Annotated in this window: 53 protein-coding genes and 1 pseudogene (2 of these 54 running past the window's edge); 13 read left to right on the top strand and 41 right to left on the bottom strand. The window is 61.7% G+C overall.

The genetic code is table 11. From position 1 onward, the window contains the following. On the bottom strand, positions 1-271 hold the beginning of the coding sequence (gene metR, locus LOY54_RS21450; RefSeq protein WP_045197692.1) for a transcriptional regulator MetR. It extends 647 nt beyond the left edge of the window; 271 of the gene's 918 nt are visible here — the first part of the coding sequence; it begins with the start codon at positions 269-271; the stop codon falls past the left edge of the window. A 110-nt stretch (positions 272-381) separates the two neighbouring features. On the opposite strand from metR, the gene metE reads away from it, so the two are divergent. Then, a complete protein-coding gene (gene metE, locus LOY54_RS21445) occupies positions 382-2,691 on the top strand; it encodes a 5-methyltetrahydropteroyltriglutamate--homocysteine S-methyltransferase (protein ID WP_213603433.1) in 2,310 nt (769 codons plus the stop codon). Between the two features lie 42 nt (positions 2,692-2,733). Here metE and LOY54_RS21440 read toward each other — a convergent pair whose 3' ends face one another. From LOY54_RS21440 to LOY54_RS21430, 3 genes are all read right to left on the bottom strand, one after another. After that, positions 2,734-5,085 carry a hypothetical protein gene (locus LOY54_RS21440; protein WP_258607846.1) on the bottom strand — a complete coding sequence of 784 codons (2,352 nt, stop codon included), beginning with the start codon at positions 5,083-5,085 and terminating at the stop codon, positions 2,734-2,736. Further along, a complete protein-coding gene (locus tag LOY54_RS21435; RefSeq protein WP_258607845.1) occupies positions 4,992-7,001 on the bottom strand; it encodes a dermonecrotic toxin domain-containing protein in 2,010 nt (669 codons plus the stop codon). The genes LOY54_RS21440 and LOY54_RS21435 overlap by 94 nt, the downstream gene beginning before the upstream one ends. A gap of 364 nt (positions 7,002-7,365) precedes the next feature. After that, on the bottom strand, positions 7,366-8,166 hold the full coding sequence (locus LOY54_RS21430) for a dermonecrotic toxin domain-containing protein (RefSeq protein ID WP_258607844.1): 801 nt from the start codon (positions 8,164-8,166) through the stop codon (positions 7,366-7,368). 201 nt (positions 8,167-8,367) lie between these two features. Here LOY54_RS21430 and LOY54_RS21425 point away from each other — a divergent pair, with 201 nt between their 5' ends. Next, on the top strand, positions 8,368-9,360 hold the full coding sequence (locus LOY54_RS21425; protein ID WP_258607843.1) for an alpha/beta fold hydrolase: 993 nt from the start codon (positions 8,368-8,370) through the stop codon (positions 9,358-9,360). 22 nt (positions 9,361-9,382) lie between these two features. On the opposite strand, the gene LOY54_RS21420 is transcribed toward LOY54_RS21425, so the two are convergent. The 11 genes from LOY54_RS21420 to LOY54_RS21370 form a co-directional block, all read right to left on the bottom strand. Beyond that, positions 9,383-9,709, bottom strand: a complete 327-nt coding sequence (locus LOY54_RS21420; protein ID WP_176794324.1) for a GlpM family protein — start codon at positions 9,707-9,709, stop codon at positions 9,383-9,385. A 33-nt stretch (positions 9,710-9,742) separates the two neighbouring features. Further along, the gene (locus LOY54_RS21415; protein ID WP_093380107.1) at positions 9,743-11,068 is read right to left on the bottom strand and encodes a sigma-54 dependent transcriptional regulator; all 1,326 of its coding nucleotides are present in this window, start codon (positions 11,066-11,068) and stop codon (positions 9,743-9,745) included. Then, a complete protein-coding gene (locus LOY54_RS21410; RefSeq protein ID WP_258607842.1) occupies positions 11,065-12,972 on the bottom strand; it encodes an ATP-binding protein in 1,908 nt (635 codons plus the stop codon). The genes LOY54_RS21415 and LOY54_RS21410 overlap by 4 nt, the downstream gene beginning before the upstream one ends. A 65-nt stretch (positions 12,973-13,037) precedes the next feature. Next, positions 13,038-13,772, bottom strand: coding sequence for an amino acid ABC transporter ATP-binding protein (locus tag LOY54_RS21405; protein WP_045197706.1), 735 nt, complete (start codon positions 13,770-13,772; stop codon positions 13,038-13,040). Then, entirely contained in the window at positions 13,769-14,437 is a 669-nt protein-coding gene (locus LOY54_RS21400) for an amino acid ABC transporter permease (protein WP_176794325.1), read from the bottom strand. The genes LOY54_RS21405 and LOY54_RS21400 overlap by 4 nt, the downstream gene beginning before the upstream one ends. Beyond that, on the bottom strand, positions 14,434-15,180 hold the full coding sequence (locus LOY54_RS21395; RefSeq protein WP_045197710.1) for an amino acid ABC transporter permease: 747 nt from the start codon (positions 15,178-15,180) through the stop codon (positions 14,434-14,436). Before LOY54_RS21395 ends, LOY54_RS21400 begins: the two co-directional genes overlap by 4 nt. A 100-nt stretch (positions 15,181-15,280) precedes the next feature. Next, positions 15,281-16,213 carry a glutamate/aspartate ABC transporter substrate-binding protein gene (locus LOY54_RS21390; protein WP_258607840.1) on the bottom strand — a complete coding sequence of 311 codons (933 nt, stop codon included), beginning with the start codon at positions 16,211-16,213 and terminating at the stop codon, positions 15,281-15,283. Positions 16,214-16,500: 287 nt separating this feature from the next. Further along, positions 16,501-18,039 (bottom strand): glycerol-3-phosphate dehydrogenase, encoded by a 1,539-nt coding sequence (glpD, locus tag LOY54_RS21385; protein ID WP_258607839.1) that lies wholly within the window; start codon positions 18,037-18,039, stop codon positions 16,501-16,503. 183 nt (positions 18,040-18,222) lie between these two features. Continuing rightward, positions 18,223-18,978 carry a DeoR/GlpR family transcriptional regulator gene (locus LOY54_RS21380; RefSeq protein WP_045197716.1) on the bottom strand — a complete coding sequence of 252 codons (756 nt, stop codon included), beginning with the start codon at positions 18,976-18,978 and terminating at the stop codon, positions 18,223-18,225. 126 nt (positions 18,979-19,104) lie between these two features. Further along, positions 19,105-20,604 carry a glycerol kinase GlpK gene (gene glpK / locus LOY54_RS21375; protein WP_258607837.1) on the bottom strand — a complete coding sequence of 500 codons (1,500 nt, stop codon included), beginning with the start codon at positions 20,602-20,604 and terminating at the stop codon, positions 19,105-19,107. 67 nt (positions 20,605-20,671) lie between these two features. Continuing rightward, positions 20,672-21,523 carry an MIP/aquaporin family protein gene (locus tag LOY54_RS21370; protein ID WP_258607835.1) on the bottom strand — a complete coding sequence of 284 codons (852 nt, stop codon included), beginning with the start codon at positions 21,521-21,523 and terminating at the stop codon, positions 20,672-20,674. A 283-nt stretch (positions 21,524-21,806) separates the two neighbouring features. Between LOY54_RS21370 and ybaK the strand changes: the two genes are divergently transcribed. Beyond that, positions 21,807-22,277: a Cys-tRNA(Pro) deacylase gene (ybaK, locus tag LOY54_RS21365; RefSeq protein ID WP_093380125.1), complete on the top strand. Its 471-nt coding sequence runs from the start codon at positions 21,807-21,809 to the stop codon at positions 22,275-22,277. Between the two features lie 93 nt (positions 22,278-22,370). After that, positions 22,371-23,150, top strand: coding sequence for a PhzF family phenazine biosynthesis protein (locus LOY54_RS21360; RefSeq protein WP_258607833.1), 780 nt, complete (start codon positions 22,371-22,373; stop codon positions 23,148-23,150). A 72-nt stretch (positions 23,151-23,222) separates the two neighbouring features. On the opposite strand, the gene LOY54_RS21355 is transcribed toward LOY54_RS21360, so the two are convergent. Both LOY54_RS21355 and argF read right to left on the bottom strand, forming a co-directional pair. Next, a complete protein-coding gene (locus tag LOY54_RS21355) occupies positions 23,223-24,332 on the bottom strand; it encodes an ABC transporter ATP-binding protein (RefSeq protein WP_045197726.1) in 1,110 nt (369 codons plus the stop codon). Next, on the bottom strand, positions 24,329-25,249 hold the full coding sequence (gene argF, locus LOY54_RS21350) for an ornithine carbamoyltransferase (protein ID WP_045197728.1): 921 nt from the start codon (positions 25,247-25,249) through the stop codon (positions 24,329-24,331). Before argF ends, LOY54_RS21355 begins: the two co-directional genes overlap by 4 nt. A gap of 377 nt (positions 25,250-25,626) precedes the next feature. On the opposite strand from argF, the gene LOY54_RS21345 reads away from it, so the two are divergent. Beyond that, positions 25,627-27,735, top strand: coding sequence for a molybdopterin oxidoreductase family protein (locus tag LOY54_RS21345; RefSeq protein ID WP_258607831.1), 2,109 nt, complete (start codon positions 25,627-25,629; stop codon positions 27,733-27,735). A 92-nt stretch (positions 27,736-27,827) separates the two neighbouring features. Then, complete coding sequence (gene grxD / locus LOY54_RS21340; protein ID WP_045197731.1) at positions 27,828-28,163, top strand: Grx4 family monothiol glutaredoxin; 336 nt, start codon at positions 27,828-27,830, stop codon at positions 28,161-28,163. Positions 28,164-28,232: 69 nt separating this feature from the next. On the opposite strand, the gene bfr is transcribed toward grxD, so the two are convergent. Beyond that, positions 28,233-28,703, bottom strand: coding sequence for a bacterioferritin (bfr, locus tag LOY54_RS21335; protein WP_045197734.1), 471 nt, complete (start codon positions 28,701-28,703; stop codon positions 28,233-28,235). Positions 28,704-28,901: 198 nt separating this feature from the next. After that, complete coding sequence (locus LOY54_RS21330; protein ID WP_010221037.1) at positions 28,902-29,120, bottom strand: bacterioferritin-associated ferredoxin; 219 nt, start codon at positions 29,118-29,120, stop codon at positions 28,902-28,904. A gap of 234 nt (positions 29,121-29,354) precedes the next feature. Here LOY54_RS21330 and LOY54_RS21325 point away from each other — a divergent pair, with 234 nt between their 5' ends. Further along, a complete protein-coding gene (locus tag LOY54_RS21325; RefSeq protein WP_010221038.1) occupies positions 29,355-29,957 on the top strand; it encodes a peroxiredoxin in 603 nt (200 codons plus the stop codon). A 59-nt stretch (positions 29,958-30,016) separates the two neighbouring features. Here the strand turns inward: LOY54_RS21325 and rnt are convergent, their stop codons facing one another. Both rnt and pyrC read right to left on the bottom strand, forming a co-directional pair. Next, complete coding sequence (gene rnt, locus LOY54_RS21320; RefSeq protein ID WP_267954172.1) at positions 30,017-30,628, bottom strand: ribonuclease T; 612 nt, start codon at positions 30,626-30,628, stop codon at positions 30,017-30,019. 56 nt (positions 30,629-30,684) lie between these two features. Next, entirely contained in the window at positions 30,685-31,731 is a 1,047-nt protein-coding gene (gene pyrC, locus LOY54_RS21315) for a dihydroorotase (RefSeq protein WP_258607830.1), read from the bottom strand. Positions 31,732-31,861: 130 nt separating this feature from the next. On the opposite strand from pyrC, the gene LOY54_RS21310 reads away from it, so the two are divergent. After that, positions 31,862-32,815, top strand: a complete 954-nt coding sequence (locus LOY54_RS21310) for an OmpA family protein (RefSeq protein WP_258607828.1) — start codon at positions 31,862-31,864, stop codon at positions 32,813-32,815. A gap of 129 nt (positions 32,816-32,944) precedes the next feature. Beyond that, a complete protein-coding gene (locus tag LOY54_RS21305) occupies positions 32,945-34,162 on the top strand; it encodes an argininosuccinate synthase (RefSeq protein ID WP_038999115.1) in 1,218 nt (405 codons plus the stop codon). 54 nt (positions 34,163-34,216) lie between these two features. On the opposite strand, the gene LOY54_RS21300 is transcribed toward LOY54_RS21305, so the two are convergent. Next, positions 34,217-34,777, bottom strand: a complete 561-nt coding sequence (locus LOY54_RS21300) for a hypothetical protein (RefSeq protein WP_258607826.1) — start codon at positions 34,775-34,777, stop codon at positions 34,217-34,219. A 455-nt stretch (positions 34,778-35,232) separates the two neighbouring features. Here LOY54_RS21300 and LOY54_RS21295 point away from each other — a divergent pair, with 455 nt between their 5' ends. Next, positions 35,233-35,859: a response regulator transcription factor gene (locus LOY54_RS21295; protein ID WP_045197743.1), complete on the top strand. Its 627-nt coding sequence runs from the start codon at positions 35,233-35,235 to the stop codon at positions 35,857-35,859. 62 nt (positions 35,860-35,921) lie between these two features. On the opposite strand, the gene LOY54_RS21290 is transcribed toward LOY54_RS21295, so the two are convergent. The 8 genes and pseudogenes from LOY54_RS21290 to metG form a co-directional block, all read right to left on the bottom strand. After that, on the bottom strand, positions 35,922-36,098 hold the full coding sequence (locus tag LOY54_RS21290) for a PA3496 family putative envelope integrity protein (protein WP_258607824.1): 177 nt from the start codon (positions 36,096-36,098) through the stop codon (positions 35,922-35,924). Between the two features lie 105 nt (positions 36,099-36,203). Continuing rightward, positions 36,204-36,842 carry an endonuclease III gene (gene nth / locus LOY54_RS21285; RefSeq protein ID WP_045197747.1) on the bottom strand — a complete coding sequence of 213 codons (639 nt, stop codon included), beginning with the start codon at positions 36,840-36,842 and terminating at the stop codon, positions 36,204-36,206. Positions 36,843-36,846: 4 nt separating this feature from the next. After that, complete coding sequence (locus tag LOY54_RS21280) at positions 36,847-37,371, bottom strand: Rnf-Nqr domain containing protein (RefSeq protein WP_258607822.1); 525 nt, start codon at positions 37,369-37,371, stop codon at positions 36,847-36,849. Further along, positions 37,364-37,981, bottom strand: a complete 618-nt coding sequence (locus LOY54_RS21275) for an RnfABCDGE type electron transport complex subunit G (RefSeq protein ID WP_258607820.1) — start codon at positions 37,979-37,981, stop codon at positions 37,364-37,366. Before LOY54_RS21275 ends, LOY54_RS21280 begins: the two co-directional genes overlap by 8 nt. Then, positions 37,978-38,958 carry an RnfABCDGE type electron transport complex subunit D gene (locus LOY54_RS21270; protein WP_258607818.1) on the bottom strand — a complete coding sequence of 327 codons (981 nt, stop codon included), beginning with the start codon at positions 38,956-38,958 and terminating at the stop codon, positions 37,978-37,980. The genes LOY54_RS21275 and LOY54_RS21270 overlap by 4 nt, the downstream gene beginning before the upstream one ends. A gap of 4 nt (positions 38,959-38,962) precedes the next feature. Beyond that, positions 38,963-39,799 (bottom strand): annotated as a pseudogene (rsxB, locus tag LOY54_RS21265) (electron transport complex subunit RsxB); the annotation flags it as partial. After that, positions 39,796-40,377, bottom strand: a complete 582-nt coding sequence (locus LOY54_RS21260) for an Rnf-Nqr domain containing protein (protein ID WP_045197758.1) — start codon at positions 40,375-40,377, stop codon at positions 39,796-39,798. The gene LOY54_RS21260 and the pseudogene rsxB, both read right to left, overlap by 4 nt. Before the next feature lie 90 nt (positions 40,378-40,467). Next, a complete protein-coding gene (gene metG / locus LOY54_RS21255; RefSeq protein WP_045197760.1) occupies positions 40,468-42,507 on the bottom strand; it encodes a methionine--tRNA ligase in 2,040 nt (679 codons plus the stop codon). Positions 42,508-42,663: 156 nt separating this feature from the next. Here metG and apbC point away from each other — a divergent pair, with 156 nt between their 5' ends. Continuing rightward, positions 42,664-43,758 carry an iron-sulfur cluster carrier protein ApbC gene (gene apbC / locus LOY54_RS21250; RefSeq protein ID WP_045197762.1) on the top strand — a complete coding sequence of 365 codons (1,095 nt, stop codon included), beginning with the start codon at positions 42,664-42,666 and terminating at the stop codon, positions 43,756-43,758. A 130-nt stretch (positions 43,759-43,888) separates the two neighbouring features. Here apbC and LOY54_RS21245 read toward each other — a convergent pair whose 3' ends face one another. Then, on the bottom strand, positions 43,889-44,098 hold the full coding sequence (locus LOY54_RS21245) for a cold-shock protein (RefSeq protein WP_010221054.1): 210 nt from the start codon (positions 44,096-44,098) through the stop codon (positions 43,889-43,891). A gap of 351 nt (positions 44,099-44,449) precedes the next feature. On the opposite strand from LOY54_RS21245, the gene dcd reads away from it, so the two are divergent. Beyond that, positions 44,450-45,016, top strand: coding sequence for a dCTP deaminase (dcd, locus tag LOY54_RS21240; protein ID WP_028943496.1), 567 nt, complete (start codon positions 44,450-44,452; stop codon positions 45,014-45,016). Positions 45,017-45,115: 99 nt separating this feature from the next. Beyond that, positions 45,116-45,349, top strand: coding sequence for a hypothetical protein (locus LOY54_RS21235; protein WP_045197764.1), 234 nt, complete (start codon positions 45,116-45,118; stop codon positions 45,347-45,349). Positions 45,350-45,352: 3 nt separating this feature from the next. Here the strand turns inward: LOY54_RS21235 and LOY54_RS21230 are convergent, their stop codons facing one another. The 10 genes from LOY54_RS21230 to LOY54_RS21185 form a co-directional block, all read right to left on the bottom strand. Further along, entirely contained in the window at positions 45,353-46,117 is a 765-nt protein-coding gene (locus LOY54_RS21230; RefSeq protein WP_258607816.1) for an ABC transporter ATP-binding protein, read from the bottom strand. 23 nt (positions 46,118-46,140) lie between these two features. Then, positions 46,141-47,256, bottom strand: coding sequence for a succinylglutamate desuccinylase/aspartoacylase family protein (locus tag LOY54_RS21225; RefSeq protein ID WP_045197768.1), 1,116 nt, complete (start codon positions 47,254-47,256; stop codon positions 46,141-46,143). A 7-nt stretch (positions 47,257-47,263) separates the two neighbouring features. Further along, a complete protein-coding gene (locus LOY54_RS21220) occupies positions 47,264-47,974 on the bottom strand; it encodes an ABC transporter permease (RefSeq protein WP_038999132.1) in 711 nt (236 codons plus the stop codon). Next, positions 47,971-48,699 carry an ABC transporter permease gene (locus tag LOY54_RS21215; RefSeq protein ID WP_045197771.1) on the bottom strand — a complete coding sequence of 243 codons (729 nt, stop codon included), beginning with the start codon at positions 48,697-48,699 and terminating at the stop codon, positions 47,971-47,973. Before LOY54_RS21215 ends, LOY54_RS21220 begins: the two co-directional genes overlap by 4 nt. 64 nt (positions 48,700-48,763) lie before the next feature. Further along, complete coding sequence (locus LOY54_RS21210) at positions 48,764-49,546, bottom strand: transporter substrate-binding domain-containing protein (RefSeq protein WP_045197773.1); 783 nt, start codon at positions 49,544-49,546, stop codon at positions 48,764-48,766. 164 nt (positions 49,547-49,710) lie between these two features. Further along, on the bottom strand, positions 49,711-51,750 hold the full coding sequence (locus LOY54_RS21205; RefSeq protein WP_213603445.1) for a c-type cytochrome: 2,040 nt from the start codon (positions 51,748-51,750) through the stop codon (positions 49,711-49,713). Between the two features lie 194 nt (positions 51,751-51,944). Then, a complete protein-coding gene (locus tag LOY54_RS21200) occupies positions 51,945-54,332 on the bottom strand; it encodes a penicillin acylase family protein (protein ID WP_258607815.1) in 2,388 nt (795 codons plus the stop codon). A 229-nt stretch (positions 54,333-54,561) separates the two neighbouring features. Continuing rightward, positions 54,562-54,762, bottom strand: a complete 201-nt coding sequence (locus LOY54_RS21195) for an SEC-C metal-binding domain-containing protein (protein ID WP_010221064.1) — start codon at positions 54,760-54,762, stop codon at positions 54,562-54,564. A 6-nt stretch (positions 54,763-54,768) separates the two neighbouring features. After that, positions 54,769-55,239: an LEA type 2 family protein gene (locus LOY54_RS21190; RefSeq protein WP_045197779.1), complete on the bottom strand. Its 471-nt coding sequence runs from the start codon at positions 55,237-55,239 to the stop codon at positions 54,769-54,771. Between the two features lie 4 nt (positions 55,240-55,243). Continuing rightward, positions 55,244-55,573, bottom strand: the 3' portion of a protein-coding gene (locus LOY54_RS21185; RefSeq protein WP_258607814.1) for a YchJ family protein. The gene runs 147 nt beyond the window's last position; the window shows 330 of its 477 coding nt (coding positions 148-477); its start codon lies beyond the right edge, outside the window; its stop codon occupies positions 55,244-55,246.

Here is a 55,573-nt window from a genome sequence, read left to right as displayed (position 1 = left end):
CAGTGCCGCCGGCCAGGCGGGCGATGTCACGCTCGGCGCCGCGCAACAATGGCAGGGTGGCATCGGCCAGCTGCAGCAGGCGCAGGCCGGCGCTGGTAAAACGCAGCGGCTTGGTCTTGCGCATGAACAGCGGCATGCCCAGGCGCTCCTCGAGTTCCTTGAACTGATGGGACAGTGCCGACTGGGTCAGGTGCAGGCGTTCAGCGGCCTCGACCAGGCTGTCGGCTTCGCGCAAGGCGTGCAGGGTTTTCAGATGGCGAATTTCCAGCACCGAGGGGCTCCATGAGTAAACTTTGAGATGAACACGAATTTATTGAGTTTGTCTCATGTTGGTCTGACTGTCGACAATAGCGTCATCTTTTACAGGGAGGACGTTTTCTCATGGCACTGGCCCACAACCTTGGTTTCCCGCGCATCGGCGCTGACCGCGAACTGAAAAAAGCACAAGAAGCCTACTGGAAAGGCGATCTCGATCAGGCCGGCCTTGAAGCCGTTGGCCGCGAACTGCGTGCCCGTCACTGGCAGGTGCAGAAAGACGCCGGGATCGAGCTGCTGCCGGTTGGCGACTTTGCCTGGTACGACCAGGTGCTGACTCACTCGCTGACCTTCGGTGCAATTCCCGAGCGCTTCGCCCAGGTTACCGGTGATAACGGCCTGCCGACCCTCGATACCCTGTTCGCCATGGCCCGTGGCGCCAGCACCTGCTGCGGTGCCAGCCACGGCCAGACGCAATATGCGCAAGAGCTGACCAAGTGGTTCGATACCAACTACCACTACCTGGTCCCGGAATTCAGTGCTGACCAGCGCTTTCTGCTCAGTTGGGAGCAACTGTTCGAAGAAGTCGCCGAAGCCCAGGCCCTCGGCCACGCGGTGAAACCGGTGCTGATCGGCCCGCTGACCTACCTGTGGCTGGGCAAGGCCAAGGGCGGCGAGTTCGACAAGCTCGACCTGCTTGAGCGCCTGCTGCCGGTGTACGGTGAAATCCTCAGCCGCCTGTCGCGCCAGGGGGTGGAGTGGGTGCAGATCGACGAGCCGATCCTTGGCCTGGACCTGCCGCAGGAATGGAAGAACGCCTTCGAACGTGCCTACCACATCCTCCAGTATTCGCCCTTGAAGAAACTGGTCGCCACCTACTTCAGTGGCCTGGAAGACAACCTCGGCCTGGCCGTCGGCCTGCCGGTGGATGGCCTGCACATCGACCTGGTGCGCGCCCCGGAACAACTGCCGGCCGTGCTCGATCGCCTGCCAACCTACAAGGTACTGTCGCTGGGTGTGGTCAACGGCCGCAACGTCTGGCGCTGCGACCTGGACAAGGCCCTGGAGCAGCTGCAACAGGCCCAGCAGCGCTTCGGTGCCAACCTCTGGGTCGCCGGTTCCTGCTCGTTGCTGCACAGTCCCGTGGACCTGTCCCGTGAAGACAAGCTCGATGCCGAGCTGAAAAGCTGGCTGGCCTTCGCCGTGCAAAAGTGTGAAGAGATCGCCGTGCTGGCCAAGGCCCTGGATACCCCGCACCTGCCAGCAGTACAAAACGCCCTGAGTCACAGCCGCGCGGTACAGAAAAGCCGTGCCGAGTCGCCACGCATTCACAAGCCGCAGGTCCAGGCGCGCCTGGCCGCCGTCACCGCTGCCGACAGCCGGCGTCAGTCGGCCTTCGCCCAGCGTATCGAAGCCCAGCGTCAGCGCCTGCAACTGCCGGCATTCCCGACCACCACCATCGGTTCTTTCCCGCAGACCTCGGCGATCCGCCTGGCGCGTCAGGCCTTTAAGCAGGGCAAGCTCTCGGCCAACGATTACACCGATGCCATGCACAGCGAGATTCGCCATGCCGTGCAGGTCCAGGAGCGCCTGGGCCTGGACGTGCTGGTGCACGGTGAAGCCGAGCGCAATGACATGGTCGAGTACTTTGCCGAGCAACTGGACGGCTATGCCTTCACCCGCTTTGGCTGGGTGCAGAGCTACGGCTCGCGTTGCGTAAAGCCTGCGATCATCTACGGCGACCTCAGCCGTCCGCAGGCCATGACCGTGGCCTGGATCGAATACGCCCAGCGCCTGACCAGCAAGGTCATGAAGGGCATGCTGACGGGCCCGGTGACCATGCTGATGTGGTCGTTCCCGCGCGAAGACGTGTCGCGCAAGGTCCAGGCCGAGCAACTGGCGCTGGCCATTCGTGACGAAGTGCAGGACCTGGAAGCCGCCGGCATCAAGATCGTGCAGATCGACGAAGCCGCGTTCCGTGAAGGTCTGCCGCTGCGCCGGGCGCAATGGCAGCAATACCTGGGTTGGGCGGTGGAAGCCTTCCGCCTGTGCTCAAGCGGCGTGCGCGATGAAACCCAGATCCACACCCACATGTGCTACAGCGAGTTCAACGATGTGATCGAAGCGATCGCGGCCATGGACGCCGACGTCATCACCATCGAGACTTCACGTTCGGACATGGAGTTGCTGGAGGCCTTCGAAGCTTTCGACTACCCCAACGACATCGGCCCGGGCGTCTACGACATCCACTCACCGCGGGTGCCGGACACGGCCGAGATGGTCAAATTGATGAGCAAGGCGGTCAAGCGCATCCCGGCTGAACGCCTGTGGGTCAACCCGGACTGCGGCCTGAAGACCCGTGCCTGGCCGGAGACTGAAGCGGCGCTTATCAACATGGTCGCTGCCGCGCGGCAATTGCGCAGCGAACTGGCGTAGAGCGCGAGCCGGGCATCCTGTTCAAGGATGCCCGGTGTGGTTTCAGAAGAGGTTGGCGAAGACACGTTCGGCCAATGGCCGGCCCAGGTCACCTCGCCAGATTTGCACTTCTTCGATCTGGCTGCTTTGCCATTCTGTGCCCAGTTTGCGCTGGGCCGGTATTTTCAAATGGGCTTTGTCGAACTCGGCAAAGCGCGGCTTCTGCTTGTTGTAATGGAAGTGCGCATACCAGAGGGTACGTCGCGGTTGTTGCGTGCGATCATAGATGACGTACTCCTGCAGAAAGTCCGGACGTCCATCGGGGCGTTTTCTTAGTTCCACAAGGCCGCCAACCTTTTCGATCTCCACCACACCCCGTTGATTCTCTAAGTACTCAAGGTGGCCGCCGTTAGGCTGTTTGGTTTGCAGAATTTGCTGGACGCGCAGTTGACGTCCATCGTTCACCAGCTGTCTTGCGGCTTCGCGCAGTTCGTTGATCAAGTCGTCGGTGGGGCTTAGGCGTTCGATTGTGTTGGCGGCAGCATTCAGGTCGTCGGCCCGTTTGAGCATCAAGTCCTCAAGGCTGGCGGGTTCCAGATTTTGAGTGGCATAACCATCTACTTTGTTGCGAAACGCAGAGGATCCGTCGAGAAACTTGCGTGCCTCGGAACGGCTTTGTGAAAGCGACGGTTGACTGGCTGAACCTGCGGACGTGTCGGGGTTTTGCAGGATGAACTTACCGTCGGCGCCTTGAATGTAGATTTCGTCACGGCCATTGATACCCGTGAGCGTGTAGGTGTTGCGCTGTTGTGTGGGAGTACCAATAAGGTAAAGGTCGTCAGTGGTCTGAAACACCCGAGCGCTTGTGGGCTGGTTTTTCGGCACGGTTGGAAGATTTTCGGTGGGTGTATTCAAGTAGCGGCTGTAGTAATTGATGCTGTCGTCGAGGCGACTCTCTAGTACCTTTACAACAGCGGCGTCGAAGTACTCATCATCGCTGATGCTCCAGTAGCGCAGATTGTTCTTGAAGGCTTGAAGTTCATCGACCCCTTGTTTGAGTATTGCACTGCGTTGCGCTCTGCTAAGGCTGACCGAAGCAAGCTGGCTCAGGGCATAGAGCATCCGGTCAAGGCGATTGCGCGGTGCTGACAATTTTATCTGAAGATTGGCCCAGCCTAGGTCGAAACCGCTTAGCGGTTTACTGATCAACTCTTTGAGCTGGTCGATTCGCAGGCCGTTGAGCACCACGGGTGTGAGGGTATCGGTCACTTGGTCGATGTCGCTGATATAGTCCCGTCGGTCAATGCCCCGGGTGATTTTGAGTTTCCAGATCCTCATGTTGTCGAGATGGCGTGCCATCAGTTCAAGCGCTTCAAGAATGTTGCGGCGAAGGGGAAGTGCCTGATTTCTCTTCTGCGCCAGTTGACGGGCAAGGGTGTAAAAAGCCTCTCCTGCGGTTCCGTCCGGCGCCAGGGTTTGCGGGATTCTCTGGACCAGTCTGTTGACCTCCAGGCCGATGTTCGCTATTTCGGTATTAATAGACTCGATGCGTGTGATGGCGTTGTTCAATCTGAGGTGGTAACGGCTGGTCAGCATTTTCGCTGTGACGCTCATTTGATCTTTTGTTGCCTGGGCATTGGAGCGTGTTGCCAGTGCCAGGAAGTCTTCGTAGGTTGTGTACAGCGCAATTGCGTCCTTGATGTCCTTTTCGAGCTCTTGTTCTGTGACAGCGAGCCCTTGGCGGTGTTTGTCATTGACTCTGCGTGTTTGCAGTTGAAAGGCTTCTCCGTCTGACCTTAACTTGTTTAAAAGCCTTTGGTATTGGCGCTGACGCAGGTCTGTCCATGATGTCGGCAGCCGCTCGCGAATCGCCGCCGGCCAGTACGGTGCCAGTGCGTCCACCAAGTGTCCCAGCACCTGCCCGCCGCCTGCACCGCCGCCGCGCAGGTGCACGCCATACAGCGCGAAATGGGTGTCCCACTGGCCGTTTTCATTCAGCGCGATATTTTTCCGCCAGGCCTTGAGCTGTGTGCCACGCAGACGCCAGGTGTGTTCCGTCTCCAGCCATTGCACCTGGCAGGGGCGGTCGCCCACCAGGATGAAGTCGCCTTTGGCGTGCTGGTAGATGCCTTTGTATTTGCCGATTCGACCCGGTTCGATTCCGGCCAATGACAAGGGGGCCTGATACTCATAACCTTCAAAGCGTGCCAGGCGTCGGGCCGTGCTGGCGCTTACAGGGCCGATGCCAGCCGTCGGGCCAGCTTGCAGCAGTTGCAACTGGCGTTTGCGAGTCAGCAGGCGCGCAGTCAGGGCCTTGATACTCAAGCCTGGCAGCAGGTCAATGGCGGCATCGATGAAGGCCAGCAGGGCTTGTTCGAGGGACTCCAGCGCCTTGTATACTTCATCCTGCAGCAATGCCCCTTGGCACAGGCGTCGAAAAAGTCGTAGACACTGACGACGCTGCCTATCACTGGTATGAAACCCAGTGCCATCTTGATGTAGTTGAAAACCATCCCGCTCTGGTAGGCAAAGTTTTCCAGCCACAGGTCACGGTTCGATCGCGAGGTCGCTCTGTGGGCTTCGAGCCTGCGTCCGGCTTGGGCATCCAGCAGGTGCTGGGCCAGGGATGTGGTCGAGGGCCACGCCGAACCCAGGCCGATGATGCCGTCGAAACGGTGCTCGATGGCCTGGCGCATCCGCGAGCGGTGATTCTCCGGATTGCCCAGCAGAGCGCGGTCGGCAAGGTAGTCGATCTCGCCGCTTTGTTTGCTCAGTTCATATAAGCCGGCGCGGGCCTCTTCGAGGCTAGAGTATTGGCGCACCAGCCGGGTTGGATGGTCGGGGCGGTAGAGCACGGTGACGCCGCTATTCTGGTCAGTGACGAAAGTGACCCCGGACAGTGTGGTGCCGTAGCTTTCGGTGTCCTCGCCCCCTGCGGTCAACCGGGCGGGGATCAGGCGAATGTCGTGGCCGTCGGCCAGGTAGGCCGCTGCGCTATCGGCGTCGATGGCGATGTTGAAAATCGTCTGGCCCTTGTCGTCCAGCTCGCCCTTGGCCCTGGCCTGAACACTGTGCAGCTTGAGCATCTGACGAAAAGGTTCGCCCAGGCATTGGCGACGATAGGCCCGGGCAAAGGGGCTTTCATGAGTGCCACGATATACTTCGGAGAGTTTATCCTCGTACTTCTGGGCCAGATCCAGGTCACTGGCCAGGTCGCTCAGGTAGGTTTTGTCGATGCCGTCTGTCAGCTGTTGAGCCAGCGTCTGGTCCGGCGTTTGCAACTTGAGCTTAAGAAAGCTCAAGCGGTCGCGCATCGCCTCGTCGACGTTCTCCAGCAAAAGATTTTCCAGGGTCAAGTCTACCCAAGTGCTGCTGGGCTTGAGCGTCAGCTTCGTGGCAATGCCCTGCGGGCTTGTGCTGTCGACCACAACCCGGACCCACGCGGCGCTCTGTGGCAGGTGGAGGGTGATGGGGCTGTCATCGTATTCAGGAAAGTCCAGCTTCAGGCGCTGGCTTACGAGCTGGCGGCAGAACAGGTCGATGGGCGGCAGGTCGCGAGCGACAAGCGCCTGGGCGCGGTACATGGCGGTAATGAAGCCAAGGGTGCCGGACTTCAGCTCTTGGCGGTCACCGTCGGACAGGCCTGCCAGCCAATCCAGGGAAATGTTGCTCAGAGCGGCACTGGTCTCCTGTTCCTGGATTAAGGTGAACGCATACTCGCGGGCGGCATGCCAAGGCACGCTCAGGCGCTGCGCCAGCGTTTCGCTCACCGCCGCGGACGATGGGTCGCCAGCGAGTGCAATCGTGGCTTGGGCAGCTTGGGCAAAGTGATGGGCCAGCACCTGGGCCAGGACATCGCCGGTCACCGGGCTCAGGCTCAAGGACTGATTTTCCTCGGCACTGACCGCGAAGCAGCGTGCAAGCTCGTCATGGTTGGCGCAGCGCAGCAATCCGCCGGCCTCGCCTGGCCAGTACAGCAGCAGGCTGTGCGCCGCGTCATCGCTCTGCAGGGTTACCACCAGGCAGCCGTGCAGGGTGGTGCTGGTAGAGGTTTCGGTGCCCTCGTCCATCGACGTCGAGGTGAGCACCGGATGTGCCGCGACGATGCTGGAACCCTGGCGCGGGAAGCTTTCGGGGTGATCGATAAGACTTTCCAGCCATCTCATTTCCTCGTCGTCGATCTGTCCCAGCAGGTTCTGGAAGCGGGCATGGGCACGTAAGCCCTGATAATGCGCCTTGAGCAAATCTGCATTGGCAGCAGGGGGGCTCGGTGGCCCAGGTGTTGGCTTGTAGCTGTTGCTCGATGGCCTGTTCTGCTTGTTGGCAAGCATCCTCCAGGGCTTGCTGATGATCCTTGAGCGATTGCAGATTGGTTTCGGCCAGGCTGGCCATCAGTGTCTGCTGGGTGATGATCTGTTGCAGGCGGATGGGGTAGGGAATGTCGAGGCTCAGGCTGCCGAAATCATAGAGCGAACGCGGCTGGGGGGCGTCGCTGTCTAGCATTTCAATGGCCGGCGCCACGCTCAATGCTATTGAATCACGCTGCTGGGTATCGACCCAATGGATGAGCGACAGGGCGAGTTCGCCAAATTGCTGGATATCTGCGCCGGGCTTGTTGTCCAGTGCGTCCAGACGCTTATTGAGAAGGCTGTTGAACAGCGAGGCGAAGCCGGCCGAGAGGCTGTCTTGGCTTTCCTAGCTGAAGCTTGAGGCCGAGGAGCCCATGGCCTTTTCCAGATTCGACTGGGAGGTGTAGGCACTGAAGTTGGGCGTGCTGCCGGGGCGATAGAGCATCAGTTGCGGTTCGTCTTCGATGTTGAACAGCAGCGCCCCCGGCATGACTTGGCCGTCGATCGAGAGTGTCCTGATATCGATGGGTTTGCCTTCCTGGCGGAGCCATTCAGGGTTATTGAGCACGCCGCTGACCGAGCGCTGCTGTTGAGCATTGAAGTTTCCCGTTGCCAGCGCCACATCCCAACTGGCCCTGAAAACCTCCAGGTACTGGTTCAGGGCATGACTGCGGCGGCTGATGGCGGTATCCGAGGCCCGCGCATGCCAGAAGTCATCCCACTGCCGTCTGACTGCTGCGGGAATATCCAGTTGGGCAAATGTGGCGAGCAACTGCGTGGGTGTCAGGCGCATAAGCGGATGATCGGCGCCCAGGCCTGTCAGTTGGGCGCGCTGGTCGAGGTCTGCCGGGGGCTGAGGATATTGGCGCGTGTGGGCCGCAAGGGCGACCAGGCTGACATCGCTGTGGTGCGTGTCAGAAATCTTGAATCGCAGAGCAGTACTGAGCGGATCGACACCCAGCTGTTCGCGTACTACGTCCTGTAGTGTCTGGTAAACGCCGGGTGCTTGTGCAAGCAAGGCGGTGAAAGTATCGCGATGGTCTTTCCAGCGTTTGCTGGCATCTGCCAGCAACGCAGTGTCGTGGTTTATGACTGAAATGAAATCCACAGGAGAGTGAGGGGCGGGGACTTCTGGCAAATCGCTCATGGCGGTATCCCAAGCGTGAAGTTATGGCCGGAAATGGCGTTCACATTGGGCGCGAGGCGTTGCCGCTAGATGCGGTACATAGGTACTGCGGATAACCGTCGGGCGACATTCATCAAACTGTCACGCAACTGTGGCAGCGCGCTTGAACGAATTTCATCAGACTCGCGCTCTACTGGGGATTTGCATTCTGGTGTTTCGCTCATGCGGGCTTTGGTTTTTTTTCTGGCGCTGATGTGCGCCATTCCTTCTTTTGCAGCGTCGCGTTGCGACGTCAACGTGCCCACTGAACGGGTCGAGCTGGCGCAGGTCAGCCTGGCTTACCAGAGCATCGGGCGTGATTCGGACCCGGTCTTGCTGCTGGTCATGGGCCTGGGCGGGCAACTGATCCACTGGCCCGATGAAGTGGTGGTGGCCCTGTGTCAGCAGGGCTTTCGGGTGATCCGCTACGATAACCGCGATGTCGGCCTGTCCAGCTGGAACCAGGCGCCAGACGACGCCAACCTGACCTTCGAAGTACTGCGCTACAAGCTGGGTTTGCCGGTGGCCGCGCCTTACACCCTGAGCGACATGGCCGAAGACAGCCTGGGGTTGATGGATGCCCTGCAGGTCGAGCGCTTTCATGTCCTGGGCGTGAGCATGGGCGGCATGATCGCCCAGCATCTGGCGGCGCTGGCACCGCAGCGGGTCGAGAGCCTGACCCTGATCATGTCCAGTTCCGGTGCCCAGGGCCTGCCGGCACCAAGCCCGGCGCTGGTGCAGTTGCTGGCCAGGCGCGGTGCGCCGAATCGCGAGGTGGCGCTTGAACAGCAGGCCGACTTGCTGGCCGCCTTAGGCAGCCCCGAGGTCAAGGATGATCGCCAGGCGTTGCTTGAGCAGGCAGCGATAGCCTACGACCGCGCCTTCAACCCCGAAGGGGTCAAGCGCCAGATCATGGCGATCCTCGCCGAACAGAGCCGGGTTGAGCTGCTCAACAACCTGCGCCTGCCGACCCTGGTGGTGCATGGCACCGCCGACCCGCTGCTGCCGGTGATGCATGGCGTACATCTGGCCGCGCACATCAAGGGCAGCCAGCTACGCCTGATTCCAGGCCTGGCCCATCGCTTTCAGGAGCAGTTCAAAGGGCCGTTGCTGGGTGCGGTGTTGCCGTATCTAGACACGCAGCGCCTGGCCGATACCCATGTGGCGGTGTATTGAGACTGCTGCTGCCCTGAACAGGTCAATGCAACCTGACCCAGACACTCACCAGCACCGTCGCCGCCACCAGCCAGGCCAGGGTCGCCAGGGCCAGCGAAGTTTCCAGGCGCAGGCGCTCGACCAGCAGGTACAGCGTCGCCAGGTAAACGAAGTAGGGGATGATCGACCACGCACTGAACAGGATGGTGGTCTTCAGGTCCTCCAGTGAACGCCCCTTGCCGACGATGTAGTGGGCGATCAGGGCGAAGGTCGGGAACAACGGCACCAGGCCGGCTATGTAGTAGTTGCGGGTCTTGGCCAGGGCGGCAAGGATCACCACCACGGCCGCACCCAGGCAGGCTTTGAGGATCAGGTCCACGTTTTGTTCCGTTTCTGCGGCCGGTCAGCCCAGGCCATACTTTTTCACTTTGTCGAACAGCGTGGTCTTGGCCATGCCCAGCTCCTGGCTGGCCTGGCTGAGGTTGCCGCCGGTACGTTGCAGGGCATCGCCGAGCAGGTTGCGCTCGAAGGCCTCGACCGCTTCGGCAAAGCCCAGGCCCTGGTTGGCGCTGGCACCGGCCTTTTTGAATGCCGGCAAACCCAGGGCATAGCGCTCGGCGACGTTGCGCAGTTCGCGCACGTTGCCTGGCCAGTCGTGGGCCATCAGCCGCGACAGGGTCTGGCTGTCCAGTTGCGGGACTTCCCGGTCGAAGCGCAATGACGACTGCTGCAGGAAGTGTTCGAACAACTGCAGGATGTCTTCGCGGCGTTCGCGCAGCGGCGGCAGTTCCAGGGTCACCACGTTCAGGCGGTAATACAGGTCGCTGCGAAACTGCCCGCTCTGGCCCAGGGCGTCGAGGTCGGACTTGGTCGCGGCGATCACCCGGCAATCGACGGCGATGCTCTGGTTCGAGCCCAGGCGTTCCAGGGTGCGCTCTTGCAGCACGCGCAGCAGCTTGATCTGCAGGTTCAGCGGCATGCTTTCGACTTCGTCGAGGAACAGCGTGCCACCGTTGGCGTGCTCGATCTTGCCGATCCGGCGCTTGCCGGCGCCGGTAAAGGCGTTGGCTTCGTGGCCGAAAATCTCGCTTTCGAACAGGTTCTCCGGCAGGCCGCCGCAGTTCAGGGCCACGAACGGCGCGCCCTGGCGGCGGCTGAAATCATGCAGGCAACGGGCGACCAGTTCCTTGCCGGTGCCGGTCTCGCCCTCGATCAACACGTTGGCCGAGGTATCGGCGACGTTGGCGATCAGTTCACGCAGGTTCTGCATGGCCGGCGAGCGGCCGATGATTCGCCCTTCAAGGGTACTCTGCCCGGCCAGTTGCCGGCGCAGGGCAAACACTTCGCGGGACAGCCCGCGCTGCTCCAGGGCACGGCGCACCACTTCGACCAGGCGCTCCGGGGCGAAGGGTTTTTCCATGAAGTCGTAGGCGCCGTTGCGCATGGCGCCGACCGCCATGTCGATATCGCCGTGACCGGTGATCAGCACCACCGGCAGGCTGCGGTCGCGGGCCTTGAGGCGGCTGAGCAGTTCCAGGCCATCGATGCCGGGCAGGCGGATGTCGCTGACAACGATGCCGGCAAAGTCATCGCCGATGCGCTGCAGGGCCTCTTCGGCGCTGCCGACGCCTTCGCAGGCAATGTCCTCCAGGGCCAGCGCCTGCTGGCAGCCGAGCAGCACATGCGGGTCGTCTTCGACGATCAGGACAGTTAGGGGCGCTTGGTTCATAGGGACTCGGCTGATTCTGTGGGGGCATTGACCAGCGGCAGGCTGAGCACGAACGCAGTACCGCCGCTGGCGGGGTGTTCGACGCTGAGGCTGCCCTTGGCGGCGGCGGCGAGGCTGGCAGACAGGGTCAGGCCCAGGCCCAGGCCGTGCTCTCCCGGTTTGGTGGTGAAAAACGGTTCGAACAGGTGCTTGCGTGCTTCGTCATCGATACCGTGACCGTTGTCGCGTACGCGCAGGCGGTACTTGTCGCCCTGCAGCTCGCCTTCCAGCCACAGCTGCGGCATCGGTTGCGCGGCCATGGCATCGAGGGCGTTGCCGATCAGGTTGACCAGAATCTGCTCCAGGCGGGTCTGGTCAATGGCCAGCTTCTGGTCTTCGTAGTTGCTGTGCAACTGCAGGTGACAGCCGGCGATGCGGTTGCCCAGCACTTGCAGGCTGGCCTCGACGGCCTTGCCTAGCGAGGCCTTGCCGCTGTCTTCGCCACGGCGGGCGAAGGAGCGCAGGCTGGCGGTGATGCGGCCCATGCGGTCGATCAGGTCGTTCATGGTGCGCAGGTTGGTGCTGACGGTTTCCAGCGCGCCGCGTTCGAGGAAGCGCACGCTGTTGCCCGACAAAGTGCGCAGGGCCGCCAGCGGCTGGTTCAGTTCGTGGGCGATGCTGGTCGACATCTGGCCGATGGCGGCCAGCTTGCCGGCCTGGACCAACTCGTCCTGGGCGTGGCGCAGGGTCTGCTCGGCATGCCGGCGTTCGCGGATCTGGCCCTTGAGGCGTTCATTGCTGGCGCGCAGGTCGGCGGTGCGTTCGGCGATCTTGCGCTCCAGCTGGCTGTTGGCTTCTTCCAGCGCTTCACGGGCGGCCAGGCGCGTGGCGATCACCTTGCGCCGTTCGTTCCAGGCAATCAGCAGGATCGCCAGCAGGGCAAAGGCGACGCCGACCAGGATGCCCTGGACCATGGATTCGCGGCGCAGATCCTGCAGCGGCGTGAGCAGGGTGAAGTGCCAGGGGGTGTCGCTCAGGCGCCGGGTTTGCGCCAGGTACGCCACTTCGCGGCGGCCATCGCCGAGTTCGGCATTGGCCGGGAAGCTCAGCTTCTCGACGCCGTCGGCGATTTTCTCCCGCGACAGCGGCTCCAGTTCATTCAGCGGCCACCAGTAGTACTGCAGGCTGCGCGCCAGGCGTTCCTTGATTTCCGGGGTCAGCGGGCGCACCGACTTGAGCCGCCGTGCCGGGTCGCTGGAAAGGATGATGATGCCGTTCTCGTCGCTGACGAACGCCTCCAGGCGAGCCCGTTGCCAGCGCTCTTCCATGGCCTCAAGGCGCACCTTGATCACCGCCACGCCGATGATCTTGCCGTGTTCTTCCAGGCCGTGGGCGAGGAAATAACCCGGCTCCCCGGTGGTGCTGCCGATGCCATAAAAGCGCCCCGGCTGGCCGCGCACGGCGTCCTGGAAATAGGCGCGGAACGACAGGTCTTCGCCGAGGAAGCTATCGACATCGCGCCAGTTGCTGGTGGCCTGGACCCGGCCGCTGGTGTCGAGGACGAAGATCGCCCGGCTGCGACTGCGGCGGTTCAGGCCTTCAAGGTATTCGTTGACCGCCTGGCGGTGTTCGCCATCGGCTTCGGTGAGCAGGCTGGAAACGCTGTTTTCAAGCTCCAGCAGGCTTGGCAGGTAGGTGTACTTGCTGATCTCGCTCTCGACCGCGCGCGCGTGCAGCTCGAGCTGTCGCTCGCCGTTTTCGCTCAAGGTGCGGATGCCGTTGTGTTCGCTGATCATGAAGCCGGCCACGCCCAGGCCGATCATCAGCAGGATGATCAGTGGCGGTAACAGCAGCTGGCGAATCAGACGGGGTTTCACGGCAAGGGCAGGCTTGGCAGGGCGAAAGAGCGTAGGGTCGCATTTCATCACAGTAGCCTTGGTACGGCCAGCACGCTCTGCCGGCGTACACCGGACAGAGCGTGATGATCACCTCAGTGTTGCAGGATCTTGCTGAGGAAGTGCTGGGTACGCTCATCGCGCACGCTCTGGTCACCAAAGAACTCTTCCTTGGTGCAGTCTTCGATGATGTTGCCCTTGTCCATGAAGATCACCCGGTTGGCGACCTTGCGGGCAAAGCCCATTTCATGGGTCACGCACATCATGGTCATGCCTTCGTTGGCCAGCTGGACCATGACGTCGAGTACTTCGCTGACCATTTCCGGGTCCAGTGCCGAGGTCGGTTCGTCGAACAGCATGACGATCGGGTCCATGGCCAGGGCGCGGGCAATCGCCACACGCTGTTGCTGACCACCGGAGAGCTGGCCCGGGTGCTTGTGGGCATGCGCCGAGAGGCCGACCCGCTCAAGCAGTTGCAGGCCCTTCTTGGTGGCTTCTTCCTTGCTGCGGCCGAGCACCTTGATCTGCGCGATGGTCAGGTTTTCGGTGATGGTCAGGTGCGGGAACAGCTCGAAGTGCTGGAACACCATGCCGACCCGCGAACGCAGCTTGGGCAGGTTGGTCTTGGGGTCGGCGATCGAGGTGCCGTCGACCACGATGTCACCCTTCTGGAAGGGTTCCAAGGCGTTGACGCACTTGATCAGGGTCGATTTGCCCGAGCCCGACGGACCGCAGACGACAACCACCTCGCCTTTCTTGACCTCGGTGTTGCAGTCGGTCAGAACCTGGAAGTCCCCGTACCACTTGTTGACGTTCTTGATGGAGATCATACGGTTATCCTTTTCTGCAGACGCTTGACCAGGAAGGAAGCGGAGAAGCTGATGACGAAGTACACGGCGCCGGCAAACACCAGGAACTCGTTGGAGCGCCCGATGATGTCGCCACTGGCCCGTGCCGAGTTGAGGAAGTCGACCAGGCCGACGGTATAGACCAGCGAGGTGTCCTGGAACAGGATGATGCTCTGCTGCAGCAGCAGCGGGGTCATCTTGCGAAACGCCTGGGGCAGGATGATCAAGCGCATGGTCTGGCCGTAGGTCATGCCCAGGGCCTGGGCGGCGCCCATCTGGCCTTTGGCGATCGACTGCACACCGGCGCGGACGATTTCACAGAAATACGCCGCCTCGAACATCATGAACGCCACGACGCAGGAGGTGAACGCCCCGATCGGGGTGTCTTCGCCAGTGATCCAGCGCAGCACGAACGGTACCGCCAGGTAGAACCAGGTGATCACCAGCAGCAGCGGGATGGAGCGAAAGTAGTTGACGTAGGCGCCGGCCACGTTCGACAGCAGCTTGTTCGACGACAGGCGCATCAGGGCCAGGATGGTGCCCAGCACGATACCGCCGACAACGCCCATGACCATCAGCTGCAGGGTCATGAGCATGCCGTTCCACAGGCCCGGCAGGGCAGGAATGATTCCACTGAAGTCCATTATTTACCCCCCACGGAGATCAGGCCGGGCACGGCGACTTTCTTCTCGACCAGGCGCATCAGCAACATCAGGCCCATGTTCAGGGTGAAGTAGATCAGGGTCGCCAGGGTGAAGGCTTCAAACAGGTTGGCCGAGAACTCGGCGGTCTGTTTGGTTTGCGCCAGCAGCTCCATCAGGCCGATCAGCGAGGCCACCGAGGAGTTCTTGAACACGTTCAGAAATTCCGAGGTCAGCGGCGGAATGATGATCCGGTAGGCTTGCGGCAGCAGCACGTTCCAGTACACCTGCGGCAGGCTGAAGCCCATGGCGCGGGCGGCGGCTTCCTGGCCGCGGGGCAGCGCCTGAATGCCGGTACGCACCTGCTCGCAAACACGCGCGGCAGTGAACAGGCCCAGGCAGACGATCACGCTGATCAACGCCGAGGTGGTCGGGTTGAGGTCCTGCTTGTACCACTCCTGCAGGTTCTCTGGCAGCAGGTCGGGCACCAGGAAGTACCAGATGAACAGCTGCACCAGCAGCGGTACGTTACGAAAGAGTTCCACGTAGGCGGTGGCAATGCCCGACACCAGACGGTTTGGCACGGTACGCATGACGCCGAGTATCGAACCCAGCAGCAAGGCAATGATCCAGGCGGCGATGGCAATGGCGATGGTCCAGCCCAGGCCGGTGATGTACCAGTCCAGATAGGTTTCGCTGCCCACGCCAGTGGACTTGAAGAATACTCCCCAGTCCCAGTTGTAATTCATCGGGATCTCCCCTCAGATCAGTTTTTCACGGGCACCTTCGAGCATCCGGGGGTGCGCGAGGCACCCTCGGATGAAAGGTTAGACACTAACTAGCTGGGGATCAGGACTTCTTTTCGTCTGCAGCTTTGTCGGTTGGTTCGGCGATCAGCTTCTTGAGTTCGTCGCTCATCTTGAACTGCAGGTTCAGGCCTTTAGGTGGCACTGGCTGGTTGAACCACTTGTCGTAGATCTTGTTGATCTCGCCCGACTTGTAGAGGGCAACGATGGCATCGTCGACGGCTTTCTTGAACGCAGGATCGTCCTTGCGGACCATGCAGCCGTAGATTTCATAGGACTGCGGGGTGCCGACAATTGCCCAGCCCTTCGGGTTCTTGGCCTTGGCCATTTCACCGGCGAGCAGTGCGTCGTCCATCATGAAAGCCACGGCACGGCCGGATTCAAGCATCTGGAACGACTCGCCATGATCTTTGGCCGAGATGACGTTCATCTTCATCTGCTTGTCGGCGTTCATGGCCTTGAGGATGCGCTCGGAAGTGGTACCGGCGGTGGTAACCACGTTCTTGCCGGCCAGGTCCGCGAAGTCTTTGTACTTGGCGTTTTCCGGCTTGCCGTCTTCTGCTTTGGTCAGCAGGCGGGTGCCCACCTCGAAGATACCGACCGAGAAGTCGACCTGCTGCTGGCGCTCGACGTTGTTGGTGGTCGAGCCGCACTCGACGTCAACGGTGCCGTTCTGGACCAGCGGGATACGGGTCTGGGAGGTGACGAGGTTGTATTTGACCTTCAGGTCCGGCTTGTTCAGGTCCTTTTTCAGGGCCTCGACGATTGCCAGCTGGATGTCATGGGAATAACCGACGGGTTTGCCCGAAGCGTCGGCGATGTAGGAGAACGGAATGGAAGCGTCGCGGTGCCCCAGGGTAATGGTGCCCGACTCGTTGATCTTTTTCAGGGTGCCGGTCAGTTCGGCAGCGAAGGCTGGCGCGCTGATCAAAGCGGCCGCAACAGCGGCGCCCAACAGATGGGGAACGATACGCATCAAAATTTCCTCGACGTTGTTTTTTTTATGGAGCCGTTGGCCGGCTCTTTCGTTCAGCGAACACTGCAGTGAAGCGTTTTGCGCATTCGGGTACTGAGTGTAGAGCATGACTCGTGCCAAGCCCTGATTTCGATCATAACGCCATGAAAAATCGGGGGATTAATCTTTTTTGACGGTTTGCGGAAGGTAGGATTCGTCCGGATGGCCGAATGGGAGGGTGTTTAGTGTTCGGAAATCCGAATGGGTGAGTTCATCGCGAGGCTTTGCCCCGCGATGATGTTCAGCGATCAGGCCGCCTGAACCCGCGCGCGGTTCAGTTCCAGGCGCTGCAGGTAATCCTGCAACGCCTGTTGTTCGGCGGCGGTGGTGAACAGCCCCAGCTTGCTCCGGCGCCAGAGGATGTCGTCGGCATTCACCGCCCATTCCTCGCTGCACAGGTAATCCACCTCGCGGGTGAACAAGCCGCCGCCAATCGCCTCACCCAGGTCTTGCGGGCCCTGTACGCCTTCGAGCAGGCGCCAGACGCGGCTACCGTAGGTGCGTGCCCAGCGCTTGGCAATCTCCACCGGCAACCAGCCACAGCGGGCCAGGATGGCATCCACCAGCGCCTGCGGGGTGCTCATGTCTTCACCGCCCGGCAGGGGAGCGGTGGCGGTCCAGCTGCCGCGCATCTGGGTGAAGAACGGCGCCAGTTCGCTCATGGCCGACTCGGCCAGTTTACGGTAGGTGGTCAGCTTGCCGCCGAACACCGACAGCAGCGGTGCTTCGCCGGTGCTGGCCGACAGCGCCAGGGTGTAGTCGCGGGTAACGGCCGACGGGTTGTCGGATTCGTCGTTGCACAGTGGGCGAACACCGGCATAAGTGTGGAGGATATCGGCGCGGCTGAGCTGGTGGTTGAAGTGCTCGTTGACCACTTTCAGCAGGTAATCGGTCTCGCCCTCGGTGATAGCTACCTTGGCCGGGTCGCCGGTGTACTCGCGGTCGGTGGTGCCGATCAGGGTGAAGCGTTCCAGATACGGAATGGCGAAGACGATGCGCTGGTCTTCGTTCTGCAGAATGTAGGCATGTTCGCCGTCGTACAGTTTTGGCACGATCAGGTGGCTGCCCTGAATCAGGCGGATGCCGTACGGTGCATCGAGCTTGAGGTCGTCCTGGATAAACTTGGCCACCCACGGGCCCGCGGCATTGACCAGGGCGCGGGCCTTGATCGACTGCTGGCTGCCATCGGCGTTTTCCAGTTGCACGTTCCACACCCCATCGACCCGGCGGGCGCTGATGCAGCGCGTGCGGGTACGGATGTCGGCGCCTTTTTCGCGGGCGGCCATGGCGTTGAGCACCACCAGGCGGGCGTCATCGACGGCGCAGTCGGCATATTCGAAGCCACGGGTAATCGCCGGTTTGAGCGGGTTGCCCGGGCCAAAACGCAGGCTGCGCGACGCACCGAGCTGCTTGCGCTTGCCCAGGTTGTCGTAGAGGAACAGGCCGGCGCGGATCATCCAGGCCGGGCGCAGGTGCGGGCGGTGCGGCAGCACGAAGCGCATCGGTTTGACGATGTGCGGCGCCTTGGCCAGCAGTACTTCGCGCTCGGCCAGCGCCTCACGCACCAGGCGGAACTCGTAATGTTCGAGGTAGCGCAGGCCACCGTGGATCAGCTTGCTGCTGGCCGAGGAGGTATGGCTGGCCAGGTCGTCCTTTTCGCAAAGGAACACCGAAAGACCGCGTCCGGCTGCATCGGCGGCAATCCCCACACCGTTGATGCCGCCGCCGATTACGGCGAGGTCATAGATTTCGGCAAGGGCGGGCGATGGCAAGCTGGATTGGGACACGGGTGGCCTCCTGAAGGTCTTTCTGGCATCGAATCTGAACATTAATGTTCACTTTCGAAAATACTAGCGCAACAGAATGCGGCTCGCCAGTCACTTCCCATAGAAAATACTGATCAGATGACAAATAAATGAAAAATAACGAACATTCGAGCTGCCACCGTTGCGGTGGCAGCGTGCGCCGGCTCAGACCACTTCGAGGCGGATCTTGTACTGGTTGAGCAATTGGCTGAGGGCGGGGACCGGCGCCTGGTCGGTCACCAGGCAGTCGATCAGGCTGATCGAGCCCAGGCGCACCATGGCGTTACGGCCGAACTTGCTCGAGTCGGCGGCCAGGATCACCTGGCGGGCATTGGCGATGATCGCCTGGGAGACACGCACTTCCTGGTAGTCGAAGTCCAGCAGGCTGCCGTCTTCGTCGATGCCGCTGATACCGACCAGGGCGAAATCGACCTTGAACTGGTTGATGAAGTCGACACTGGCCTGGCCGACCACGCCGCCGTCACGGCGCACGTTGCCGCCGGCCAGCAACACTTCGAAATCGTCCTTGGCACTGAGGATCGACGCCACGTGCAGGTTGTTGGTGATGATTTTCAGGTGGTTGTGGTTGAGCAGGGCGCGGGCGATGGATTCGGTAGTGGTACCGATATTGATGAACAGCGAAGCGTGGTCGGGAATCTGCGCGGCAATCGCTTCGGCGATGCGCTGCTTTTCATCGCGCATCTGGTCGGCGCGCATGGCATAGGCGGTGTTTTCGATGCTGGAATCGTAGGCCGCGCCCCCGTGGTAGCGGCGCAGCAGGTTGACCTCCGCCAGCTGGTTGATATCACGGCGAATGGTTTGCGGGGTAACGACGAACAGCTGCGCCATTTCTTCGATACTGACATAGCCGCGTTCGCGGACCAGCTCGAGGATTTGTTGTTGGCGAGGGGGCAGATTCATGGGCGGTCCTTTGGGGCAGCCGGGCAAATTGCGCCATGAAAACAGCTCAAGCTACAAGCTGCAAGCCACAAGATGATTCGCGTCTTACGCACTTGCAGCTTGTAGCTTACAGCTTGCGTCTACTGCTTACTCTTCGTGCGGTTCCCAGTCGCGGGTGCGATCCACCGCCTTCAGCCAACCGGCATACAGCTTCTCTTTGGCCACTTCGTCCAGTTGCGGAGTGAACTCGCGCTCGATGATGGCCTTGCCGCGCAGTTCATCCAGGCCGCTCCAGAAACCGCAGGCCAGGCCCGCCAGGTAGGCGGCGCCGAGGGCGGTGGTTTCGCGCATTTGCGGGCGCTCGACACAAGTGCCGAGGATGTCGGCCTGGAACTGCATGAGGAAATTGTTGGCGACAGCGCCGCCGTCAACCCGCAGTTCGCTCAGGCGCTGGCCGCAATCCTGCTGCATGGCGTCGAGCACGTCGCGGGTCTGGTAGGCGATCGACTCCAGCGCTGCGCGGATGATGTGATCGACCTTGACCCCGCGGGTCAGGCCAAACAGCGCGCCGCGGGCGTACGGGTCCCAGTACGGAGCGCCGAGACCGGTGAAGGCCGGCACCAGGTATACGCCGTTGCTGTCCTTGACCTTGCTGGCGAAGTACTCGGTGTCGTGGGCATCGTTGACGATCTTCAGTTCGTCACGCAGCCACTGAACGGTAGAGCCGCCGTTGAACACCGCGCCTTCCAGGGCGTAGGCCACTTCGCCGCGCGGGCCGCAGGCGATGGTGGTGAGCAGGCCGTGGGAGGAGGTCACGGCCTTGTCGCCGGTGTTCATCAGCAGGAAACAGCCGGTGCCGTAGGTGTTCTTGGCCTGGCCGGGCTCCACGCACATCTGGCCGAACAGCGCGGCCTGCTGGTCGCCAGCGATACCGGCAATGGCGATACCGCTCTTGGTGCGGCCGTAGACTTCCGAAGAGCTGCGCACCTCGGGCAGCATCTGCCGCGGGATGTTCAGCACCTGGAGCATCTTCTCGTCCCACTCCAGGGTGTGGATGTTGAAGAGCATGGTGCGCGAGGCGTTGGTGTAGTCGGTGACGTGCACTTTGCCGCCGGAGAATTTCCAGATCAGCCAGCTGTCGACGGTGCCGAACAGCAGGTCGCCACGCTCGGCGCGCTCGCGGGCGCCTTCAACGTTGTCGAGAATCCACTTGAGCTTGGTGCCGGAGAAGTACGGGTCGGTGACCAGGCCGGTGGTTTCGCGGATGTAGTCCTGCAGGCCGTCACGCTTGAGTTGCTCGCAGATCTCGGTGCTGCGCCGGCATTGCCAGACGATGGCGTTGTACACCGGGCGGCCGGTTTCCTTGTCCCAGACCACGGTGGTTTCACGCTGGTTGGTGATACCGATGGCGGCTACCTGGTCATGGCTCAGGCCAGCCTGGGCCAGGGCTTCGACCATGGTCGCGCTCTGGGTGGCGAAGATTTCCATCGGGTCGTGCTCGACCCAGCCGGCTTGAGGGTAATGCTGTGCGAATTCGCGCTGCGAGGTGCCAACCACGTTGGCATCACGGTCGAAAATGATGGCCCGCGAACTGGTCGTGCCCTGGTCCAGGGCAATGATGTAGTTCTTGTTCTGGGTGTCTGTCATGTCGTTGGCCTTGCACTAAATGGGGTAGAGATCAGGGCGCGGCGAGCCTGGCTCGCCACCGCAGGCATCAGGATGCCTGGGTCTTGCCCTGAGGGTTGGCGTCGGTCTGGGCGTTTTCGCTCTCGGCAACCGGCAGGTTGCGGGCGATCACACCGCGGTACAGGGCGGCCCCAAGGCTCGCTCCTATGATCGGCGCAAAAATCGGAATCAGGAAATAGGGAATATCACGACCGCCAGTAAAGGCGACTTCGCCCCAGCCGGCGAGGAAAGTCATCAGCTTGGGCCCGAAGTCCCGCGCCGGGTTCATCGCAAAGCCGGTCAGCGGGCCCATGGCGCTGCCAATCACGGCGATCAGCAGGCCGATCAGCAGGGGCGCCATGGCACCACGCGGCAAGCCGTTGTTGTCGTCGGTCAGGGCCATGATCACCGCCATCAACACGGCGGTGATGATCACTTCGACCAGGAAGGCCTGGCCGGTGGACAGCGCCGGGTGCGGGTAGGTGGAAAACACCGAGGCCAGCTCAAGGCTGGCCTGGCTGCCGCGGATCATTGCGTGGGCCTGTTCGAAATCGAAGAACAGGTTGCTGTACAGCGTGTAAACCAACGCCGCGCCACAGAAGGCGCCGGCGATCTGGGCAACGATGTAGAACGGTAGTTTGTGCTTCTCGAAACCGGCGAACAGGCACAGGGCGATGCTCACGGCCGGGTTCAGGTGCGCGCCGGACACCCCGGCGGTGAGGTAAATCGCCATGCTCACGCCGACGCCCCAGATGATGCTGATTTCCCACAGGCCGAAGCTGGCACCCGCCACCTTGAGCGCAGCAACGCAGCCGGTGCCGAAAAAGATCAGCAGTGCGGTGCCGAGAAATTCGGCCATGCACTGGCTTGAAAGTGTTGGTTGTCGCAGAGCAGTCGTCATTCGTTACCTCGGTTCTTGTTGTTGTGAGGCGCAGTGAGCGCTCGACAAAAACCCGACAGAAATCCCCATTTCGGTCGGGCGGCGGCAGGAAATGCACCTTATCGGGGCACAGCTATATTCAGAATCGAAAAAATATAGACAAGAAACGCTTATGTCAAAGGTCGAAAGTGAACCACCGTTCACAATCTGACTATTGGCGGCGCTGATGGGCGTTGGTTGCGCCTGGACTTTTGCCCTAAAGTAACCGGCGAAATGGCATTCACCCTTCTGCTTGGAGTCCTGCATGACCCCCGCCCTGGATCTGCTGAAAAAGGTTCGCGCCGAACACCACATCCACAGTTACGAACATGATCCCAAGGCTGCGTCCTACGGCCTGGAGGCGGCGGAAAAGCTCAACCTAGAGCCTGCACGGGTGTTCAAGACCTTGCTCGCCTGCAGCGAAAAGGGTGAGTTGCTGGTAGCGGTAGTGCCGGTAGTCGGTAGTCTGGATCTGAAAGGCCTGGCCCATGCGGCCGGGGTGAAGAAGTGCGAGATGGCCGATCCGGCGGCGGCGCAGCGTTCGACCGGTTACCTGTTGGGCGGGATCAGCCCCTTGGGGCAGAAAAAGCGCCTGCGCACTTTTATTGATGAAACCGCTCAAACCTTTGAAACAATTTTCGTCAGCGCTGGCCGCCGCGGCCTGGAAGTCGAGCTAGCTGCGGCAGTGCTGGCCGAGCATACCCAGGGTAAATTCGCCGCCATTGGCCGCGACTGACATCTGTATGCTCAAAATCGCTTGATTCTGTCTCTGTCGGCCGAGGCTGTCTGGCGGGCATGCTCTGCGGCCCGCCACTCTGAGATTCACCTCATGCCGCTTGAATTCCATCAGGTCGATGCCTTCAGCGACCGTCCTTTCGCCGGCAACCCGGCCATGGTCTATCGCCTCGACAGCTGGCTCGCCGATGAGCTGATGCAGCAGATTGCCGCCGAACACAACCTGGCCGAGACCGCGTTCGTCGTCCCCCATGCCGAAGGCTGGCAGATCCGCTGGTTTACCCCGAGCACCGAAGTGCCGCTGTGTGGCCATGCAACCCTGGCCAGCGCTCATGTGCTGTGGGAGGTCTATAAAGAGCCGGGTGAGCGCTTGTTGTTCCAGAGCAAGTCCGGTCCGCTGAGCGTCAGCCGTGACGGTCCGCGCCTGCAACTGGATTTCCCTCGCGTCGAGCCACAGCCGTTGAATGAAACGGTAGCGGTGGCCGAAGCACTGGGCTGCCCGGTGCTGGAAGTGTGGAAAACCAGTGAGCTGCTGGTTCGGGTCGAATCCGAGCAGGTGTTGCGTGCCTGTACCCCGGACATGACGGCACTGGCGCAATTGCCGGGGCTGGGGGTGATCGTTACCGCGCCGGGTATCGAACACGATTTTGTTTCGCGCTACTTTGCGCCGGGTATCGGCATTCCTGAAGATCCGGTGACCGGCTCTACCCATTGCAGCCTGATCCCGTACTGGGCGCAGCGCCTGGGCAAGAGTCAGCTGCGGGCGTTCCAGTGTTCGAGTCGCGGCGGCGAATTGTTCTGCCGGCTGGAAGGGGAGCGGGTGAAGATTGGTGGGTATGCCAGGCTGGTGGCCAGTGGGACTTTGATGCTTTGAAAGCATCGCGGGGCAAGCCAGCGCCTACATTGACCTTTGTAGGAGCGGGCTTGCCCCGCGATTGGCCCTGCATCAGACCGCCGAGCTATACCGCCGAACGCCGTTCTCCGGCACCGGCAACTGCGCTGCGACACTGCCAGGCACGGCAAACACCACCAGGTGATCCGCCGCCACTTCGATCCCCACTTCGCTGCCGACCTGATGGTCATTGTGGCTCGGGAAAATCGCTTCCAGCTGGCTGCCGGTCGGCAGTTGCAGGCGGTAGAGGGTCGAGGCGCCGAGGAAACTCTTGCCGACGATCAGCGCTTTGAGCTCGCTGTCCGGTGCATGAATGATGTCGTCCGGACGCAGCAGCACATCCACGGCGCTGCCGGGCGTCAGGGTATAGGCGCGGTTGCCGCGCAGCTCGCCGAGCTCGGTGCGTACCGACTCCGGGCTGGTCAGCTGGCCACGAATGAAATAGCCCTGGCCAATGAAGCTGGCCACGAACGGTGTCAGTGGTTCGTGGTAGAGGTTGTAGGGGGTATCCCACTGCTCCAGACGACCTTCCTTGAACACCCCGACGTGGTCGCTGACGGCAAAGGCTTCTTCCTGGTCGTGGGTGACCAGGATTGCGCTGGTGCCGCGGCTTTTGAGGATGTCGCGCACCTCGTGGCTCAGGCGTCGGCGCAGCTCGACATCGAGGTTGGAGAACGGCTCGTCGAGCAGCAGCAGTTGCGGCTCGGGCGCCAGCGCGCGGGCCAGGGCCACACGTTGCTGCTGGCCACCGGAAAGCTCGTGCGGGTAGCGTTTGCCCAGGCCGCCGAGCTTGACCAGCTCGAGCATCTCGTCGACCACCTGGCGCTGCTGCGGGTGCTTGCCGATGCCGAAGGCGATGTTCTCGGCCACAGTCAGGTGCGGGAACAGCGCGTAGTCCTGGAACACCATGCCAATCCGGCGTTTCTCCGGTGCCAGGGTGAACCCGGCTTTGGAGATGACTTCGCCGCCCAGCTGGATTTCGCCCTCGTGCACCGGCTCGAAACCGGCGATGGCGCGCAGGGTGGTGGTCTTGCCGCAGCCGGAGGAGCCCAGCAGACAACCGATGTCGCCGGCGTTCAGGTGCAGGTTGAGGTTCTGGACGATGCGCTGCTCGCCATAGCCACAGGCGAGCTCGCGCAGGTTAAGCAGTAAAGGTTGACTCATGCGTGGTGATAGGCCGGTTCAACAAGAAATTCGAGAAGCGCCTTCTGTGCATGCAAGCGGTTTTCGGCCTGGTCCCAGGCGACCGAACGGGGGTCGTCGAGCAGGTCCAGGCTGATTTCCTCGCCGCGATGGGCGGGCAGGCAGTGCATGAACAGGGCATCGGGTGCTGCCAGGTCGAGCAGTTCGCGGGTTACCTGGTAAGGCGCGAACAAGGCCAGGCGCCGTGCAGTTTCCTCTTCCTGACCCATGGAAGTCCAGACATCGGTGCTCACCAGGTGGGCGCCCTGCAGGGCTTCTTTGGGTTCACGGAAGATTTGCACGCGGTCACCGGCCTGGGCCAGGAATTGCGGATTGGGCTCGAATTCGGCCGGGCAGGCGATGCGCAGCTGGAAGTCGAACTGGATGGCCGCTTCTATATAGCTGTTGCACATGTTGTTGCCGTCGCCGATCCAGGCCACGGTCTTGCCCTGGATGGCGCCGCGGTGCTCGAGGAAGGTCTGCATGTCGGCCAGCAACTGGCACGGGTGCAGATCGTCGGACAGGCCGTTGATCACCGGTACGCGCGAATTGGCGGCGAATTCGGTCAGGGTGCTGTGGGCAAAGGTGCGGATCATCACCGCATCGAGCATGCGCGACATGACGATGGCGCAATCGCCGATCGGCTCGCCGCGGCCCAGCTGGGTGTCCCGTGGCGAGAGGAAGATGGCCTGGCCGCCGAGCTGGATCATGCCGGCTTCGAACGACAGGCGGGTGCGGGTCGAGGACTTCTCGAAGATCATCCCCAGCACGCGGTTTTTCAGCGGTTCGAACAGTACGCCGCGGTTACGCAGGTCCTTCAGCTCGATACCTCGACGGATCACACTGAGCAGTTCTTCGGGTGTGAAATCCATCAGGGAGAGAAAGTGCCTAGCGCTCATGTTTGACTACCTTTTTGCAACAGACCGCAGATCAGCCATACCGGTTTTTTTTAACAACGGAAGTGACCTGCGGCGAAAGCCGCACGGGGCGACGAATTAGGGGAAGACGCAATACTATAATTAAATGTCGCGTCATACCAAGAGGGGGTTTCGTCGCCGATGTTTCAGGCAGTGTCGTAACCCATTGGGCTGAAGCTTTTTTTATACGCTGCACAAGGGTTTTACACTGCCTGCCAGCGCCTTGGCAAACCCGGTAGCGGGCCTGCGCTGAATCGCCTTGCCTGATGGGCGAAGATTCACGCGACGAACCTCACTGGCCGCAAGCTCGGGTCAGGCTCATAGTCGGTTGATCCCAGACACCCGAGCAAGAGGTGGCCATGAACAAGACCCAGCATCACCGTGCCTGTCATCTGTGCGAAGCCATCTGCGGCTTGACCCTGGAAATCACCCACGAGCCCGACGCCCCACGGCGTATCAGCTCGATCAAGGGCGACCCCGAAGACAGCTTCAGTCGCGGCCACATCTGCCCCAAGGCGGTGGCCCTGCAGGATATCCAGAACGACCCTGACCGACTGCGCGCGCCGCACAAGCGTGTCGGTGACAGCTGGCAAGCCATCAGCTGGGAGGAGGCCTTTGCACTGGCTGCGCAAAAGCTCTGGGCCATCCAGCAGGCCCATGGGCAGAACGCCGTGGCGGTCTACCAGGGCAACCCCAGCGTGCACAACTACGGGTTGATGACCCACAGCAACTACTTCCTCGGCCTGCTCAAGACCCGCAATCGTTTCTCCGCCACCTCGGTGGACCAGCTGCCGCACCACCTGACCAGCTACCTGATGTACGGCCATGGGTTGTTGTTGCCGATCCCTGACATCGACCACACCGAATTCATGCTGATCCTGGGCGGCAACCCGCTGGCCTCCAACGGCAGCATCATGACCGTGCCGGACGTCGAGAAACGCCTTAAGGCGATCCAGGCCCGTGGCGGCAAGTTGGTGGTGGTCGACCCGCGCCGCAGCGAGACTGCGGCGATGGCCGACCAGCATGTGTTCATTCGCCCCGGCACTGACGCGGCGCTGCTCTGTGGCCTGCTCAACACCCTGTTTGGCGAAGGACTGACTCGCCGCTCGGCCTTGCCGGTGGATGGCCTGGACAGGGTACAAGCGGCCATTGCGCCGTTCACCGCCGAGGCCATGAGCGCCCTATGCGGTGTCGACGCCACGGTGATACGCCAGTTGGCGCGGGATTTCGCCAGCGCCGACAAGGCCGTCTGCTACGGGCGCATGGGCGTCTCGACCCAGGCCTTCGGCACCTTGTGCCACTGGCTGGTGCAGTTGCTCAACCTGGTCAGCGGCAACCTCGACCGTGTCGGTGGCGCGTTGTGTACCGAGCCTGCGGTGGATCTGGTGGCGAGTACTTCAGGCGGGCATTTCAATGCCTGGCAGAGCCGGGTCTCGGGGCTGCCCGAGTATGGCGGCGAATTGCCGGTGGCGGCCCTGGCCGAAGAGATGCTGGTTGAAGGCCAGGGGCAGGTTCGCGCGCTGGTGACGGTGGCGGGCAACCCGGTGTTGTCCACGCCCAATGGCCGCCAGCTTGAACGCGCCCTGGACGGTCTTGAGTTCATGCTCAGCATCGACCTGTACATCAACGAGACCACCCGTTACGCCGACCTGATCCTGCCGTCCACCTCGGCATTGGAGAACGATCACTACGACACCACCTTCAACCTGTTTGCGGTGCGCAATGTCAGCCGCTTCAATCGGGCCATCCTGCCCAAGCCCGAAGGTGCCTTGCATGACTGGGAAATCTTCGTCGGCCTGGCCAAGGCCTTTGCCGCCCTTAGCGACAAGCCTTTGAAACCGACCCTGCCGCCGGCACAAATGATCGATATCGGCCTGCGCCAGGGCCGCTATGGCGAGGCCTCGGCGTTCAAGCTGTCGCTTGAGACCCTCGACCAGCACCCCCATGGCATCGACCTGGGCCCGCTGCAGCCCAACCTTGCTGCACGCCTGAAGACGGCTAACCAACGGATTCAGGCCGCACCCCAGGAGATCCTCGGCGACCTGCAGCGCTTTGCCGGGCAGCCGCCGCTGGCGGCGGGTCAACTGCTGCTGATCGGGCGCCGCCATGTGCGCAGCAATAATTCATGGATGCACAACTATAATCGCCTGGTGAAAGGCAAACCCCGTCATCAGTTGTTGATGCACCCGGACGACCTGGCCGGTCGCCAGTTGCAGGATGGCCAGCGTGTGCGCGTCAGCTCGCGGGTCGGCGAAATCGAGGTCGAAGTGCAGGCCAGCAGCGACATGATGCCGGGGGTGGTCAGCCTGCCGCATGGCTTTGGCCATGCCCGTGCCGGGGTGCGCATGGAAATCGCCCAGGGCCAGCCCGGCGCCAGCGCCAACGACCTCACCGATGAGCGCCAGCTCGATGCGGTGTCGGGTAATGCGGCGCTTAATGGCGTGCCAGTGCAGGTGGTTGCGGCCTGATATCGGCAAGGCCGAGCGTCCTGCTCGGCTTTCCGATACAATGCGTCACCGTGCCGACAACCAGGTCGGAAAGTTCAGCCGCGAGGTGCTTCATGGATATCATCGAAACAATCAAAGAGCAGATTGCCAACAACACCATTCTGCTTTACATGAAAGGCTCGCCGAATGCCCCGCAGTGCGGTTTTTCGGCCAAGGCGGCGCAAGCCGTGATGGGTTGCGGCGAGAAATTCGCTTACGTGGATATCCTGCAGAATCCGGAAATCCGCGCCAACCTGCCAAAATACGCCAACTGGCCGACCTTCCCACAGCTGTGGGTTGCCGGCGAGCTGGTTGGCGGTTCCGACATCATGGCTGAGATGTTTGCCAACGGCGAACTGCAGACCCTGATCAAGGACGCTGCAGCCAAGGCTGAGGCGGCCAAGGCCTGACCCCAGGTTTGGTCAAAAAAAGCCCCGCAGTGCGGGGCTTTTTTGTGCCTGTAGGGCAGGGCAGCGAACTTACTCGCCCATCTGCGACTGCAGGTAGTTCTCCAGGGAGACCTTGTCGATCAGGCTCAGCTGGGTTTCCAGCCAGTCGATGTGCTCTTCCTCGGCTTCGAGGATGTCTTCGAGCAGCTCACGGCTGCCGAAGTCGCCGACGGTCTCACAGTGGGCGATGGCGGCCTTGAGGTCGACCAGGCCTTTTTGCTCGATCTTCAGGTCGCACTCGAGCATTTCCTTGGTGTGTTCACCAATCAGCAACTTGCCCAGGTCCTGGACGTTGGGGATGCCTTCGAGGAACAGAATACGCTTGATCAGTTTGTCAGCGTGTTTCATCTCTTCGATGGATTCTTTGTACTCGTGCTTGCCGAGTTTCTCCAGACCCCAGTCTTCGTACATGCGCGCATGCAGGAAGTATTGGTTGATTGCGACCAGCTCGTTTCCGAGGATCTTGTTGAGATGCTGGATGACGCTAACGTCGCCTTTCATGATGGGGTCCTGCCCTGTAAGTGTGTCTATAAAGGCAAGTCTGAGCCCCGCAACTTCCACTGTCAAACCTAAGTTATTGAATAATAAATGAAAATTAATCGGAATAAGAATGTTTGTGTTCCGCGTTAAACCCCTAACTACTTGAATTACAGGCATAAAAAAACCGGACACTGGGTCCGGTTCTTGGAATTCGTTGAATTATGCTGCAGTAAATTCTACAGGATAGGGCAGCGCAGCCTGGCTGACCTGAAGCTCGGTGAGGGTTTCGCGCACCACCTGCTTGGCCAGGCAGGCACATTTGCCACACTGGCTGGCCACGTTGGTGGCGCTTCTGACTTCCTTGTAGCTGCAGCATCCTTCATAGATCGCATCGCGGATCTGTCCGTCGGTCACACCAACACAAAGACACACATACATAGGGCTGACCATCGCTGGTTAAGGCTCAATGCGAAGAAGCTTAATGTTAATGAGAATGCTTGTCAAAACTCTTTCTGTAATAGGCGAACTAGAGCGACCGACGGCAGATTGTCGAGCGTTCGGACTGAAATTCGGCGAGCGGCGCCGGGCGGTGTATGATGGTCGGCCATTTCGCTGCCGGGCCAGTGCATGCTGGCCTGTGCAAGATGATTCCACCCCATCAGGAGATATCGCATGAGCGTACTCGTTGGCAAAAATGCCCCGGACTTCACCGTTCCAGCTGTTCTGGGCAACGGCGAAATCGTCGACAGCTTCAACCTGGCTTCGGCCATCAAGGGCAAGTACGGCCTGGTGTTCTTCTACCCGCTGGACTTCACCTTCGTCTGCCCGTCCGAGCTGATCGCCCTGGACCACCGCATGGCCGAATTCAAGGCGCGTAACGTTGAAGTGATCGCCGTGTCGATCGACTCGCACTTCACCCACAACGCCTGGCGCAACACCCCGATCAATGCCGGCGGCATCGGTCAGGTCCAGTACATCATGGCTGCCGACATGAAGCACGACATCGCCAAGGCCTACGACGTAGAGTCCGAAGGCGGCGTAGCTTTCCGTGGCGCGTTCCTGATCGACGACAAGGGCGTTGTCCGCTCGCAGATCGTCAACGACCTGCCACTGGGCCGTAACATGGACGAACTGCTGCGTCTGGTCGACGCCCTGCAATTCCACGAAGAGCACGGCGAAGTCTGCCCTGCCAACTGGAAAAAAGGCGACAAGGGCATGACCGCTTCGCCAGAAGGCGTTGCTGCTTACCTGAGCGAGAACGCTGGCAAGCTGTAATTTGCCAGGCAAAAAAAACCGGCCTTGATGGCCGGTTTTTTTATGCGCGGTGCACGGCTTCAGTCGTTGAAGTCCTGCCAGCCGCCCATTTCTTTCCAGCGGTTGACGATGCCGCAGAACAGCTCGGCAGTCTTCTCGGTGTCGTAACGCGCCGAATGCGCCTCACGGCCATCAAAGTCGATGTCGGCGCTCTGGCAGGCCCGCGCCAGCACGGTCTGGCCATAGGCAAGGCCGGCCAGGGTAGCGGTGTCGAAGCTTGAGAACGGATGAAACGGGTTGCGCTTCATGTCGTGGCGGGCCACGGCGGCATTGAGGAAGCCCAGGTCGAAGCTGCTGTTGTGGCCGACCAGGATCGCCCGTTTGCAGCCATTGGCCTTGAGCGCCTTGCGCACGCCACGGAAGATGTCGGTCAGTGCCGACTCTTCGCTGACGGCCATGCGCAGCGGGTGATCGAGCTTGATCCCGGTGAACTCCAGAGCCGCTTGCTCGATGTTGGCGCCTTCGAACGGCTCGACGCGGAAGAAATAGGTGTGTTCCGGGAACAGGAAGCCCTTTTCGTCCATGCCGATGGTGACTGCGGCGATTTCCAGCAGGGCGTCGGTGGCGCTGTTGAAACCGCCGGTCTCGACGTCGACCACTACCGGCAGGTAACCGCGAAAGCGTTCAGCCATCGGGTGGCGCGGACCGCCGCCATGACCTTCCTGGTCGTCTTCGTACTGATCTTCGCTCACGCAGTTTCCTCCAGCAGGCGCCAGCGCAGTTGCTCACCGGCGCGCAGCGGGATAACGGTCTGCTCGCCGAACGGCAAGCTGCTTGGGGCGGTCCAGCTGTCGCGGACCAGGGTAATCGAATCGGTGTTGGCCGGTAGGCCATAGAAGCTTGGGCCGTGCAGGCTGGCGAAGCCTTCGAGCTTGTCCAGCGCGTTACGCTGCTCGAATGCCTCGGCGTACAACTCGATCGCGGCATAGGCGGTGTAGCAGCCGGCACAGCCACAGGCGGCTTCCTTGGCGTGCTGGGCATGGGGCGCCGAGTCGGTACCGAGGAAGAACTTGCTGCTGCCGCTGGTGGCGGCGTCCAGCAAAGCCACCTGGTGGGTGTTGCGCTTGAGGATCGGCAGGCAATAGAAGTGCGGACGAATGCCGCCCACCAGCATGTGGTTGCGGTTGTACAGCAGGTGCTGGGCAGTGATGGTCGCGCCGACGTTGGCCGGGGCCTCGTTGACGAACTGCACGGCTTCGCTGGTGGTGATGTGTTCGAACACCACCTTGAGGGTCGGGAAGCGCTCGACCACACGGCGCAGGTGCTCGTCGATGAACAGCTTCTCGCGGTCGAACACGTCGATCTCGGGGCGCGTTACTTCACCGTGTACCAGCAGTGGCATGCCGACCTCGGCCATGGCTTCGAGCACTGGGAAGATCTTGTCGACACTGGTCACGCCGGAATCGGAGTTGGTCGTCGCGCCGGCGGGATACATCTTGGCGGCATGGACAAAACCGGTGGCCTTGGCCGCGCGGATTTCCTCGGGCTGGGTGCGGTCGGTGAGGTACAGCACCATCAGCGGCTCGAAACGGCTGCCGGCAGAGCGTGCGGCAAGGATGCGCTCACGGTAGGCACCGGCTTGGGCGGCGTTGCGCACCGGTGGCACCAGGTTGGGCATGATGATTGCGCGGGCAAAGGTGCGCGCAACGTCACCGACGGTATGCGGCAATACAGCGCCATCACGAAGATGGATGTGCCAGTCGTCGGGACGCAGGAGGGTCAGGCGGTCGGACATTGGGGATTCCAGGCGGGTCGAACTCAAGGTGAATGCTACCGGAAAAGCCGGTTACGAGCACTCGCTATCAAGTTTTGCCGCGACCGACCGATAGCGTGCAGGTATACCGTGAAAATCTGTGGAGCCGCCCGTGCGCCAGCGTTATCTAGCCCTGCTCAGTGTGTTTGCCAGCATGCCCGCCATGGCACTCACTTTCCAGACCCGTCTGGAGAACGTCGAGTGGAAGGTCGAAGGCGATCAGTTCGAATGTCGGCTGGTTCAACCCATTGCCGATTTCGGCAGCGGCGAGTTCGTTCGCCGGGCCGGCGAGCAGCCAACTTTCCAGCTGCGCTCAAGCAGTAACGTCCTCGGTGCCGGTTCCGCCACCCTGCTGGCGGCGGCCGCGCCGTGGCAGCCCGGACGTGGCGATATCAACCTGGGCGCGGTGCGCATGGCCCGCAGCGGCGTGCTTTTTACCAGTTCCCAGGGCCAGGCCAGCCGCTTGATCAACGGCCTGCTCGATGGCCGTAGCACCGTGGTGCGCAACTACGCCGGTGAAGCCGGGCGGACCATGGAAGTGCGGGTGTTGCCGGTCAAGTTCAGCAAGGCCTACGGCGACTATCAGGCCTGCGCGGCAAAACTTTTGCCGATGAATTATGACCAGGTGCGTCAGGCGCGGGTCGGCTTTCCGGGCGGCGGCATTGACCTGGATGCCGATGCCCGGGCACGTCTGGACGTGATCCTCGACTTCCTCAAGGCCGACCCCACTGTTAACCATATCGAACTCGACGGCCACTCCGACAACAGCGGCAACCGCCTGACCAACCGCGACCTGTCGCGGCGCCGGGCACTGGCGGTGATGGAGTACCTCAAGGCCCACGGTATTCCCGAAGAGCAGATCACCGTGCGCTTCCATGGCGAGCGTTACCCGCTGGCGCGCAACAACAGCGCAGCCAACCGCGCGCGCAACCGACGGGTGAATATTCAGCTTGATCGGGTTATGCCTGTCGAAAAACCGCTGGAAAAGCCCGTTGAACCTGCAGCCAAACCACCGGCCGCACCTGCTGCCGCAGCCAGTACCGCGAAGCCCGTCGCCAAGTCCTGAGGTGCGACCGTCCGTCGCGCTCTCGACAGTTCCTGTCGCTTTGTCGTCACAAGCTGTCGCCCCACTGTAAATTTTGTCGCAAGGCCGGTAGAATCGACGGCTTTCCGTACAACCCCGTGGAGTGATGGCATGGCGGACGTAAAAAAGGTCGTACTGGCGTATTCCGGCGGCCTTGATACTTCGGTGATTCTCAAGTGGCTGCAGGATACCTACAACTGTGAAGTGGTGACCTTCACCGCTGACCTTGGACAAGGCGAAGAGGTCGAACCGGCCCGCGCCAAGGCCCAGGCCATGGGCGTCAAGGAAATCTACATCGATGACCTGCGCGAAGAGTTCGTACGCGACTTCGTGTTCCCGATGTTCCGCGCCAACACCGTCTACGAGGGCGAGTACCTGCTGGGTACTTCCATCGCTCGTCCGCTGATCGCCAAGCGCCTGATCGAAATCGCCAACGAAACCGGCGCCGATGCCATTTCCCATGGTGCCACCGGCAAAGGCAACGACCAGGTCCGTTTCGAACTGGGTGCCTACGCCCTCAAGCCAGGCGTCAAGGTCATCGCGCCCTGGCGTGAATGGGACCTGCTGTCCCGTGAAAAACTGATGGACTACGCCGAGAAGCACGGCATCCCGATCGAACGTCACGGCAAGAAGAAGTCGCCGTACTCGATGGACGCCAACCTGCTGCACATCTCGTATGAAGGCGGCGTGCTGGAAGATACCTGGACCGAGCACGAAGAAGACATGTGGCGCTGGACCAAGTCGCCAGAAACCGCTCCGGACGTTCCGACCTACCTGGAACTGACCTACCGCAACGGCGACATCGTTGCTCTGGACGGCGTTGAAATGTCGCCGGCCACGGTGCTGGCTACCCTCAACCGCATCGGCGGCGAGAACGGTATCGGTCGTCTGGACATCGTCGAAAACCGTTACGTCGGCATGAAGTCCCGCGGCTGCTACGAAACTCCAGGCGGCACCATCATGCTGCGTGCCCACCGGGCGATCGAGTCGATCACCCTGGACCGCGAAGTCGCTCACCTCAAAGATGAGCTGATGGTCAAGTACGCCAGCCTGATCTATACCGGCTACTGGTGGAGCCCTGAGCGTTTGATGCTGCAACAGATGATCGACGCTTCGCAGGTCAACGTGAACGGTGTCGTGCGCCTGAAACTGTACAAAGGCAACGTCATCGTCACCGGCCGCAAGTCCGACGATTCGCTGTTCGACGCCAACATCGCCACCTTTGAAGAAGATGGCGGCGCCTACAACCAGGCCGACGCAGCGGGCTTCATCAAGCTCAATGCCCTGCGCATGCGTATTGCTGCGAACAAGGGCCGCAAGCTGGTCTGAGGCTTGTTGTGCAGAAAAACCCCGGCCTGTGCCGGGGTTTTTTTTGCCTGAAGATTAGTGTGCCGGACCATTCAACGGCCGCGTCAGCAACACGGTTTGCCTCCTGCTTTCGAGATTGCACAAAATCCATTTGCTGTCCGGTGCGGGCGGGGATTTGAGTGCGTGCAAGGCGAAGTAGCTTATCAAGTCAGCCGCTGCGGGGCCGCGCAGGGTAATCGTGATGGTAGTGCATCCGCTATTAATGGCGGGTACTTTCGCTGTTTCGATTGCTTCCGGAGTTTCTATGGGGCAGTCGGCTGGAGTATCAACCGAACTGGAAGTAACAAGGGCGGGGGGTGGAGACTCAAGAGTAGTTTTTGCATCGGCAGTGTCAGGTGTTGGAATAACGCCTGGTGTCGGTTCGTTCAACTCAGGTGAGTAAAGCGATTTGTAGTTGAAGTTAAGGGTCAGGAAGAACAATACCGTGAGGAAGAACGGAAAGCCCACCAGGAACCAGGTATAAATACCCTGGCTGTCTTCACCCAGAAATGGCAGCGAGGCTAGCGCCGAGGCTTCGATGATGCCGGCGAAAATCGCAATGATCGTCAAAGGGCTTTTCGGCTCGATTTTGCTCATCCAGGATTCCCATGTGCCCACCGGGGCAAGTTCGCAGTAGCTGCGAGGTTTACATGGGCTGCGCCATGCCAGGCAGCATGCTGTGTTTCTCGGTTGGGTAATGTGTCCAGTGCTGATATGTAACGATTATACACAAATTGCAATATTGGTTTTATCAAACAGGTCTATAGGATATTTCCTTCAGGTAATAAGGCTAGGTTTTATAGGTTATTTTATTCTCTGGTGCTACCGTGATAGAGAAAGTTTTGTACGGCCTTTACACGGTCTGCAATTACCAGCGAGGTGTTGATTCCTTAAAGAATTATTGGTATTTCCCGCTTGTAGGATAATTCTTTAATGGTTGTAGGCTGTGTCCTTGTGTGCATTTGCTTGTTAATGGCGCAATACAATATGTCGTGTAACTAGGCTATTGTGCTGGCTCAAAAAATAGAACAGCGAACAATTGGATTTTGCCCATGAATAAAGTCCTGATCGTGGATGATCATCCGGTCATTCGCCTGGCTGTACGCATGTTGATGGAGCGGCATGGTTATGAAGTCATTGCCGAGACGGATAACGGCGTGGACGCATTGCAGCTGGCACGCGAGCATGGTCCGGATATCGTTATCCTGGACATCGGCATCCCCAAACTTGACGGCCTTGAGGTGATCGCCCGGCTGACCGCCAACAATGCCAGCATCAAGGTGCTGGTACTGACCTCGCAGGCGCCCGGGCACTTTTCCATGCGCTGCATGCAGGCAGGGGCTGCAGGCTATGTCTGCAAGCAGCAGGACCTGACCGAGTTGCTTAGCGCTATCAAGGCAGTGCTTTCCGGGTATAGCTACTTCCCCAACCAGGCACTGCATTCGGTTCGCTCGAACCTGGGCGGCGCCAGTGAGGCGGACATGGTCGAGCGTTTGTCGGGCCGGGAGATGATGGTGCTGCAGCAACTGGCCCGCGGAAAAACCAACAAGGAGATTGCCGATGGCATGTTCCTCAGCAACAAGACGGTGAGTACCTACAAGACGCGACTATTGCTCAAACTCAATGCTCGCTCGTTGGTTGACCTGATCGAACTGGCCCAGCGCAACGGGCTTGTTTGAAACGCCCAGAAACAACAAAGCCTCCATCAAGGAGGCTTTTGTGATCTGTCGGTATCGATCCTTCAGAGGTCGAAGTCGTAATCGGCCAGCTGTTTTTGCAAGCGACGTTCTTCCAGCAGGTTGTCGATGGTGCGGCGTTTGCTCAGGTTGGTTTTTGCCACTTCAACAACGGGCTCGTCGTCTGCCTCGTCAGTGACGAGGTCGTCATCTACAACCAGGTCTTCTTTATCGGTGCTCATAAGTCACTCCAAGCCAAGAGGGCCATTGGCGCACCTTATAGCGAGAAATTTTGACCGGGTAAAAAAGATTTTTTCAATCGACCAAGCTGTCTTTTCACTATCGGCTCAATCGTCCGAAGTTTTCTGCTTGTACTCGCACAAATCTTCGATCCGGCAACTACCGCAACGGGGTTTGCGCGCCTGGCACACATAGCGCCCGTGCAGGATCAACCAATGGTGGGCGTCAAGCAGGTACGGCTTGGGCACGAACTTCATCAAGGCCTTTTCAACTTCCAGAACGGTCTTGCCTGGGGCAATGCCGGTGCGGTTGCTGACCCGGAAAATATGCGTATCAACGGCCATGGCCAGTTGCCGAAAGGCGGTGTTGAGCACCACGTTGGCGGTCTTGCGGCCAACCCCGGGTAGTGCTTCAAGCGCTTCGCGGGTTTCTGGTACCTGGCTGCCATGTTGCTCCATCAGCAGGCGACAGGTTTCGATGACGTTTTTCGCCTTGCTGTTGTACAGGCCGATGGTCTTGATGTACTCCGACAGGCCGTCAACACCCAGGGCATGGATGGCTTGCGGGGTATTGGCGACCGGGTACAGTTTGGCCGTGGCCTTGTTCACGCTGACGTCGGTAGCCTGTGCCGAGAGGATGACCGCAATCAGCAGTTCGAAAGGATTGGTGTAGGCCAGCTCGGTTTTCGGCTCGGGGTTGTCTTCATGCAACCTGCGAAAAATTTCCAGGCGTTTGGCGGCATTCATGGGGTCAAAGCGTTCCTTGACGACGGGAAAGGGCTCGCCGTTGGCAAACCCGGTTATACAGGGCGAGTATCAGGCCCAGAAGGATCAAGGCGCCGGGCAACATGCCGGCCAGGCGCAGGTTGGCAAACTCACTGAGCAGCTGGCGCGTGAACCCCGCGGCCATGCACAGCGCAGCAAATGCTGCCAGTGTGGTAGCTGCGGTACGCCAGCGGGCACTGTTACCCAGGGCCAGCTCGAACAGCAGGCATTGTACGGCGATCAATGCCGGATAGCGGCCCAGCTCCAGTGCCAGCGGCAGGGCCCAGGCGCGCAAGCCTAGCTCAAGGCAGGTGACCAGCAGGGCGGCCATCAGCACGCTTGCGAACAGGCGGGCGCCAGCGTCCAGCTGTTTGCGCAGGGGTGTCATGCACAGACGGTGCAGGCCGACGGCGAGCAGGCTTAGCAGCGCCATGGTGCTGGCCTGCAGCAATGTCTGGGTGGCGCCCAGCACGGGCGCCAGGCTTATTGCAGCGAGCCATTGCCTATTCATCCGCACCTGCGCTTAGCAACTGTTGGCGATGCTCGTCGAAATAGCGCAGGGCATCGTGGGTGGCTTGAATGACGGCGCGGGAGGTGACGGTGGCACCGGCCAACTGATCGAACTGGCCGTTGTCACGCTTGAGCGCCCAGGCTGAATCAGGCGTTTTTTGCCGGCTGTTGCCGATAAAGCCTTGCAGCCAGGTGTTGCCGGGTTCCACCAGCTTGCCGCCCAGGCCTGGCGTCTCCTGTTGTTGCAGCACCTTGAGGCCGATCAGGCGACCCCCCTCATCAATGGCAATCAGCAGGTCCAGCGGGCCGCCGTAACCCTGGCTCTGGCTGTGCAGCACAACGGCGCTCGGCTGGCCTTTCAAGGTTGCCAGATAGCCTGCGAGCAGCCGGCTGTGGTCCAGGTTGGTGGCGCCCAGAGTCAGGGGCTGTTGCAGCGGTTGGTTGTCGTAGGCCTGCTGCGCCAGCACGCTCAGCCAGCGTTGGGCCTTGAGCTGCTGCTCGGCGGCAGTGATGCGCGCGGTGGTGAACTGTTGCCAAAGCACCGTGCCACCCACGGCCAGCACGGCAAGGCTCAGTAGCAGGGCGGTGGTGCGAATCGACGAGGTGCTCATGATGCTTGCCCGCGTTCTGCCCAGCGCTCCAGGGACGGAACACAAAGATTCATCAGCAGGACCGCGAAGGCGGCGCCGTCGGGGTAACTGCCCCAGGTTCTGATCAGGTAGATGAGCAAGCCCGCGCCGACGCCAAACAGCAGCTTGGCCTTCGGGCTTTTCGCTCCTGAAACCGGCTCGGTGACAATGAAGAACGCCACCAGCATGGTTGAACCGGACAGCAGGTGCAGCAACGGCGAGCCGTTTGAGTCCGAGCCCGAGCCGTTCCAGCACAGCAGGCTGGCCACGAACAGGCTGGCCAGCAGGCCGAGCGGCGCATGCCAACTGATGACCTTGCGGTGCAACAGCAGCAAGCCGCCGAGCAAAAAGCCCAGGTTGACGAATTCGCTGCCGCGACCGCCAAGGTGGCCGAAGCCTGGATGACTGGCGAACAATTCATCGATGGTCAGGCTGCGGTTGTTGCGCAGGCCGTCGAGTACCGTGGCTTGCGCCCAGGCGTCGGGCTGGTTGCCCAAATCAAGGCCGAACACTTGCTGCAGCGTGTCGGTCAGGCCCAGCACCTGGGTGACCGGCCACTGGGTCATGTGCTGCGGGAACGACAGCAACACCAGCGCATAGCCGAGCATCGCCGGGTTGAACAGGTTCTTGCCGACGCCGCCGTACAGTTGCTTGCCCAGGGCAATGGCACTGCTGGCGGCAATTGCTGGCAGCCACCAGGGCGCGTAGGCAGGCAGTGCCGCTGTCAGCAGCACCGCAGTCACCAGGGCGCTGCCGTCGTTCAGCGCCGGTAGGCCTGGCCGTTGTTGCAGTCGCAGCAGCGCCGCTTCAGTCGCCAGCGCCGCAACGGCGCACAGCAGCAGGTTCAGCAGCAGCCCCCAGCCATGCAGCCACAGCAGGGTCAGCAACCCGGGTGCGCTGGCCAGCAGCACCATGGCCATGGTGCTGCGCAGGCGCTCGCTGCTATCAGCCGTGACCATTGGCGGCCGCCGGTTGCAGTGCTTGCAGGCGAGCCTGGGCCTGTTGCGCTTCGTGCTCAAGTTCAGCCAATTGTGCTTGCTGGGCCTGGTTCGGCGCCTCGCCAAAGGCGCTTCGGGCCTTGCTCAGTTGCGCCCGGCTCATGGCGGCGGCGATTTTTGCCTGCTTCAGCGCTGCATCGGCGGCCGCAGCTTTCTGCGCCTTGACCCGTTCGATGGCGGCCTTGATCGGGTCGTCGACAGTGGCGCCCGGCGTGGTGATTGTGGCAGTGGCCGCACGCTGGCTGCGGGCCAGGCGGTCGGCCTGCTTGCGGGCTTCTTCGCGCTGCAGGCGGTTGTTGCGCTGCTCGAAGCGCCGCCGCGCCTGGTTACGCTTGTGGCTGCGGGCCTCGAGGGTCTGGGTGTCTTCGGCCAGGCCGCCGACAATCGGCACGATGTTGCTGTGGGCGGTCAATGGCAGCAGGTCGATGCAGTCCACCGGGCAGGGCGCCACGCACAGGTCGCAGCCGGTGCATTCGGCGCTGATCACGGTGTGCATCAGCTTGGCCGCACCGATGATGGCGTCCACCGGGCAGGCCTGGATGCATTTGGTGCAGCCGATACATTCGGCTTCACGGATATAGGCAACTTGCGCCGGTGCACGGCCGCGCTCGTGGTCGAGCTCAATCACCGGCACATGCAACAGCTTGGCCAAGGCTGCGATGGTTTCGCCGCCTCCGGGTGGGCATTTGTTGATCGCTTCGCCCGCCGCCAGGCCTTCGGCGTAAGGCCGGCAACCAGGATGGCCACATTTGCCGCATTGGGTCTGCGGCAACAGGGCGTCGATGCGTTGAATCAAGCTCATGGGTTGAATAGTCCGTTGAATCCGAGAAACGCCATGGCCATGATCCCGGCGCCGATCAGCTCGATCGGCAGGCCGCGAAAGGCCAGGGGGATGTCATCGTGGTCGCTGCGCTGGCGCAGGTCGCTGAACAGGCCCAGGGCCAGCCAGAACCCCAGGCCACCGCCCAGGCTCCAGCCCAGGGTTTGCAAAATCCCATAGCTGCCTTCACTGGCTTGCAGGCTCAAGCCTAGCAGCGCCAGGTTACCCACCATCAGGGGCAACAAACCGTCGAAGGGCAGGGTTGGCAGCAGGCGTGTCAGCACTGCGAGCAGCGGCTTGATCGGTAACACGCACAGCGCCAGGAACACGAACAGGCGCAGGTATTCAAGCTGCAGGGGCAGCAACGCCAGGTGATAAATCAGTTGCCCAAGCCCGACCGCCACTACCAGCGACACCAGGGTCGCCAGGCCCAACGCATGCACCTGGCGCCGATCCGGATCGGTGTCGCTGCGCAGCAAGGGGTCGATGGCCAGCCCCTGGTGCAGGACCAGGTTATTGATCAGCGCGGCGCTGACCAGGGCCAGGAAGAATTCGCTCATGAGGGGGCCGAATGCTGAGGCTGTCCGCCATTATCCGGCAATGACGCGAAGATGAGAACGCCCCGGCCGCAATCGGCCGGGGCGTGAGCCTTACTTGATGCGCTGGCCCGGCTTGGCGCCGCTGTCAGGGCTGAGCAGGTAGATTTCTTCACCGCCGGGGCCTGCGGCCATGACCATGCCTTCGGAGATGCCGAAACGCATTTTGCGCGGCTTGAGGTTGGCGATCATCATGGTCAGGCGACCTTCGAGCTTGGCCGGGTCCGGGTACGCCGACTTGATGCCGGAGAACACGTTGCGTTGCTCGTCACCGATGTCCAGGGTCAGGCGCAGCAGCTTGTCGGCGCCCTCGACGGCTTCGGCCTTGAGGATCAGGGCCACCCGAAGGTCGACCGCGGCGAAGGTGTCGAAGTCGATCTCGGCCGACAGCGGATCCTTGGCCAGTTCGCCATTGCCGGTGACAACGCTGGTCTGGCTGGCGGCCAGGTCTTCCTTGGAAGCGGCGGTCATGGCTTCGACCTTGGCCGGGTCGATGCGGCTCATCAGCGCCTTGAACGGGTTGAGCTGATGGTTGCTCAGGCGGGTTTGGTGATCGGCCCAGGTCAGTGGCGCGACATTGAGGAACGCCTCGGCGTCGGCGGCCAGCACCGGCAGCACCGGCTTGAGGAAGATTACCAGCTGGCGGAACAGGTTAATGCCCTGGGCGCAGATCGCCTGGACTTCGTCCTGCTTGCCTTCTTGCTTGGCCAGCGACCACGGCGCCTTGTCGGCGATCCAGGCGTTGGCGCGGTCGGCCAGGGCCATGATTTCGCGCATGGCACGGGCAAAGTCGCGGCCTTCATAGGCTTCGGCAATACCCGGGGCGGCAGCGAGGAAGGCCTCGGTCAGTTCCGGTGCGGCGTCGCCGGCCACCATGACGCCGTCGTTACCCTTGTGGATGAAGCCTGCACAGCGGCTGGCTATGTTGACTACCTTGCCAACCAGGTCGGAGTTGACCTTCTGGATGAAGTCTTCAAGGTTCAGGTCGAGGTCGTCGACGCCGCGGCCCAGTTTGGAGGCGTAGTAGTAACGCAGGTATTCCGGCGCCAGGTGATCAAGGTAGGTGCGGGCCTTGATGAAGGTGCCGCGCGACTTGGACATCTTCGAACCGTTGACGGTCAGGTAGCCGTGCACGTTGATGCCGGTCGGCTTGCGGTAGCCGGCACCTTCGAGCATGGCTGGCCAGAACAGGGCGTGGAAGTTGACGATGTCCTTGCCGATGAAGTGGTACAGCTCGGCTTTCGAATCCTTGTTCCAGAACGCGTCGAAGTCCAGCTCCGGGCGGCGCGCGCACAGGTTCTTGAAGCTGGCCATGTAGCCGATCGGGGCGTCCAGCCAGACGTAGAAGTACTTGCCCGGCTCGTCGGGAATCTCGAAGCCGAAGTACGGCGCATCACGGGAGATGTCCCATTCCTGCAGGCCGGCATCCAGCCATTCGGCGATCTTGTTGGCCACCGCGTCCTGCAGGGTACCGCTGCGGGTCCACTGCTGGAGCATGGCCTGGAAGTCCGGCAGCTTGAAGAAGAAGTGTTGCGAATCCTTGAGCACCGGGGTGGCGCCGGAAATCGCCGACTTGGGGTTCTTCAGCTCGGTTGGTGCGTAGGTGGCGCCGCATTTTTCGCAGTTGTCGCCGTACTGGTCTTCAGCCGCGCACTTGGGGCAAGTGCCCTTGATGAAGCGGTCGGCCAGGAACATTTTTTTGTCCGGGTCGAAATACTGGGTGATCGAACGGGTAGCGATGTGCCCGGCGTCACGCAGCTTGAGGTAGATCTGGCTCGACAGTTCGCGGTTTTCTTCGGCGTGGGTCGAGTGGAAGTTGTCGAAGTCGACCAGAAAGTCGGCGAAATCCCCGCTGTGCTCGGCCTGGACGGCGGCAATCAGTTGCTCGGGGGTGATGCCTTCTTTCTCGGCGCGCAGCATGATGGCCGAGCCGTGGGCGTCGTCAGCGCAGACATAAATGCACTGGTTGCCGCGAAGCTTCTGGAAGCGCACCCACATGTCTGTCTGGATGTACTCGAGCATATGGCCAAGGTGAATGGAACCATTGGCATAGGGCAGGGCGCTGGTGACGAGAATCTGACGTGGCTCGGACATGGGGGCTCGGCTACTTTTTTCGGCTACTTGAGATGAAACGGTGATCGGCCACTATAAAACGCCGGGAAATATATTTCACCCCATGGACGTATCTGAAGAGGGATGACGGGTTAGCATAGTGGTCTGTTTTGCTCAGTCTTTATCACGGGAGTCTCCATGAGTGCCGTCACTCGCGCAGCCGTCGAAGCCGTTCTTCGCCAGTACACCGACCCATACCTGAACCAGGACCCGGTCAGCGCCGGCTGTGTCCAGGCCATTGATATCCAGGGCGATCGCGTCAGCGTGCAGCTGCAACTGGGCTATGCCGCCGGCCTGTTCAAAAATGGCTGGGCGCAGGTGCTGCAAACGGCTGTCGAAGGTCTCGACGGGGTTACCTCGGCGCGGGTCGAAATCAACTGCGTGATCGCCGCACACAAGGCCCAGGCGCAGATCCCGGGCCTGGCCAACGTCAAGAACATCATCGCCGTGGCCTCCGGCAAGGGCGGTGTCGGCAAATCGACCACCGCCGCCAACCTGGCCCTGGCCCTGGCTCGCGAAGGCGCGCGGGTAGGCATTCTCGATGCCGACATCTATGGCCCGAGCCAGGGCGTGATGTTCGGTATCGCCGAAGGCACCCGCCCGCAGATTCGCGAGCAAAAGTGGTTCGTGCCGCTCAAGGCCCACGGTGTCGAGGTCATGTCCATGGCTTTCCTGACCGACGACAACACGCCGATGGTCTGGCGCGGTCCGATGGTCTCCGGGGCCTTGCTGCAACTGGTGACCCAGACCGCCTGGGACGATCTCGACTATCTGGTGATCGACATGCCGCCTGGCACCGGCGACATCCAGCTGACCCTGGCGCAGAAAGTCCCGGTGGCCGGCTCGGTGATCGTCACCACCCCGCAAGACTTGGCGTTGCTTGACGCCAAGAAGGGCGTGGAGATGTTCCGCAAGGTCAACATCCCGGTGCTGGGCGTGGTCGAGAACATGGCCGTGCACATCTGTTCGAACTGCGGCCATGCCGAGCATCTGTTCGGTGAGGGCGGTGGCGAGAAGCTGGCGGCGCAGTACGGTGTCGAACTGCTGGCCTCGTTGCCGCTGTCGATGCTGATCCGCGAACAGGCCGACAGCGGCAAGCCGACGGCGATTGCCGAGCCGGAAAGCCAGATCGCCATGGTCTACCAGGAGCTGGCCCGTCAGGTCGGTGCACGGATCGTGTTGCAGGAAGCGGCGGCGCCGGCGATGCCGAATATCACTATCAGCGAGGACTGAGGTGATTTTCGCGTGGCAAGCCCGCTCCTACGGTAGGAGCGGGCTTGCCACGCGATGAGGTCAAAATCCAGGGCATAAAAAAAGCCCCACCTGTTAAGGGCGGGGCTTTCTTCAAGCTGTAAAGCGGAAGTTAGATAACTTCTACTTCTTCAGCCTGCATGCCTTTCTGACCGCGGGTAGCGATGAAAGAGACCGCTTGGCCTTCTTTCAGGCTTTTGAAGCCGTCAGCTTTGATGGCTTTGAAGTGTACGAACAGGTCGTCACCGGATTGTGGGGTGATGAAGCCGAAGCCTTTTTCATCGTTGAACCACTTAACGGTACCGGTTTGGCGATTGGACATGGTCTGTCTCCTTGGACAAAGTTAACTACGACTCAGGAAACGCCCTGGCCGAGACTGAGTGCAAAGAGGCAGAAAATTCATGAAGATGGGTTGATCGAAATCTTGCATCAGGTAGATATTCTCAGTGACACGTGCAGCACAGTGGCGTCACCTTAACCCTTTTTCCAGAACGTGCCAATGGTCTTGTGACGCTTTCTCATAATTCATGACTGACGGTGCCTCGCGCTCCCGTGCAGGCCCCGTGGTACGGGGATCCGACGGTTGATGCTGCATGGAACTTTGAACCCGGCGCCGGGCCCGGTAAGATGCGCCACAGAATTTTTTCACCACGCAATTTCAGGACACCCCGCCATGAGCATCAAATCGGACAAGTGGATTCGCCGCATGGCGCAGGAACACGGCATGATCGAGCCGTTCGTCGAGCGCCAGGTGCGCGGTGAGAGCGACAACCGGCTGATCTCCTTCGGCGTCTCCAGCTACGGCTACGACGTGCGCTGCGCCGACGAATTCAAGGTGTTCACCAACATCAACTCGGCGACCGTCGATCCGAAAAACTTCGACGCCGGCAGCTTTGTCGACGTCAAGAGCGACGTCTGCATCATCCCGCCGAACTCCTTCGCGCTGGCCCGCACCGTCGAATACTTCCGTATCCCGCGCAACGTGCTGACCATCTGCCTGGGCAAGAGCACCTACGCCCGCTGCGGCATCATCGTCAACGTCACCCCGCTTGAACCCGAGTGGGAAGGTCACGTGACCCTGGAGTTCTCCAACACCACCACGCTGCCGGCGAAAATCTACGCCAACGAAGGCGTGGCGCAGATGCTCTTCCTCGAATCCGACGAAGAATGCGAAGTGTCCTACAAGGATCGTGGCGGTAAATACCAGGGCCAGCGCGGCGTTACCCTGCCACGCACCTGAGGCGACAAGGCGAGGGAATTCCTTGCCTGCGGCGTACTCCAATGAGTTGAACTGTTCCGCCCGGCAACACGCCAGGCGGACGTCAACCAGGAGCCGCCCATGAAACTCGACCCGACCATCAGTGCCAAGCTGGCCGTGCTGCAGCCCAACAGCGTTGGGATGTTGGCCTGGTCGCTGCTGGCCCATCCGCACCCGCACATCCTCCACGCAGGCGGCGTGCCCGGTCAGCCTGATCCAGACACGCCTATCCCTGCACAGCCGGGTGATACCCCGCCGATGGAGCCGGGTGAGCCCACTCTGCCTGACGAGCCGCCACCGGCCCCCGTCGCCTGACCGCTACTTGAGGTTGCCGCTGAGAAACTGACGCAGGCGTTCGCTTTTTGGATTGCCCAGTACCTCGTCCGGCGGCCCTTGCTCCTCCACCAACCCTTGGTGGAGGAACATCACCTGGCTCGCCACCTTGCGTGCGAAGGCCATTTCGTGGGTCACCATGATCATGGTCCGGCCCTCTTCGGCCAGGCCCTGAATCACCCGCAACACTTCGCCGACCAGCTCCGGGTCCAGTGCCGAAGTCGGCTCGTCGAACAGCATGACTTCCGGCTCCATGGCCAAGGCCCGGGCGATAGCCACCCGTTGCTGCTGGCCGCCGGAGAGAAATGCCGGGTATTGATCGGCCACCCGCGGTGCCAGGCCGACTTTGTCCAGGTAGCGCCGGGCGCGCTCCTCGGCCTCGTGCTTGCTCACGCCCAGCACCCGTCGCGGCGCCATGGCGATGTTGTCCAGCACGCTCAGGTGGCTCCACAGGTTGAAGTGCTGGAACACCATGGCCAGGCGCGTGCGCAGGCGCTGCAGCTCGTCCGGATCGGTGACGTGCAGGCCATGATGGTTCTGGGTCATGTGCACCGGCTTGCCATCGAGGGTCATGCTGCCTTCGTTGGGTTGCTCGAGGAAGTTGATGCAGCGCAGGAAGGTACTCTTGCCCGAGCCGCTGGCGCCGATCAGGCAGATCACGTCGCCGGTCCTGGCCTTGAGCGATACGCCCTTGAGCACATGGTGCTCGCCGTAGCGTTTGTGCAGGTCTTCGATGGTCAGTTTGTACATGCGCAGGCTCTAAAGGTAAGGGGTCAAGGCGACAGCAGGTAGCCGCTGCGGTAGGCCTGGTTGCCGGCCACATGGGCGATGACCATGCCGGCGGTGGCCATGCGCCGCAGCGAGCGGGCATAGAGCAGGCCGGGCTGGCTGTTGCGCACCGGGGTGACCCGGTCGCTGAGCGGGTCGATAACTTCGGCGATCAGTTGGTCGGCTTGCAGGTACTGGCCCGGCTTGGCGTGGAACACCAACAGGCCGCCCAGCGGCGTTGCCACCGGTTCCACCCCGGCCAGCGGCGTTGCCGGGTAGCTGAGGGCGGGCAAGGTGGCAGGTTCGCCTTCAATGGCGCCGTAACGGGTCAGGTACTCGAGAATCGCCGTGCAGTCCTGTTCCGCCAACGGATGGCTGACATCGCCCTGGCCACGCAATTCGACGGTCACCGAAAAGCTGCCCTGGGGGATCGGGAACTGCTTGGCGAAGCGCTGCTGCAATTGCCACCAGACCAGGGTGAAACATTCATCGAAGGACTGCCCGCCCGAGTCGGTGGCCAGCAGGCTGGCCTGGGCGCCCAGGTAGCGCGACAGCGGTTCGACCTGCGGCCAGGCTTCGGGCGTGGTGTACAGGTGCGCCACGGCTTCGAAGTCGCAATGCAGGTCGAGCACCATCTCGGCGTCGCAGGCCAGGCGTTGCAGGGTCAGGCGCTGGGATTGCAGCGGGGTGTGGGCAGCATGGGCATCCAGGGCGCGGCGCAGGCTTTCGCGGATCAGGGCAATGTTGTGCTGCGGGTCCTGGGTCAGGTGATCGGCAATCTGGTCGCCGATCTGGTCGCTCAAGTCAACGAAGTGGCGGTTGAAGTTCTCGCCGCTTTGCAGCTCGTAACGGCCCAGCGGCACATCCATCAGTACCTGTTCCAGGCCTACCGGGTTGGCGATCGGCACCAGCACGATTTCGCGGCGCAGCAGGCCCTGGGCCTCAAGTTCGGCCAGGCGTTGCTTGAGGTGCCAGGCCACCAGCATGCCGGGCAGTTCATCGGCATGCAGCGAGGCCTGGATGTAGATCTTGCCGGCGCCGCGGGGGCCGAAGTGAAAGCTGTGTATCTGGCGGGCAATGCCTGGAACCGGCGCCAGAATGTCGTGGGTCGAGTGATGCATATCAGTCCTAGTGTGTCGGTCCTAGAAAAGCCAGCCAGCGACGTTCGGCGATGCGAAACAGCCCTACCAGGGCGAAGGTCACGCACAGGTAGATCAGCGCGGCGATGCCGAACGACTGAAAGGTCAGAAATGTGGCCGAGTTGGCGTCGCGGGCGACCTTGAGGATGTCCGGCACGGTGGCGGTGAAGGCCACCGTGGTGGAGTGCAGCATCAGGATCACTTCGTTGCTGTAGTAGGGCAGCGAGCGGCGCAGCGCCGACGGCATGATGATATAAGCATAAAGTTTCCAGCCGCGCAGGCCATAGGCCTTGGCGGCCTCGACTTCACCATGGTTCATGCTGCGGATCGCCCCGGCGAAAATCTCCGTGGTGTAGGCGCAGGTGTTGAGGGCAAAGGCGAGGATGGTGCAGTTCATCGCATCGCGAAAAAAGCTGTCGAGCAGCGGCTGCGCGCGCACCGCTTCCAGGCTGTAGATCCCGGTGTAGCAGATCAGCAACTGGATATACAGTGGGGTGCCGCGGAACAGGTAGGTATAGAACTGCACGGGCCAGCGAACCCAGAAGCGCGGCGAAACCCGCGCAATCGACAACGGGATCGAAACCACGAAGCCAATCGCCAGGGCTGCGGTGAGCAACCACAGGGTCATGGCCAGACCGGTGATGTGGGTGCCGTCGGTGTAGAGGAAGGCACGCCAGTATTCCTGCAAGAGCTCGATCATCGGATGGCCTCCCGGGTGCCGACGTTGTAGCGCCGTTCCAGCCAGCGCAGGGCGACGTTGGAGGCGCTGGTGATCAACAGGTAGATGAACGCCGCGACCATCAGGAAGTAGAACAGCTGGTAGCTGCTCTTGCCGGCGTCCTGGGCGGCCTTGACCAGGTCGGCCAGGCCGATGATCGACACCAGAGCAGTGGCCTTGAGCATCACCATCCAATTGTTGCCGATGCCGGGCAGGGCGAAGCGCATCATTTGCGGAAAGACCACGAAGCGAAAGCGTTGCAGGCGCTTGAGGCCGTAAGCAGTGGCCGCTTCGACCTGGCCGCGCGGCACGGCGAGAATTGCGCCGCGAAAGGTTTCGGTGAAATAGGCGCCGTAGATGAAGCCCAGGGTGATGACCCCGGCGGCGAATGGGTCGATCTCGATGTATTCCCACTCCATGGCGTCGGTGAGGCTGGTCAGCCAGGTTTGCAGGCTGTAGAAAATCAGCAGCATCAGCACCAGGTCAGGCACGCCGCGAATCAGCGTGGTGTAGGCCTGGGCGATCAGGCGTAGCGGGCGCAGCGGCGAGAGCTTGGCACTGGCGCCGAGCAGGCCCAGGCCAACGCTGACCAGCAGCGACATGAAGGACAGTTTGAGGGTCATCCAGGTGCCCTGCAGCAGCAAGGGGCCGAAGCCCTTCAAGCTGAATGCCGAGAGCCCCAGGAACTGCAGCAGGTCTTCGAACATGAAGCGAACCTATGCCAGTGGACGCGATCATGCGGGAACCGGCGTTTGCCGGTTCCCGCAGTGGTTATTTGCCGCTGTAGAGGTTCAGGTCACCGAAGTGCTTTTTCTGGATCGTGGCGTAGGTGCCGTCGTCGTGTAACGCTTTGATACCTTTGTCCAGGAGTGCCTTGAGCTCAGTGTTACCTTTTTTGATACCGACTGCGGTCTTGGACGGCAGCAATTCGCTGTCGACCGGCTCACTGACTTCATAGTCGGCGCCTTGTGGCGACTTGAGAAAGCCCAGTTCGGCCTGGAGCATGTCCTGGATCGAGGCATCCAGGCGTCCGGAGGTCAGGTCGGAATAGACCTGGTCCTGGTTCTGGTAGGCCTGGGTCTTGACCCCGGCCTTGTCCAGCACGGCCTTGGCGTAGGCTTCCTGGATGGTGCCTTGCTCGTAGCCGACAGTCTTGCCCTTGAGCGAGGCCGGGTCGGCGGTCAGGCCTGCACCTTTCTTGAACACCAGGCCGGTTGGGCCGGAGAACAGCTCGCTGGAGAAGTCGATGACTTTTTCCCGTGCCGGGGTAACGGTCATCGACGAGATCACTCCGTCGAACTTGTTGGCCTTGAGCCCCGGAATCATGCCGTCAAAGTCACTTTCCACCCACTTGCACTTGACCTTGAGCTCAGCACAGATGGCATTGCCCAGGTCGATGTCGAAGCCCACCAGGGAACCGTCGGCGGCTTTCGATTCGAACGGTGCATAAGACGGATCGACGCCGAAGCGCAGCTCCTTGTATTCCTTGGCCAGGGTGTTCCCCGCAGCCAGACACAACGCGAGTGCGGAAAGCGTCAGCCATGCTTTTTTCATTGTGTGTCCTTGGATTCGCAAAGTGTTGGGGTGGCAAAGGGCCGTTACCGGTCGATGCCAGACAACACAGTGATAGCAAGTTTCACACCATATTCCAGGCCAGCCCCACATTCAGTGGGAACTGGCCTTGCCTGCGAGGGGCCGCAGCGCGGCCCCGAACAGCCTCAGTATCGCGCATCCACCGGCTTGCCGCCGTTGGGCCAGTCCTTGACCTTGTCCGGGAAGTCCGGCCGTGGCTGTTGCGAGAACCAGGCCGCGACGTCCACTGCCTCCTGGTCACTCAAGCCGCCCTGGCCCAGGGGGAATTTCTCGTGAAAGCCGATCGGCATGTTGCGTTTGACGAACGCCGCAGCGGTATAGGTGCGGGCCATGCCGGCGCCGATGTTGAACGACTGGTCGCCCCACAGTGGTGGGTACACCAGGCTGCCGTCTTCACGGGCCAAGCCCTCGCCATTGCTGCCATGGCACACCGCGCACTGCTCGGCATACACCTGCTTGCCGTTGTCCAGGTCTGGCTTGATCGCCGTGTCGATCTTGCCGACCCCGCGCCCGGCCACCTTGTCGCCCGGCTGGGTGTTCATCTTCATCCAGTCGAAATAGGCCACCATCGCCTGCATGTCCGCCGATTGCGGCGGTATCGGCTTGCCGTTCATCGAACGCCGGAAGCAGCCGTTGATGCGCTCTTCAAGGGTGACTTCCTTGCCTGCCCGCGGGGCGTAGCTGGGGAAGAACGCCGAGACGCCGACAAACGGCGAGCCGTCGGCCACGGTGCCGGCATTGAGGTGGCAACTGGTGCAGTTCAGCGCGTTGCCGACGTTGTCCGGCAACAGCTCGCGGGTTTGCAGGTGCAAGCGCATGCCGCGGATCACCTGCTCGGCGTTGGCTGCGGCGAGCAGGTTGGCCAGGCGCGGGGTTTCAAAGGCGCTGGAGTCGGTGGTCTGCGGGTTGAGCTGGTCACGCAGGGTTTTCACCTGCTTGGCAGTGATCGGCGAGCTGTTGTTGCCCCAGCGGCCGCGCACGAAGGTGAGGATCTCGGCGATCTCTTGATCGGCCAGGCGGGCGAAGCCAGGCATGGTGTAGACCCGCGAATGGGTGGCGGTTTGCGCGGTTTCCCAGCCGGTGAGAGTGATGTGCAGCAGCGAGGTCGGGTTGGTCGAGGCGATGCTCGGGTTGCCGGCCAGTGGCGGGAACAGGCCCGGGACCCCACGCCCGTCCGGGCGGTGGCAATCGCTGCAGAACTGGGTGTAGCCCAGGCCGCCGCGGCTGCTGAACAGGTCATCCGGGGCGACGGCTGCGGCCAGCGGGATATCCGGCATCGGCAGGTCATCCTTGCCCGGCGGCAGCGATTTCAGGTAGCTGGCGATAGCCACCAGGTCGCCGTCGCTGAAGTGCTGGGTACTGTGATGAATGACGTCGGCCATGTTGCCCGACACCGTGGCAAAGCGGTTCTGCCCGGTCTTGAGCAATTGCACGGTGTCTTGCACGGTCCACAGGTTGCGCAGGCTCAGGGCCTGCCAGTGCTCTACGGTTTCACCGGCGAGGAAGTGCTTGCCGCTGCGGCCGGCGTCGCTCATGGCCTTTTCCTGGAAGGCGATGCCGCGTGGGGTATGGCAGGCACCACAATGGCCCAGGCCCTGCACCAGGTAGGCACCCCGATTGAGCACTTCGTCCTTGGCGGGATCGGGCTCGAAGGGCTCGCTGTCGACGAAGGCGAAGTTCCACAGCGACAGGCCCCAGCGCATGTTGAACGGCCAGCTCATGTCCGCTTCCTGGTTGGACTGGCTGATCGGCGTCACGCCCTGCATCAGGTACGCGTACAGGGCGCGCATGTCCGCTTCGCTCATTTTCGCGTAGGACGGGTAGGGCATTGCCGGGTACAGGTTGGTGCCGTCCGGGGTCACGCCTTCGCGCATGGCCTTGTCGAACTGCTCGAAGCTGTAGCGGCCGATGCCAGTGTCCGGGTCGGGGGTGATGTTGCTTGAGTAGATGGTGCCCATCGGTGTTTTCAGTTGCAGGCCACCGGCCATTTCCGGTGCTTGCGGTGCGGTGTGGCAAGCAATGCAGTCGCCGAGCTGGGCGATGTATTTGCCTCGGGCAAGCAGTTCGCTGTCGGCCGCCGCTGCCGGGGGCGGCTCGCTGGCGAATACGGAGAACGAGAACACGGTCGTGGCCACCAGGGCCAGACGGGAGAAGGCAGATGCCATTGCATTATTCCTTTAGTCACCTGGCCTGGGGTGGTCCCCTGGGCGCAGGGCTGCAATCGTTTTTATGGTTCATCAGGCAGAGGCGGGTAACGAAACCTGCCTCAGTTTCGTTGTAAGGGATTTGTCGGCGGGGGCTGTTGATATGGATCAGCGCAGCCGGCATTGCACCGGCTGCGCGTGCGGATTGCGCGGTTTTACCTGCCCGGTACCAGGGTCAGGCGCTTGTTGCCGTAGGCGCGGTCGAAGTTTTGTGGTTGCAGCGGCAGGCTCATGTAGCGGCCCTTGAACCAGGCATCCAGGCCATCGGCAAAGTGCGGGCTGGCCGGGTTGCCGGACTGGCCGCTACTGCTTTGCAGTTGCAGCGGTTCAATCTGGCCGAAGTCCACCACCATGCGCAGCGACGGTGCCAGTTGTGCGTTGAAGTCCTTGCCCCAGGCGTAGGGCGCAAGGTTCAGGGTGCTGTGGTCGCCGCCCGTGGCCAGCGGGCCGCGACTGACCGCGTCACCCAGGCCATGAAAAGTCGGCGCCGGCCAGCGGTACTGGTGCAGTTTGCCCCATTGCCAGGCGCGCTGATTATTGCCCAGTTGCGCTTCGCCGGCAGTGATTGCTGCTGCCAGGCTGCGGGCGAGAATGGCCGGCTTGTCTTCTTTTTGCGCGGTGTTCTGATCGTCCCAGAACGGGCTGTCTTCGCGACCGAGCAAGTGGTCGGCCTGGGCCGAGTACGACAGCCGGGCGTTACCGACAAAAGCCTGCCAGCTCGGGCTGGATTCAGGGCCGAGCTCGTCGAGGAAGGTCAGCTTGGCGCTTTCCTGCAGGAACAGTTGGTACAGGGCGGCATCTGCCGAGGTGGTGCTCAGTCGGCCGTCGAAGGCCATCAAGCGGGTGTAGGCTTCGCGCGCCTTGGTCCGTTGCTCGGCAGGCAGGGCGTCGATTGCCTGCTTCAGCGGTTGGGCCATGCCGGGGGCTTGGAACATTTTCTTCAGCTTGTCGGCAAACAGCGTGGTCTGGTCGCTTTGCATCAGCATCAGGCTGCGGCTGTCGTGCTTGCCGTTGCCGGCCAGTTGCGCCAGGCGCTCGGCACGCTCGGGGTAGTACCAGCTGTTGGACAGCTGCATGCCATAGCCTTTGGGCACGCTGCGCTGGTTGGCATTGCCGATCCAGCCTTGGGGCGGGTCCTGGTCGTAGGGGTGGAGCATCGGGTCGGCGTAGCCGTCCCAGTCGTAGCGACCGTCCCAGCCCGGCGACGGCAGCAGGCCCTGGCCCTCGCGGCGGTTGGGGAAGCGCCCGCTGACCTGCCAGCCGATATTGCTGGCGTCGGCAAATACGAAGTTCAGCGCCGCAGCGCCAATCTCGCGGGTGTTGTCGAAGGCGCGCTCGACATTCTGCGCCCGCGACAGGTTGAAGAACGCATCAAGGCTCTGGTCGCCCTTGAGCTCGGGCATGCGCAGGGCCAGGCCCAGGCTGGCGTTCTGCGGCTGGCCGAGCAGGGTGCCGTGGCGGGTGTCGTACAGGGTTTCACGCAGCGGGCGCTGGCCCTTGATGAAGAAGGTTTCGTTGCGGGCCTGGGCTGGCAGCCATTTACCGTCGGCCTGGTACATCAGGCGGCTGCCTTCCTTGCGCAGTTTTTCCAGGAACAGGTCCTGGTTGTCGGCCATCACCGCGCTGGCGCTCCAGGCCAGCTTGCCGTTGTAGCCTGAAAGCACCAGCGGCAGGCCGGCGATGGATACGCCAGCGGCCTGGTACTTGGGCGAACGGATCTGCACCGGGCTCATCGCCCAGGCACCAAGGGTATCGCTGGCCATCAGGCTCTTGCCGCTGCGGCTGCGCTGCGGGGCAATCGCCCAGTTGCTCGAGCCGGCGCTGCCGAGCAGGTTGAGTTCGGCCAGTTGCTCGCTGACTGCGGTCAACGGTGCCAGGCCCGCGAGCTGGGTGTTCAGGTTCAGGCCTTTGAGCTTGTCGGTTTCGCCCAGCGCCAGCGGTTCGTCAGGGTAGCTTGGCAGCAGCCAGGCCAGTTTGTCGGTACCGACTTTTTGCGCCAGGCCCAGGGCTGCGAGTTCTTCCTGCAGGTTGACCGACTGGCTGAAGTTGTACAGGCAGAAGATCAGCGCCGAGTCCTCGGGCTTCCAGTATTCCGGACGGTAGCCGCTTTGCGCCAATGGTGCCGGCAGCTTGTCGCGGTAGCGGAACATATAAGCGTTGACGCCACGGGCATACACCTCGAAGAAACGCTTGAGGCGTGGCGAGGCATCGGCATACAGCTGGTTGGCGCTGGCCTTGAGGTTGGCCGCGCGCATCAGGCGGTCGACTTCCAGCACGTCGGCACCGGCCATTTCCGCCAGCCGGCCTTGAGCCAGCAGGCGCATGCCGACCATCTGCCCGATGCGATCACCGGCGTGGATATAGCCCAGGGCGAACAGCGCGTCGTGGAAGTTGCTCGATTCAATCAGCGGCATGCCCAGGGCGTTGCGGCGCACCGACACATTCTGTGCCAGGCCTTTGAGCGGTTGCACGCCCGTGGCAGGCAGCACGCTGTCGCGCTGGCCGGCCATCTGGCAGCCACCCAGGCTGAGCAGCCCGAGCATCGCAACGGCTACGCCGAACCGGGGGTAAAAGGGGGAAGGGCTGGCGCGGCCATGATCAGGCTCCTGCAGGGCGTGGCGGTAAAAGGCGCTACGTTAGTGAGCGCGATCACACCATGCAAGCGGGGCGCAGCCTTTATTTTCACCAGCTGACGAGGCGTCGGGCCGGCAGGGGAGCTAGCGGTCGCGCCGGCGTACTGCGCAAGCGCCGACCACTAGCAAAAGGCCGCGATCAGGCGCCGTGGCACTTCTTGAACTTCTTGCTGCTGCCGCATGGGCATGGATCGTTGCGGCCGACGTCCTTCAGGGCGTTGCGCACCGGCTCCTGGTGGCCGTGGTTGCAGTGCGGGCCGTGTACATGGCCATGGTCATGGTCGTGATGATCATGATCGTGGTTGCAGTCAGGGCCATGGACATGGGGTTGCTGGGTCATCTTGGGTTACTCCGGAATAAGATCGCCGGGAATTATCTCACCACTGCGCGACAAGTGCAGGTCGCGGGCGAAGAATAATCCGCTGCTCATCTCACCTTCCAGGCGATAGCGCAGTGGGCCTTCGCTGCCTTTGAGCAGTTTGGCCAGGGGTTTGACCTGCTGCCAGAGGTTGGTGCGCACCGGGATCTTGAAGGTTCGCCGCGCGTGCGGGCCGACACTGCGCCACAGGCTGGCCTCGCCTTCGGTCAACGGCAGGTCGTTGATCAGCACCTTGTAGCCCAGGTAACGGATGAACAGGCGGCTGTCGTTGGGGTTGTCGACCTGGACATGCAGTACGAATTCCTGCTGCAGCAGGCGCATCTTCAGCGGTTCAACCTTGAGCAGATGCACCTGTGGGTCCTGGTAGTCGCTGTCCAGCCAGCTGGCGCAGCCCGCCAGCTGCAGGAGCAGAACGCTGATCAGCAGCAGGCGGGCCATCAGCTCAGCTACCCAGGTAACTGGAGCAGCACTTCTTGAACTTCTGCCCGCTTTGGCATGGGCAGGGATCGTTGCGCGTGACCTTGAGGCCGACGGTCGGGTCAATGAAGTACCAGCGGCCGTGGTTCTGCACGAAGGCCGAGCGTTCGCGATGGCAATGCTCGCCATCGCTGTCGTGCCAGCGAGCGGTAAAGGTGACAAAGGCATGTTCGGGCTTGCCGCCGAACACCTCGGCGCCTTCGACTTCAAGGCCCAGCCAGGTGCTCTGCTGGCTCCAGTTGCGGATCGCCTCGCGGTCGAGCCCGGCTTGCTGCGCTGGCAGGGTGGTGGTCAC

Origin of the sequence: Pseudomonas sp. B21-032 (genome assembly GCF_024748965.1) — a bacterium.
Classification (GTDB): Bacteria; Pseudomonadota; Gammaproteobacteria; order Pseudomonadales; family Pseudomonadaceae; genus Aquipseudomonas.
Note: the sequence above shows the minus strand (reverse complement) of the source record. Positions and strands in the feature narration are given on the sequence as shown.

What these genes read in the sequence shown, in the direction of transcription:
- metE (WP_213603433.1), top strand. Translation starts at nt 382, where the DNA reads ATGGCACTGGCCCACAACCTTGGTTTCCCGCGCATCGGCGCTGACCGC.
- LOY54_RS21435 (WP_258607845.1), bottom strand. Translation starts at nt 7,001, where the DNA reads ATGCTTGCCAACAAGCAGAACAGGCCATCGAGCAACAGCTACAAGCCA.
- LOY54_RS21430 (WP_258607844.1), bottom strand. Translation starts at nt 8,166, where the DNA reads ATGAGCGATTTGCCAGAAGTCCCCGCCCCTCACTCTCCTGTGGATTTC.
- LOY54_RS21425 (WP_258607843.1), top strand. Translation starts at nt 8,368, where the DNA reads ATGCGGGCTTTGGTTTTTTTTCTGGCGCTGATGTGCGCCATTCCTTCT.
- LOY54_RS21415 (WP_093380107.1), bottom strand. Translation starts at nt 11,068, where the DNA reads ATGAACCAAGCGCCCCTAACTGTCCTGATCGTCGAAGACGACCCGCAT.
- LOY54_RS21410 (WP_258607842.1), bottom strand. Translation starts at nt 12,972, where the DNA reads ATGAAATGCGACCCTACGCTCTTTCGCCCTGCCAAGCCTGCCCTTGCC.
- LOY54_RS21405 (WP_045197706.1), bottom strand. Translation starts at nt 13,772, where the DNA reads ATGATCTCCATCAAGAACGTCAACAAGTGGTACGGGGACTTCCAGGTT.
- LOY54_RS21395 (WP_045197710.1), bottom strand. Translation starts at nt 15,180, where the DNA reads ATGAATTACAACTGGGACTGGGGAGTATTCTTCAAGTCCACTGGCGTG.
- LOY54_RS21390 (WP_258607840.1), bottom strand. Translation starts at nt 16,213, where the DNA reads ATGCGTATCGTTCCCCATCTGTTGGGCGCCGCTGTTGCGGCCGCTTTG.
- LOY54_RS21380 (WP_045197716.1), bottom strand. Translation starts at nt 18,978, where the DNA reads ATGAATCTGCCCCCTCGCCAACAACAAATCCTCGAGCTGGTCCGCGAA.
- glpK (WP_258607837.1), bottom strand. Translation starts at nt 20,604, where the DNA reads ATGACAGACACCCAGAACAAGAACTACATCATTGCCCTGGACCAGGGC.
- LOY54_RS21370 (WP_258607835.1), bottom strand. Translation starts at nt 21,523, where the DNA reads ATGACGACTGCTCTGCGACAACCAACACTTTCAAGCCAGTGCATGGCC.
- ybaK (WP_093380125.1), top strand. Translation starts at nt 21,807, where the DNA reads ATGACCCCCGCCCTGGATCTGCTGAAAAAGGTTCGCGCCGAACACCAC.
- LOY54_RS21360 (WP_258607833.1), top strand. Translation starts at nt 22,371, where the DNA reads ATGCCGCTTGAATTCCATCAGGTCGATGCCTTCAGCGACCGTCCTTTC.
- LOY54_RS21355 (WP_045197726.1), bottom strand. Translation starts at nt 24,332, where the DNA reads ATGAGTCAACCTTTACTGCTTAACCTGCGCGAGCTCGCCTGTGGCTAT.
- argF (WP_045197728.1), bottom strand. Translation starts at nt 25,249, where the DNA reads ATGAGCGCTAGGCACTTTCTCTCCCTGATGGATTTCACACCCGAAGAA.
- LOY54_RS21345 (WP_258607831.1), top strand. Translation starts at nt 25,627, where the DNA reads ATGAACAAGACCCAGCATCACCGTGCCTGTCATCTGTGCGAAGCCATC.
- grxD (WP_045197731.1), top strand. Translation starts at nt 27,828, where the DNA reads ATGGATATCATCGAAACAATCAAAGAGCAGATTGCCAACAACACCATT.
- bfr (WP_045197734.1), bottom strand. Translation starts at nt 28,703, where the DNA reads ATGAAAGGCGACGTTAGCGTCATCCAGCATCTCAACAAGATCCTCGGA.
- LOY54_RS21330 (WP_010221037.1), bottom strand. Translation starts at nt 29,120, where the DNA reads ATGTATGTGTGTCTTTGTGTTGGTGTGACCGACGGACAGATCCGCGAT.
- LOY54_RS21325 (WP_010221038.1), top strand. Translation starts at nt 29,355, where the DNA reads ATGAGCGTACTCGTTGGCAAAAATGCCCCGGACTTCACCGTTCCAGCT.
- rnt (WP_267954172.1), bottom strand. Translation starts at nt 30,628, where the DNA reads ATGGCTGAACGCTTTCGCGGTTACCTGCCGGTAGTGGTCGACGTCGAG.
- pyrC (WP_258607830.1), bottom strand. Translation starts at nt 31,731, where the DNA reads ATGTCCGACCGCCTGACCCTCCTGCGTCCCGACGACTGGCACATCCAT.
- LOY54_RS21305 (WP_038999115.1), top strand. Translation starts at nt 32,945, where the DNA reads ATGGCGGACGTAAAAAAGGTCGTACTGGCGTATTCCGGCGGCCTTGAT.
- LOY54_RS21300 (WP_258607826.1), bottom strand. Translation starts at nt 34,777, where the DNA reads ATGAGCAAAATCGAGCCGAAAAGCCCTTTGACGATCATTGCGATTTTC.
- LOY54_RS21295 (WP_045197743.1), top strand. Translation starts at nt 35,233, where the DNA reads ATGAATAAAGTCCTGATCGTGGATGATCATCCGGTCATTCGCCTGGCT.
- LOY54_RS21290 (WP_258607824.1), bottom strand. Translation starts at nt 36,098, where the DNA reads ATGAGCACCGATAAAGAAGACCTGGTTGTAGATGACGACCTCGTCACT.
- nth (WP_045197747.1), bottom strand. Translation starts at nt 36,842, where the DNA reads ATGAATGCCGCCAAACGCCTGGAAATTTTTCGCAGGTTGCATGAAGAC.
- LOY54_RS21280 (WP_258607822.1), bottom strand. Translation starts at nt 37,371, where the DNA reads ATGAATAGGCAATGGCTCGCTGCAATAAGCCTGGCGCCCGTGCTGGGC.
- LOY54_RS21275 (WP_258607820.1), bottom strand. Translation starts at nt 37,981, where the DNA reads ATGAGCACCTCGTCGATTCGCACCACCGCCCTGCTACTGAGCCTTGCC.
- LOY54_RS21270 (WP_258607818.1), bottom strand. Translation starts at nt 38,958, where the DNA reads ATGGTCACGGCTGATAGCAGCGAGCGCCTGCGCAGCACCATGGCCATG.
- LOY54_RS21260 (WP_045197758.1), bottom strand. Translation starts at nt 40,377, where the DNA reads ATGAGCGAATTCTTCCTGGCCCTGGTCAGCGCCGCGCTGATCAATAAC.
- metG (WP_045197760.1), bottom strand. Translation starts at nt 42,507, where the DNA reads ATGTCCGAGCCACGTCAGATTCTCGTCACCAGCGCCCTGCCCTATGCC.
- apbC (WP_045197762.1), top strand. Translation starts at nt 42,664, where the DNA reads ATGAGTGCCGTCACTCGCGCAGCCGTCGAAGCCGTTCTTCGCCAGTAC.
- LOY54_RS21245 (WP_010221054.1), bottom strand. Translation starts at nt 44,098, where the DNA reads ATGTCCAATCGCCAAACCGGTACCGTTAAGTGGTTCAACGATGAAAAA.
- dcd (WP_028943496.1), top strand. Translation starts at nt 44,450, where the DNA reads ATGAGCATCAAATCGGACAAGTGGATTCGCCGCATGGCGCAGGAACAC.
- LOY54_RS21235 (WP_045197764.1), top strand. Translation starts at nt 45,116, where the DNA reads ATGAAACTCGACCCGACCATCAGTGCCAAGCTGGCCGTGCTGCAGCCC.
- LOY54_RS21230 (WP_258607816.1), bottom strand. Translation starts at nt 46,117, where the DNA reads ATGTACAAACTGACCATCGAAGACCTGCACAAACGCTACGGCGAGCAC.
- LOY54_RS21225 (WP_045197768.1), bottom strand. Translation starts at nt 47,256, where the DNA reads ATGCATCACTCGACCCACGACATTCTGGCGCCGGTTCCAGGCATTGCC.
- LOY54_RS21220 (WP_038999132.1), bottom strand. Translation starts at nt 47,974, where the DNA reads ATGATCGAGCTCTTGCAGGAATACTGGCGTGCCTTCCTCTACACCGAC.
- LOY54_RS21215 (WP_045197771.1), bottom strand. Translation starts at nt 48,699, where the DNA reads ATGTTCGAAGACCTGCTGCAGTTCCTGGGGCTCTCGGCATTCAGCTTG.
- LOY54_RS21210 (WP_045197773.1), bottom strand. Translation starts at nt 49,546, where the DNA reads ATGAAAAAAGCATGGCTGACGCTTTCCGCACTCGCGTTGTGTCTGGCT.
- LOY54_RS21205 (WP_213603445.1), bottom strand. Translation starts at nt 51,750, where the DNA reads ATGGCATCTGCCTTCTCCCGTCTGGCCCTGGTGGCCACGACCGTGTTC.
- LOY54_RS21200 (WP_258607815.1), bottom strand. Translation starts at nt 54,332, where the DNA reads ATGCTCGGGCTGCTCAGCCTGGGTGGCTGCCAGATGGCCGGCCAGCGC.
- LOY54_RS21195 (WP_010221064.1), bottom strand. Translation starts at nt 54,762, where the DNA reads ATGACCCAGCAACCCCATGTCCATGGCCCTGACTGCAACCACGATCAT.
- LOY54_RS21190 (WP_045197779.1), bottom strand. Translation starts at nt 55,239, where the DNA reads ATGGCCCGCCTGCTGCTGATCAGCGTTCTGCTCCTGCAGCTGGCGGGC.